The sequence below is a fragment of the Streptomyces sp. AK02-01A genome, from assembly GCF_033795305.1.
In the GTDB taxonomy this organism is placed as follows: domain Bacteria; phylum Actinomycetota; class Actinomycetes; order Streptomycetales; family Streptomycetaceae; genus Streptomyces.
Window position 1 is genome coordinate 229,530 of sequence record NZ_JARBAE010000004.1, and the last position, 44,806, is coordinate 274,335.

43 protein-coding genes, 2 tRNA genes and 1 pseudogene (1 of these 46 running past the window's edge) are annotated in these 44,806 nt (G+C 69.8%); 22 read left to right on the forward strand and 24 right to left on the reverse strand.

Translation table 11 applies throughout. The features are described from left to right. The 3 genes in view from PV679_RS07105 to pdhA are tightly spaced (each overlapping or abutting the next) and all read right to left on the reverse strand, a layout consistent with a single transcriptional unit that may run on beyond the window. Positions 1-505 carry the 5' end (the start) of a dihydrolipoamide acetyltransferase family protein gene (locus PV679_RS07105; RefSeq protein WP_319679190.1) on the reverse strand. 902 nt of this gene lie to the left of the window's left edge, so 505 of the gene's 1,407 nt are visible here — the first part of the coding sequence; its start codon is at positions 503-505; its stop codon lies beyond the left edge, outside the window. Beyond that, complete coding sequence (locus PV679_RS07110; RefSeq protein ID WP_319679191.1) at positions 505-1,509, reverse strand: alpha-ketoacid dehydrogenase subunit beta; 1,005 nt, start codon at positions 1,507-1,509, stop codon at positions 505-507. Before PV679_RS07110 ends, PV679_RS07105 begins: the two co-directional genes overlap by 1 nt. After that, positions 1,506-2,669 (reverse strand): pyruvate dehydrogenase (acetyl-transferring) E1 component subunit alpha, encoded by a 1,164-nt coding sequence (pdhA, locus tag PV679_RS07115; protein ID WP_319679192.1) that lies wholly within the window; start codon positions 2,667-2,669, stop codon positions 1,506-1,508. Before pdhA ends, PV679_RS07110 begins: the two co-directional genes overlap by 4 nt. Before the next feature lie 173 nt (positions 2,670-2,842). Here pdhA and PV679_RS07120 point away from each other — a divergent pair, with 173 nt between their 5' ends. Continuing rightward, positions 2,843-3,385, forward strand: coding sequence for an Lrp/AsnC family transcriptional regulator (locus PV679_RS07120; protein WP_416069666.1), 543 nt, complete (start codon positions 2,843-2,845; stop codon positions 3,383-3,385). 190 nt (positions 3,386-3,575) lie between these two features. Here the strand turns inward: PV679_RS07120 and PV679_RS07125 are convergent, their stop codons facing one another. Together PV679_RS07125 and PV679_RS07130 are read right to left on the reverse strand one after the other, a co-directional pair. Continuing rightward, entirely contained in the window at positions 3,576-4,235 is a 660-nt protein-coding gene (locus PV679_RS07125) for a TetR/AcrR family transcriptional regulator (protein WP_319679193.1), read from the reverse strand. Continuing rightward, positions 4,232-5,752, reverse strand: coding sequence for a 3-hydroxyacyl-CoA dehydrogenase (locus PV679_RS07130; protein WP_319679194.1), 1,521 nt, complete (start codon positions 5,750-5,752; stop codon positions 4,232-4,234). Before PV679_RS07130 ends, PV679_RS07125 begins: the two co-directional genes overlap by 4 nt. A gap of 158 nt (positions 5,753-5,910) precedes the next feature. Here PV679_RS07130 and paaN point away from each other — a divergent pair, with 158 nt between their 5' ends. Continuing rightward, positions 5,911-7,629: a phenylacetic acid degradation protein PaaN gene (paaN, locus tag PV679_RS07135; RefSeq protein WP_319679195.1), complete on the forward strand. Its 1,719-nt coding sequence runs from the start codon at positions 5,911-5,913 to the stop codon at positions 7,627-7,629. A gap of 73 nt (positions 7,630-7,702) precedes the next feature. Here the strand turns inward: paaN and PV679_RS07140 are convergent, their stop codons facing one another. The 3 genes from PV679_RS07140 to PV679_RS07150 form a co-directional block, all read right to left on the reverse strand. After that, the gene (locus PV679_RS07140; protein WP_319679196.1) at positions 7,703-8,476 is read right to left on the reverse strand and encodes an RNA methyltransferase; all 774 of its coding nucleotides are present in this window, start codon (positions 8,474-8,476) and stop codon (positions 7,703-7,705) included. A gap of 142 nt (positions 8,477-8,618) precedes the next feature. After that, positions 8,619-9,914 carry an HTTM domain-containing protein gene (locus PV679_RS07145; protein ID WP_319679197.1) on the reverse strand — a complete coding sequence of 432 codons (1,296 nt, stop codon included), beginning with the start codon at positions 9,912-9,914 and terminating at the stop codon, positions 8,619-8,621. Continuing rightward, positions 9,911-10,618 carry a DUF5819 family protein gene (locus tag PV679_RS07150; protein ID WP_319679198.1) on the reverse strand — a complete coding sequence of 236 codons (708 nt, stop codon included), beginning with the start codon at positions 10,616-10,618 and terminating at the stop codon, positions 9,911-9,913. The genes PV679_RS07145 and PV679_RS07150 overlap by 4 nt, the downstream gene beginning before the upstream one ends. Before the next feature lie 115 nt (positions 10,619-10,733). Here PV679_RS07150 and paaA point away from each other — a divergent pair, with 115 nt between their 5' ends. Genes paaA through PV679_RS07175 form a run of 5 tightly spaced genes read left to right on the forward strand, consistent with a single transcriptional unit; the run spans position 10,734 to position 14,336 of the window. Further along, on the forward strand, positions 10,734-11,744 hold the full coding sequence (gene paaA / locus PV679_RS07155; RefSeq protein ID WP_319679199.1) for a 1,2-phenylacetyl-CoA epoxidase subunit PaaA: 1,011 nt from the start codon (positions 10,734-10,736) through the stop codon (positions 11,742-11,744). After that, positions 11,741-12,031, forward strand: coding sequence for a 1,2-phenylacetyl-CoA epoxidase subunit PaaB (paaB, locus tag PV679_RS07160; protein ID WP_319679200.1), 291 nt, complete (start codon positions 11,741-11,743; stop codon positions 12,029-12,031). The genes paaA and paaB overlap by 4 nt, the downstream gene beginning before the upstream one ends. Continuing rightward, positions 12,028-12,753, forward strand: a complete 726-nt coding sequence (gene paaC / locus PV679_RS07165; RefSeq protein WP_319679201.1) for a 1,2-phenylacetyl-CoA epoxidase subunit PaaC — start codon at positions 12,028-12,030, stop codon at positions 12,751-12,753. Before paaB ends, paaC begins: the two co-directional genes overlap by 4 nt. Continuing rightward, positions 12,747-13,280 (forward strand): 1,2-phenylacetyl-CoA epoxidase subunit PaaD, encoded by a 534-nt coding sequence (paaD, locus tag PV679_RS07170; RefSeq protein ID WP_319679202.1) that lies wholly within the window; start codon positions 12,747-12,749, stop codon positions 13,278-13,280. Before paaC ends, paaD begins: the two co-directional genes overlap by 7 nt. Next, positions 13,281-14,336 (forward strand): 2Fe-2S iron-sulfur cluster-binding protein, encoded by a 1,056-nt coding sequence (locus tag PV679_RS07175; RefSeq protein WP_319679203.1) that lies wholly within the window; start codon positions 13,281-13,283, stop codon positions 14,334-14,336. A 53-nt stretch (positions 14,337-14,389) separates the two neighbouring features. Here the strand turns inward: PV679_RS07175 and PV679_RS07180 are convergent, their stop codons facing one another. From PV679_RS07180 to PV679_RS07195, 4 genes are all read right to left on the reverse strand, one after another. Continuing rightward, entirely contained in the window at positions 14,390-14,734 is a 345-nt protein-coding gene (locus PV679_RS07180; protein ID WP_319679204.1) for a rhodanese-like domain-containing protein, read from the reverse strand. Between the two features lie 67 nt (positions 14,735-14,801). Further along, positions 14,802-15,629, reverse strand: a complete 828-nt coding sequence (locus tag PV679_RS07185) for a J domain-containing protein (RefSeq protein ID WP_319679205.1) — start codon at positions 15,627-15,629, stop codon at positions 14,802-14,804. A gap of 147 nt (positions 15,630-15,776) precedes the next feature. After that, positions 15,777-17,288 (reverse strand): DUF2252 domain-containing protein, encoded by a 1,512-nt coding sequence (locus PV679_RS07190; RefSeq protein WP_319679206.1) that lies wholly within the window; start codon positions 17,286-17,288, stop codon positions 15,777-15,779. A 158-nt stretch (positions 17,289-17,446) separates the two neighbouring features. Further along, complete coding sequence (locus tag PV679_RS07195) at positions 17,447-17,797, reverse strand: helix-turn-helix domain-containing protein (RefSeq protein ID WP_319679207.1); 351 nt, start codon at positions 17,795-17,797, stop codon at positions 17,447-17,449. A 129-nt stretch (positions 17,798-17,926) separates the two neighbouring features. Between PV679_RS07195 and PV679_RS07200 the strand changes: the two genes are divergently transcribed. Beyond that, positions 17,927-18,541 carry an FMN-dependent NADH-azoreductase gene (locus PV679_RS07200; RefSeq protein ID WP_319679208.1) on the forward strand — a complete coding sequence of 205 codons (615 nt, stop codon included), beginning with the start codon at positions 17,927-17,929 and terminating at the stop codon, positions 18,539-18,541. Positions 18,542-18,760: 219 nt separating this feature from the next. On the opposite strand, the gene PV679_RS07205 is transcribed toward PV679_RS07200, so the two are convergent. Further along, positions 18,761-18,844: transfer RNA gene (locus tag PV679_RS07205), tRNA-Leu, on the reverse strand. 313 nt (positions 18,845-19,157) lie between these two features. On the opposite strand from PV679_RS07205, the gene PV679_RS07210 reads away from it, so the two are divergent. From PV679_RS07210 to PV679_RS07240, 7 genes are all read left to right on the forward strand, one after another. Continuing rightward, entirely contained in the window at positions 19,158-19,997 is an 840-nt protein-coding gene (locus PV679_RS07210; protein ID WP_319679209.1) for a DUF3662 and FHA domain-containing protein, read from the forward strand. Positions 19,998-20,007: 10 nt separating this feature from the next. Then, positions 20,008-20,520 (forward strand): FHA domain-containing protein, encoded by a 513-nt coding sequence (locus PV679_RS07215; RefSeq protein WP_319679210.1) that lies wholly within the window; start codon positions 20,008-20,010, stop codon positions 20,518-20,520. Between the two features lie 141 nt (positions 20,521-20,661). Beyond that, complete coding sequence (locus PV679_RS07220; RefSeq protein ID WP_319679211.1) at positions 20,662-22,167, forward strand: PP2C family serine/threonine-protein phosphatase; 1,506 nt, start codon at positions 20,662-20,664, stop codon at positions 22,165-22,167. Positions 22,168-22,196: 29 nt separating this feature from the next. Beyond that, positions 22,197-23,609: an FtsW/RodA/SpoVE family cell cycle protein gene (locus tag PV679_RS07225; protein ID WP_319679212.1), complete on the forward strand. Its 1,413-nt coding sequence runs from the start codon at positions 22,197-22,199 to the stop codon at positions 23,607-23,609. After that, positions 23,606-25,072, forward strand: coding sequence for a peptidoglycan D,D-transpeptidase FtsI family protein (locus PV679_RS07230; protein WP_319679213.1), 1,467 nt, complete (start codon positions 23,606-23,608; stop codon positions 25,070-25,072). Before PV679_RS07225 ends, PV679_RS07230 begins: the two co-directional genes overlap by 4 nt. A gap of 168 nt (positions 25,073-25,240) precedes the next feature. Continuing rightward, positions 25,241-27,220 carry a Stk1 family PASTA domain-containing Ser/Thr kinase gene (gene pknB, locus PV679_RS07235; protein ID WP_319679214.1) on the forward strand — a complete coding sequence of 660 codons (1,980 nt, stop codon included), beginning with the start codon at positions 25,241-25,243 and terminating at the stop codon, positions 27,218-27,220. A 211-nt stretch (positions 27,221-27,431) separates the two neighbouring features. Beyond that, complete coding sequence (locus tag PV679_RS07240; RefSeq protein WP_319679215.1) at positions 27,432-28,493, forward strand: restriction endonuclease; 1,062 nt, start codon at positions 27,432-27,434, stop codon at positions 28,491-28,493. Positions 28,494-28,595: 102 nt separating this feature from the next. Here the strand turns inward: PV679_RS07240 and PV679_RS07245 are convergent, their stop codons facing one another. The 5 genes from PV679_RS07245 to PV679_RS07265 form a co-directional block, all read right to left on the reverse strand. Continuing rightward, positions 28,596-29,363, reverse strand: a complete 768-nt coding sequence (locus tag PV679_RS07245) for a class E sortase (protein WP_319679216.1) — start codon at positions 29,361-29,363, stop codon at positions 28,596-28,598. Positions 29,364-29,400: 37 nt separating this feature from the next. Further along, complete coding sequence (locus PV679_RS07250; protein WP_319679217.1) at positions 29,401-30,801, reverse strand: class E sortase; 1,401 nt, start codon at positions 30,799-30,801, stop codon at positions 29,401-29,403. Next, positions 30,798-31,439 carry an aminodeoxychorismate/anthranilate synthase component II gene (locus tag PV679_RS07255; protein WP_319679218.1) on the reverse strand — a complete coding sequence of 214 codons (642 nt, stop codon included), beginning with the start codon at positions 31,437-31,439 and terminating at the stop codon, positions 30,798-30,800. The genes PV679_RS07250 and PV679_RS07255 overlap by 4 nt, the downstream gene beginning before the upstream one ends. Then, the gene (locus PV679_RS07260; protein ID WP_319679219.1) at positions 31,436-31,609 is read right to left on the reverse strand and encodes a hypothetical protein; all 174 of its coding nucleotides are present in this window, start codon (positions 31,607-31,609) and stop codon (positions 31,436-31,438) included. The genes PV679_RS07255 and PV679_RS07260 overlap by 4 nt, the downstream gene beginning before the upstream one ends. Before the next feature lie 122 nt (positions 31,610-31,731). Then, entirely contained in the window at positions 31,732-32,499 is a 768-nt protein-coding gene (locus tag PV679_RS07265; protein ID WP_319679220.1) for a DUF881 domain-containing protein, read from the reverse strand. 142 nt (positions 32,500-32,641) lie between these two features. Here PV679_RS07265 and crgA point away from each other — a divergent pair, with 142 nt between their 5' ends. Continuing rightward, entirely contained in the window at positions 32,642-32,899 is a 258-nt protein-coding gene (gene crgA, locus PV679_RS07270) for a cell division protein CrgA (RefSeq protein ID WP_319679221.1), read from the forward strand. Between the two features lie 319 nt (positions 32,900-33,218). Here the strand turns inward: crgA and PV679_RS07275 are convergent, their stop codons facing one another. Both PV679_RS07275 and PV679_RS07280 read right to left on the reverse strand, forming a co-directional pair. Continuing rightward, the gene (locus PV679_RS07275) at positions 33,219-34,127 is read right to left on the reverse strand and encodes a rhomboid family intramembrane serine protease (RefSeq protein ID WP_319679222.1); all 909 of its coding nucleotides are present in this window, start codon (positions 34,125-34,127) and stop codon (positions 33,219-33,221) included. Between the two features lie 126 nt (positions 34,128-34,253). Further along, entirely contained in the window at positions 34,254-34,781 is a 528-nt protein-coding gene (locus PV679_RS07280; RefSeq protein ID WP_319679223.1) for a peptidylprolyl isomerase, read from the reverse strand. 525 nt (positions 34,782-35,306) lie between these two features. On the opposite strand from PV679_RS07280, the gene PV679_RS07285 reads away from it, so the two are divergent. Next, positions 35,307-36,002: a DUF5324 family protein gene (locus PV679_RS07285; protein ID WP_319679224.1), complete on the forward strand. Its 696-nt coding sequence runs from the start codon at positions 35,307-35,309 to the stop codon at positions 36,000-36,002. Positions 36,003-36,336: 334 nt separating this feature from the next. Here PV679_RS07285 and PV679_RS36155 read toward each other — a convergent pair. The 3 genes and pseudogenes from PV679_RS36155 to PV679_RS07300 all read right to left on the reverse strand — a co-directional run. After that, positions 36,337-36,621: pseudogene (locus tag PV679_RS36155) on the reverse strand (DUF6344 domain-containing protein); the annotation flags it as partial. 310 nt (positions 36,622-36,931) lie between these two features. Beyond that, positions 36,932-38,176, reverse strand: coding sequence for a PP2C family protein-serine/threonine phosphatase (locus PV679_RS07295; protein WP_319679226.1), 1,245 nt, complete (start codon positions 38,174-38,176; stop codon positions 36,932-36,934). Positions 38,177-38,407: 231 nt separating this feature from the next. Beyond that, positions 38,408-39,142, reverse strand: coding sequence for a hypothetical protein (locus PV679_RS07300; RefSeq protein ID WP_319679227.1), 735 nt, complete (start codon positions 39,140-39,142; stop codon positions 38,408-38,410). Between the two features lie 95 nt (positions 39,143-39,237). Between PV679_RS07300 and PV679_RS07305 the strand changes: the two genes are divergently transcribed. The 3 genes from PV679_RS07305 (at position 39,238) to PV679_RS07315 (ending at position 42,543) form a co-directional block, all read left to right on the forward strand. Then, complete coding sequence (locus PV679_RS07305) at positions 39,238-39,456, forward strand: cyclic nucleotide-binding domain-containing protein (RefSeq protein ID WP_319679245.1); 219 nt, start codon at positions 39,238-39,240, stop codon at positions 39,454-39,456. A 115-nt stretch (positions 39,457-39,571) separates the two neighbouring features. Continuing rightward, complete coding sequence (locus PV679_RS07310; protein WP_319679228.1) at positions 39,572-41,986, forward strand: ATP-binding protein; 2,415 nt, start codon at positions 39,572-39,574, stop codon at positions 41,984-41,986. A 335-nt stretch (positions 41,987-42,321) separates the two neighbouring features. Next, the gene (locus PV679_RS07315; protein WP_319679229.1) at positions 42,322-42,543 is read left to right on the forward strand and encodes a hypothetical protein; all 222 of its coding nucleotides are present in this window, start codon (positions 42,322-42,324) and stop codon (positions 42,541-42,543) included. Positions 42,544-42,956: 413 nt separating this feature from the next. On the opposite strand, the gene PV679_RS07320 is transcribed toward PV679_RS07315, so the two are convergent. After that, a tRNA-Ala gene (locus tag PV679_RS07320) sits at positions 42,957-43,029 on the reverse strand. Between the two features lie 186 nt (positions 43,030-43,215). Between PV679_RS07320 and PV679_RS07325 the strand changes: the two genes are divergently transcribed. Together PV679_RS07325 and PV679_RS07330 are read left to right on the forward strand one after the other, a co-directional pair. Further along, positions 43,216-43,764, forward strand: coding sequence for a DNA-binding protein (locus PV679_RS07325; protein ID WP_319679230.1), 549 nt, complete (start codon positions 43,216-43,218; stop codon positions 43,762-43,764). Positions 43,765-43,820: 56 nt separating this feature from the next. Then, positions 43,821-44,806, forward strand: a 986-nt coding sequence (locus PV679_RS07330; RefSeq protein WP_319679231.1) for a serine/threonine-protein kinase, incomplete at its 3' end; no start/stop codon positions are given.

The following is a 44,806-nucleotide window of genomic DNA, read 5'->3' on the forward strand; positions in this document are numbered from 1 at the left end:
GCACCAGCGGCGAGACGACCGGGACCGGCCCGGTCGTGCCGTTCACCGCCGGACCGCCGGAAACGGCGAGAGAGCCGGCGCGTGCGGCGGAATCAGTGGGCGATCCCCGCCGGACCCGGCGCCTGCGCGCCGCCGGAGCGGCCGTGCCGTAGCCGACCAGCACATTGCCCGACGACTCGTCGGAGGCGGAGGCCGTGTCAGGAGCGGCGGTCGGCGACAGGCCCGGCGCGCTCCCGGGCTCCTCGCCGCTCCCGGCCGCGGCGCCCACCGCCACGGTCAGCAGCGGCGCTCCGACCGGCAGCTCCGTACCCTCCTCGCCGTACCGCGCCGTCACCACGCCGCCGTACGGACAGGGGACCTCCACCATCGCCTTGGCCGTCTCGACCTCGACAACCGGCTGATCGATGGCGACGACATCTCCCACCGACACCAGCCAGCGGACGATCTCCGCCTCGGTCAGTCCTTCTCCGAGGTCCGGCAGCCTGAATTCGAGCACCTGGGCCATCAGCTCTCCGTCTCCCACTGAAGCCGTGCGACCGCGTCCAGCACCCGGTCCACTCCCGGAAGATGGTGCCTCTCCAGCATCGGTGGCGGATACGGGACATCGAATCCCGCCACCCGCAGCACCGGCGCCTCCAGATGGTGGAAGCAGCGCTCGGTGACCCGGGCCGCGATCTCGCCGCCGGGACCGCCGAAGCCGGTGGACTCATGGACGACGACCGCCCGTCCCGTACGCCGTACGGAGGCCGCGACCGTCTCGTCGTCGAACGGCACCAGCGAGCGCAGATCGACGACCTCCAGATCCCAGCCCTCGGCGCGGGCCGCCTCCGCCGCCTCCAGACAGACCGGCACGGAAGGGCCGTAGGTGATGAGCGTCGCGCTGCTGCCCCGGCGCCGTACGACAGCGCGTCCGACCGGCTCCACCGCGGCCGGCGCGTCCGGCGACCACTGCGCCTTCGACCAGTAGAGCCGCTTCGGCTCCAGGAAGATCACCGGATCGTCCGAGGCGATCGAGGCCCGCAGCAGGCCGTACGCGTCGTCCACCGTCGCCGGTGTGACCACATGGAGACCGGGAGTCGCCATGTAGTACGCCTCGGAGGAATCACTGTGGTGCTCGACCCCGCCGATCCCGCCGCCGTACGGCACCCGCACGGTGATCGGCAGCGGCATCGCACCGCGCGTGCGGTTGCGCATCTTCGCCACATGGCTGACGAGCTGCTCGAACGACGGATAGGCGAAGGCGTCGAACTGCATCTCCACGACGGGCCGCAGCCCGTACATCGCCATCCCGACGGCCGCACCGAGAATGCCGGCCTCGGCGAGCGGCGTGTCCGTGCACCGGTCGTCGCCGAACTCCGCGGCCAGCCCGTCGGTGATCCGGAAGACCCCGCCGAGCGTGCCGACGTCCTCACCGAGGACATGGACGGACGGATCCTCAGCCATCGCGTCGCGCAGCGCGCGCCGGAGCGCCTGCGCCATGGTGGCGGGCTTCACCGCGACCGTGGTCATCGTGGCCCACCCGGCGCTTCCCCGGCCGACGCGTCCAGCTCGGCCGCGAGCTGCGCCGCCTGCTCGCGCAACTGCGGGGTCGGTTCCGCGTAGACATGCGCGAAGAGATCCATCGGGTCGAGCACCGGCTCGGCGTTCATCCGCTCACGCAGCCGCGCGGCCATCGTCTCGGCGGCCGCGGCCGCGTCCTTGACGCCGTCCTCGTCCAGCACCCCACGCTCCGTCAGCTCCCGCTCCAGCAGCCGGACCGGGTCGTGCGCACGCCAGGCCTCGACCTCGGCGTCACCGCGGTAGCGCGTCGCGTCGTCCGCGTTCGTATGGGCGTCGATGCGGTAGGTCACGGCCTCGACCAGCGTCGGTCCCTCGCCACGCCTGGCCCGGTCCATGGCCTCGCTCAGCACCGTGTGCACCGCCACCGCGTCATTCCCGTCGACCAGCCGGCCCGGCATCCCGTATCCGACGGCCTTGTGGGCGAGCGAAGGCGCGGCGCTCTGCTTGGCGAGCGGCACCGAGATCGCGAAGCCGTTGTTCTGCACGAGGAAGACGACCGGAGCCCGCCATACGGCGGCGAAGTTCAGCGCCTCGTGGAAATCACCCTCGCTGGTGCCGCCGTCGCCCACCAGGGCGAGCGCGACCACGTCGTCGCCCTTGAGCCGGGCGGCGTGCGCCAGGCCCACGGCATGCGGCAACTGGGTCGCGAGCGGCGTGGACAGCGGCGCGATGCGGTGCTCGTACGGGTCGTAGCCGGTGTGCCAGTCGCCTCTCAGCAGCGTCAGCGCCTGGACGGGGTCGAGCCCGCGCGACACGGCCGCGAGCGTGTCGCGGTAGCTGGGAAAGAGCCAGTCCTGCTCCCGGAGCACCAGCGCGGCGGCGACCTCGCAGGCCTCCTGGCCGGTGCTGGACGGATAGACGGCCAGCCGGCCCTGCTTGGTGAGCGCGGTGGCCTGCGTGTTGTACCTGCGGCCGCGCACCAGCTCCGCGTAGAGCCGCAGCAGCAGCGCGGGATCGGCACCGGCCGCGGCGGCCGTACCCAGCACGCGATACGGCTCGGAATCGGGGAGCAGCGGTGCGGGATCGGTACGCGGCTGCCACGCCGGGGGCGGGGTGGACCGGTGGGCGGCGCCAGGCGGCTCCTGGACCGACGTACTGCTTTTCTTCACGCGTGCACCTCCTCGTGGGAGCGGGCGACAGGGTGCCTGGATGTGGCACGCCTCACGTACCGATTGTTCGGTCGGGAAGGCATTTTGGCTACAGGCACCTCCAGCCTGTGGACAAACGGTTCTCCACAGCCTGGGATGGACGCAGGCCGTCCATGGCACGGAGGCGGGGAGACATGGGAGCTGAACAAATGGCCGACGGCGACGGAGGCGACAGGGCCGGCGGAGGCAACGGAGGCGTGGAGCAGGGCCCGCCGCCGCGTCCTCTGGACGCCATCGACCGGGACATCCTCCGGATCCTCCAGGCGGACGGCCGTGCCTCGATACGGTCCGTGGCCGATCGGGTCCATGTCTCGCGCGCCAACGCGTACGCCCGGATCAACCGGCTGCTCGACGACGGCGTGATCCGTGGCTTCAGTGCCAGGATCAACCATGAACGCGCAGGTCAAGGCGCGTCCGCCTATATCACTCTGAAGATCGTCCAGAACTCCTGGCGCACCGTGCGCGAGCAGCTCCAGGAGCTGCCGGGCGCCACGCATATCGCGCTGGTCAGCGGCGACTTCGACGTACTGCTGCTGGTGCACACAGCGGACAACCGGTCCCTGCGCGAGCTGGTCCTGACCAGACTTCAGGCCATCCCCGAGGTGCTCTCCACCCGCACGCTGCTGGTGTTCGAAGAGACGGACCCGGGCCCGGGAACGGCGGCCGGTCCGCTCTAGGACGTGTCTGACACATAGCGCCGTCCGCCCGGAGGGCGGGGCCCGCGACGTCTGGTGCGTGCGATCCCAAGGCGGAGGATCATCCGTGTACTGGACGTACTCGGATGACTCCGACAACGCGGTGAGCGTGCGTGCCAGGCGTCGCAGGCCAGGCGGGATGTGTCAGACAGGGCCCAGGCCGCACCAGGCCCTATGCCTTTCGAACCGGCGTACCGGCAGCCGGCTCTCCGGGCCCCGCGGCGGCCTCCGAGGTGTCCGTACCGTCCGTACGCAGTCCGTCGAACGCGAGCCGTACGACCGCCTCCGCCACCTGGTCACGGTCGTAGCCGCCGGCTCCCAGCGGGCGGTACCACTCCACCAGCGAGTTGACCATGCCGAACAGCAGCCGCGTCGCCAGTCTGATGTCCATGTCGGCCCGCAGATCCCCGTCCGCCGCCGCGGCCTTCAGCAGATCGGCGACGCGCTGGTCGAACTCCCGGCGCCGTTCCATCGCCCAGCGCTCGGTCTGCGTATTGCCCCTGACCCTGAGCAGCAGCGTCACATACGGCAGTTCGGCCATCAGCACCTCGACCGTGCGGCGGGTCACGAATTCGACCCGCTCGATGGCCCGTCCGTGTACCGCTCCCTCCTCGTCGAGGATCCCGAAGAGGCCCTCCAGGGCGCGGCTGACCGCGCGGCGCAGCAGCTCCTCCTTGCCCACGACATGGTGGTATATCGAGGACTTGGAGATCCCGGCGGCCTTGGAGAGATGCTCCATCGAAGTGCCGTCGTAGCCGCGCTCGTTGAAGACACGGACGGCGACGGTCAGCAGGGTCTCCGGCGTATAGGTGTCACGCCTGGCGGTGGTCATGACGCGTAGCCCTCCTGCGCGGCGGCCAGCCGGCGCAGCGCCTGTGAGCAGGCGTAGCGGCCCGTCGGATACTCCTCGTGAAGGGCCTGGAGCGTGCCCGCCACCCACCACGCGCCGAGCTTTCCGCCCCAGTCCACGGGCCCGCGCGGGTAGTTGACGCCGAGCCGCATCGCGGTGTCGATGTCCTCCTCGGTCGCCACCTCGCGCGAGGCCGCTTCAAGCGCGAAATCGACGAGCATGGCGACCGTACGCGCCACGATCATGCCCGGGATGTCACCGATCACGCTGACCCGCTTGCCCAGCGCCTGGAAGAGACCGACGGCCTCGCGCAGCGCCGCCGCGTCGACTCCGGCGGCGGGCGCGAGAGCGATCCTGGTGGCCTCGCGGTAGTCCAGCGCGAGATCGAAGTGGATCACGGGCATTCCGGCGTCGTCGGCCGCGGAACCGTCCGCCAGGAAGAGCCGCGTGCCGTCGGACAGCTCGATCCAGCCCGGATGACCGGAGACGGCGTCGTCCTTGCGCACGACACCAATGCCCGCCTCCTCGATCAGATCCGGCAGCGCGGCCGCGGCGAACAGCTCACCCTGGACGACGACGGACACAGGTGCGGCTTCGGGCGCGGCGGTGTGCGGTTCGGCCGCCGCGGCTCCCTCGCCGTACGCGAACCAGCCCTGTCCCGACTTGCGGCCCAGCCGACCGGACTCCACCAGCCTGCGCTGCGCGAGCGACGGAGTGAACTTCGGGTCCTGGAAGAAGGACTCCCAGACGGACCGGGTGACAGCCTCGTTGACGTCCTGTCCGATCAGATCGGTCAGTTCGAAGGGCCCCATCCGGAAACCGCCGCACTCACGCAGGACCGCGTCGATGGTCGCCGGGTCCGCGGCCCGCTCCTCGTACACGCGCAGCGCCTCGGCGTAGAAGGGACGCGCGACGCGGTTGACGATGAACCCGGGGGTGTCGGCACTGCGCACCGGTGTCTTGCCCCAGGCCCGCGCCGTCGCGTACGCGCGCTCGGCGGCCGTCTCGTCCGTCGCGAAGCCGCTGACGACCTCCACGAGCGGCAGCAGAGGCGGCGGATTGAAGAAGTGCATGCCGACGAAGCGGCCCGGCTCGCGCAGCGCGCCGGCGACGGCCGTGACGGAGAGGGAGGAGGTGTTCGTGGCGAGCAGACAGTCGTCGGAGACGATCTCCTGCAGTGCGGCGAACAGTTCCCGCTTGACGGAGAGCCGCTCCAGGACGGCTTCGACGACAAGCGCGGCATCGGCCAGCTCGGCGAGTGCGGCGGCCGGACGCAGCCGCGCCTCGGCGGCGTCGCGCGCAGCCGCGTCCAGGCGGCCCTTATCGACCAGTCGGCCGAGTCTGGCCACGATCGCCGCGGCGGCCTGCTCCGCGCGGCCGGGCACGGCGTCGTAGAGCCGGACGAAATGGCCCGACACCAGCGCCACCTGGGCTATGCCCTGTCCCATCGTGCCTGCGCCGACGACCGCGACGACGCGGCCGGGCTCGATTGCTGTCATGGACGCAATCCTCCCGTATGAGTTGTCCACAGGTGAGTTATGCACAGGTTTCCCGTGCCCTGTTGTCCCGACCGATCGTTCGGTTACTCTAACTCTGTCTGTCAGCTCAGTCAGCTCATGTCCCTTTTCCGCCCAGCTCGACGAGGAGTTGGTCCGTCATGGCCGCCCAGCTCAGCCCCCAGCAGCTCTCCGAGAAGCACCGGCCCACACTCGACCAGGCCCTCGACGCGATCCGCACCCGCGCCTACTGGTCGCCGCATCCCGAGCACCCCAAGGCGTACGGCGAGAGCGCGCCGGCCGACGGGCTCGCCGCCTTCCAGGCGCTGCGCGGGACCCGCTTCGAGCTGGACCAGCCCGGCACCGACGGCTGGACGGGCGGCGAGATCTCGCCTTATGGCCCGGCGCTCGAAGTCGAGTATCCGCACACGGACACGGACGTCCTGCTGCCTGCCATGCGCGCGGGCATGGGCGCGTGGCGCGAGGCGGGACCGGAGGCGCGCGCCCTGGTCTGTCTGGAGATCCTGGCCCGGATCAGCGCCCGTACGCACGAGTTCGCGCACGCGGTGATGCACACCAGCGGTCAGGCCTTCATGATGGCGTTCCAGGCGGGCGGGCCGCATGCCCAGGACCGCGGTCTGGAGGCCGTGGCGTACGCGTACCAGGAGCAGACCCGGACGCCCGCCGCCGCCGACTGGTCCAAGCCCCAGGGCAAGCGCGACCCTCTGGAGCTGCGGAAGTCCTTCACCGCGGCCCCGCGCGGCATCGCGCTGCTGATCGGCTGCAACACCTTCCCGACGTGGAACGGCTATCCGGGCCTGTTCGCCTCGCTGGCCACCGGCAATCCGGTCCTGGTCAAGCCGCATCCGCGCGCCGTGCTGCCGCTCGCGCTGACGGTGCGGGCCGCCAGGGAGGTGCTCGCCGAGGCCGGTTTCGACCCGAATCTGGTGGCTCTGGCCGTGGAGCGGCCCGGCGAGGGCATCGCCAAGTCGCTGGCCGTGCGTCCCGAGATCCGGATCATCGACTACACCGGGTCCACCGCGTTCGGCGACTGGCTGGAGAGCCACGCCCGCCAGGCGCAGGTCTACACGGAGAAGGCCGGCGTCAACACGGTCCTCATCGACTCCACCGACGACTACCGGGGCATGCTCGCCAACCTCGCCTTCTCGCTGTCGCTGTACAGCGGCCAGATGTGCACGACCCCGCAGAACCTGCTGATTCCCAGGGACGGCATCACGACGGACGCCGGCGAGAAGTCGTACGACGAGGTGGTCGCCGACCTCGCGGCCTCGGTGGCCGGGCTGCTGGGCGACGACGCCCGCGCCAACGCGCTGCTGGGCGCGCTGGTCAACCCGGATGTGAAGGCCCGTCTGGAGGCGGCGGCCGGGCTCGGGGATCTCGCGCTCGCCTCGCGTGAGGTCGTCCATCCGGACTTCCCGGACGCCGTGGTCCGTACGCCCGCGATCGTGAAGGCCGACGGCGCCCGCAAGGTCTGGGAGAAGTCCTGGGAGGCCGGACCGGAAGGCGAGGCCGAAGTGGCGTATCTCGCCGAGTGCTTCGGGCCGGTCTCGTTCGCCGTCGCGGTGGACTCCACGGCGGACGCGCTGGAGCTGCTGCGGCGCACCGTGCGCGACAAGGGCGCGATGACCGTCGGCGCGTACACGACGTCACAGGAGACGGAGCGCGCGATCGAGGATGTCTGCCTGGAGGAGTCCGCGCAGCTCTCGCTGAATCTCACGGGCGGGGTCTATGTGAACCAGACCGCGGCCTTCTCCGACTTCCATGGCTCGGGAGGCAATCCGGCGGCGAACGCGGCGCTGTGCGACGCGGCGTTCGTGGCGAACCGCTTCCGGGTGGTGGAGGTCCGCCGCCAGGCCTGAGGCCCGGCCCGGCGCCGCTCGTCGGAAGACGGACGGCGCCGGGACACCCTGCCCGTCACCGGTTCGCGGCCCGTCACCCGGCCCGTTCGGGGCTCGGGGCCGGCCCTCCCCAGTGAAACAGCGTCATGGCCACGCTGGTGGCGAGGTTGTAGCTGGACACCTGTGGCCGCATCGGAAGTGCCAAGAGCGTGGTCGCCCGGCTCCGCAGCTCCATCGAGAGCCCGTGCCGCTCGGAGCCGAAGGCGAGCAGGGCGTCATCGGGGATGTCCACGGACCTGATGTCGTCTCCCTCCGGATCCAGGGCGTACAGCGGCCCGGGCGGGAAGTCGTCGAGCGCCAGCCGTTCGACGGCCGTGGCGAAGTGGAGACCGGCGCCGGCGCGGACGGCGTTCGGGTGCCAGGGATCGATGTCGCCGGTGGTGACCACGCCGGTCGCGCCGAACCCTGCGGCGAGCCGCACCACGGCGCCGAGGTTCCCGAGGTTGCGCGGGTTGTCCAGGACCACCACCGGCGAGAGCCGGGGCAGCCTCGTCAGCTCGTCCAGATTCGTCCGGCTGTCGCGCCTGACCGCCAGCGCGGCGATCTGAGTCGGATGGACCTTGGTCACCAGATCGCGCAAGACCGTCGCGGGCACCTCGACCACGGAGTCCCGGAGCACTTCGGTCAGATCTTCGGCGAGCTCTGCCGCGAGAGCCAGCACGGATTCCTTGTCGCTCGTGACGGCCAACCGCACCTCCGCACCGAAGCGCAGCGCGTGTTTCAGCGCATGGAAGCCGTCGAGCACCACGGCGCCGGGAGCGGCCTCGCGCCACTGCCGCGCGGCCGTCGTGGCATCAGCGTCCTTCATCGGCATCCCTCATCGGCTCAGACTACGGCTTGGGCGGCGCCGCCGAACCAGCCGTCCGGCGCCGCCGGGAGCCGGGACCGAAGCCGTCCTCGTGGCGGGCCGGATCCGGCCCCGGCCCGCTACGAGTGCTGGTGTTCGCCGCTCAGCCGACGAGCGTGCGGGGCCGGTCCGGACTGTCGTACCGCTGCTCGGACAGTTTCGTCCCGGCCCGGGAGAACAGCCGCCGCCACCCGGCCTCGATACCGCCGCCGAGCCACCGCAGGAAGTTCGTCGGCAGGAAAACCGCGTCGGCGGCGATCATCGCGAGCGAGAAGAACGGCAGCCCGAGCAGCAGGGCGATGCCCGCGTGCTCCAGCATCATCGCGATCAGCAGGACATTCTTGACACGCCGGTTGAACAGCGTGAACGGGAAGGCGACCTGCACGATGACCGTGCTGTAGGTCACCAGCATCACCACGACGCCGCTGGCCGCGAGAAGGCCGGAGAGATCCGGCCAGGGAGCGAAGTACTCAAGCTTGAGCGGGTAGTACAGCGCGGTGCCGTCCTGCCAGCGCGAGCCCTGGATCTTGTACCAGCCGGCGGTGGCGTACACGAGACAGACCTCTGCCATGATCACCACGAATGCGGCATTGTGGGCGAGGTTGGCGAGGACGTCCAGCAGGGCACGCGGCTCGCCTCCCGGCGCATAGCGGTTCGCCGCCCACCACAGAGCCTGTCCGGCCAGCAGCCCCCAGAAGAGGACAAGCAGCCAGGTCTCCACCTGGACGCGGTCCGTGACCGTGCCGATGAGGAGGAAGACGCCCATGATCATCCACAGCACCGGACCGACCCGGTCCCGCACGACGGCGGGGCGCGCATCCGCCGCCGTGTCCTCGTGTCCGGCGCCGTCTTCCACCGGCGCGCTCTCTTCGGCTCCGGCGCTTTCGCGGGCCTTCGCAGCGGTCCGCGCGGCCCGCCTGGCGTCCAGTGACCAGACCTGCCCGCAGCGCGTCAGCACCAGATAGACCGACATCAGATGGATGATGTTGTCCCCGCCGTCGCCCATGAAGATGCTGCGGTTCTGGAGCGACAGCACACCGAACATGAACAGCACCGACATGGTGCGCGTGCGCCAGCCGAGCATCAGCAGAGCGCTGGACAGCACGGCGACGGCGAACACGATCTCGAACCACACCATGCTGTCCGACCACATCAGTCCGGTGAACGCACCGTTCTTCGCGATCAGTTGCCGGGCCATCTCCCAGCTCCACGGCGACTCCGGCCCGTACAGCTCACGGCGGTGCGGCAGCTCGCGCAGCAGGAAGAGCAGCCAGGTCCCGGCGAAGCCGATCCGGACGACCGCGCTCTGGTACGGACCGAGGGCCGTGGACGTGACGCGCTGAAGGGCCCGGGCAGCCCACCGGTCGGGACCCGACCACTTGATCGGCTGCTCGCTCATTCGCCCGCCTCCGCACGGCCGTTCCGGACGCCGCCGGCAAGATCCGTGGCGTTCACCGTCCACCAGGGGAAGACCCGGTACGTGGGACGTGTACTGATCTTCTCCTTGCTCCACACCGGGGCCTGGACGGCGCTGGTGGCGGACCTGAGCTGGACGCGTTCCACCGGGCCGCCCAGGTCGTGGTTCTCCAGACGGAGCAGCACTATGCGGCGGACATAGCCCTCGGAGAGCCGGCCGCGCAGACCATTGGGGCGGTTCTCGGTGTCGTGCGAGCCGACGAAGAAGTCCCAGCCGCGGCGCAGCTCGTTCTGGTCGACATGGCTGGGCAGGAGATTGCCGCGGATCGCCGCGCCGTCCTCGGCGGAGAGATCGATCCAGCCGGTGGTTTTCCGTGCGCCGTCGGAGGATTCGACCTCGGCGCGCACCTGGACCGCGACATTCTGCTGGAGAGGATTGGGCGCGAAGAGCTTCCAGTTCTGCTCGAACTCGGGATAGATCCACTCGTCGACGGCCGCGCCGTGCTGCTTGGTCAGCGTGTTGGACGGAGCGACATGCAGAAACACCATGGCGAGATGGCCGCAGGTCAGCAGGGCGATGACCGCGAACGCGAGCGCCGCGGCCATCTGATAGGGGAGGGAGAGGCCGGATATCCCGACGCCGGGCGGTGACCCGGCCCTCACACCCTTGTCGTCGTACGAATCCATCCCGCCCCGATCCCCGTCGGTACCGCAGTCAGTTATCCACAGGGTTGACACCCTACGGGCCGCCGACTCACCATTGAAGTTCACGAACCGAACGATCGGTCGGTAGGGGGTCCGGATGACGGCAGTGACCGCGAGGAAAGCCGCGGAGACGGCGATGGAAACGACGGCGGAGACATTCGAGGCGGCGTTCGACGCCGCCGTGGCCGCCGACGAGCGCATCGAGCCGCGCGACTGGATGCCGGAGGCGTACCGCGCCTCGCTGGTCCGCCAGATGGCTCAGCACGCCCACTCCGAGATCATCGGCATGCAGCCGGAGGCGAACTGGATCACGCGTGCGCCGTCGCTGCGCCGCAAGGCGATCCTGATGGCCAAGGTGCAGGACGAAGCGGGACACGGCCTGTATCTCTACAGCGCGGCCGAAACGCTGGGCACCGGCCGCGAGGAGCTGCTCGACAAGCTCCACTCCGGCCGCCAGAAGTATTCGTCGATCTTCAACTACCCGACGCTGACCTGGGCCGACGTCGGCGCGATCGGCTGGCTGGTGGACGGCGCGGCGATCACCAACCAGGTCCCGCTGTGCCGCTGCTCGTACGGCCCCTACGCACGGGCGATGGTCAGGATCTGCAAGGAGGAGTCCTTCCACCAGCGGCAGGGCTATGAGCTGCTGCTCGCTCTCAGCAAGGGGACGCCCGCCCAGCACGAGATGGCGCAGGACGCCGTGGACCGCTGGTGGTGGCCGTCCCTGATGATGTTCGGTCCGCCGGACGACGAATCGGCGCACTCCGCGCAGTCCATGGCCTGGAAGATCAAACGGCATTCCAATGACGAACTGCGGCAGCGGTTCGTGGACATCTGCGTCCCACAGGCCGAGGCCCTCGGACTGACCCTTCCCGACCCGGATCTCCGGTGGAACGAGGAACACGGCCGGCATGACTTCGGGGCCATCGACTGGGACGAGTTCCGGAATGTGCTGAAGGGCAACGGCCCCTGCAACGAGGAGCGCGTCACCCAGCGCCGCCGGGCGCACGAAGAAGGCGCCTGGGTCCGCGAAGCGGCGGCCGCCTACGCGGCGAAGCGCGCCGCCGAGGCCACACCCGGCGGGACACGAAGGGAGGCGACGGCATGAGTGGCTCGACCGACTGGCCGCTGTGGGAGGTGTTCGTACGCTCGCGCCGCGGGCTGTCCCACACCCACGCGGGCAGCCTGCACGCACCGGACGCGGAGATGGCCCTCCGCAATGCCCGTGACCTCTACACCCGGCGCGGCGAAGGCGTGTCCATCTGGGTCGTGCCGTCCTCGGCGGTCACGGCCTCCTCGCCCGACGAGAAGGACCCGTTCTTCGCGTCCGCCGCCGACAAGCCGTACCGGCATCCGACCTTCTACGAAATCCCGGAGGGGGTGAAACACCTGTGAGCGACGCACCGGTGACCCTCTCGGCCGCCGCGCTGGCCCTGGGCGACGACGCGCTGGTGCTCTCGCACCGGCTGGGGGAGTGGGCCGGCCACGCCCCGGTGCTGGAGGAAGAGGTCGCTCTCGCCAATATCGCGCTGGATCTGCTGGGCCAGGCGCGGATCCTGCTGTCCCTCGCCGGAGACGAGGACGACCTGGCCTATCTGCGTGAGGAGCGGTCCTTCCGCAATCTCCAACTGGTCGAGCAGCCCAACGGCGACTTCGCGCGGACCATCGCCCGTCAGCTCTACTTCTCCACCTACCAGCTCCTCCTGTACCGGCAGTTGGCGGCCGGGGACAGCGAATTCACCGGACTCGCGGCCAAGGCGGTCAAGGAGGTCTCGTACCACCAGGACCACGCCGAGCACTGGACACTGCGGCTCGGCGACGGCACGGCCGAGAGCCATGACCGGATGCGGCGAGCCTGCGGAGCACTCTGGCGGTTCACCGGCGAGATGTTCCGGCCCGTCGAAGGACTGGACGTCGACTGGCAGGCCCTGGAAGACAGTTGGCTCGATTCCATCACCACCGTGCTGGAGCGGGCGACACTGCCACTGCCGGACGGGCCGCGCTCCGGAGCCTGGACGGCGGGCGCCGGCCGGCAGGGCCTGCACACCGAGCCGTTCGGACGGATGCTCGCCGAGATGCAGCATCTGCACCGCAGCCACCCGGGGGCGTCATGGTGACCGGCGGCGGAGCGACGACCGCGCCGGCCGCCGGCACACCGCCGACGGCGCTGGAGAACGAGCTGCGCCGCCTCGCCGGTGCCGTGCCCGATCCCGAGCTTCCGGTGCTGACACTGGAGGAGCTGGGCGTGCTGCGCGGCGTCCGGATGTCCGGCCCCGGCAGCGCCCGGGTCGAGCTGACGCCCACCTATACGGGCTGTCCGGCGATCGAGGCGATGTCCTCGGACATAGAGCGCGTGCTGCGTGAGCACGGCATCGCCGAGGTCTCGGTCGTCACGGTCCTCTCTCCGGCCTGGTCGACGGACGACATCAGCGCCGAGGGACGGCGCAAGCTCGCGGAGTTCGGCATAGCCCCGCCCCGCCCGCACCACACCGGCGGGCCGGTGGCGCTGACGCTCTCCATCCGCTGCCCGCACTGCGGCTCGGCCGACACCGAGCTGCTGAGCAGGTTCTCCTCCACCGCCTGCAAGGCGCTGCGCCGCTGCACGTCCTGCGGCGAACCGTTCGACCACTTCAAGGAGTTGTAGATGTTCCATCCGCTCCGGGTCAGCGAGGTCGAGCGGCTCACGGACGACTCGGTGGCCGTCACCTTCGACGTGCCGCCCGAACTGCGCGAGACCTTCCGGCACATCCCCGGTCAGCACATCGCTCTGCGCCGCACGGCCCAGGGCCAGGAGATCCGGCGTACGTACTCGATCTGCGCGCCCGCCGGCGCCAGCGATCCGGTGCTGCGGGTGGGCATCCGGCTGGTCGAGAGCGGCGAGTTCTCCACATACGCCTTCAAGGAGCTCGCCGTCGGTGACACGGTCGAGGTCATGGCGCCGACGGGCCGCTTCGTGCTCGAACCGCGCGCCGGACATTTCGCGGCGATCGTCGGCGGCAGCGGCATCACGCCGGTGCTGTCGATCGCGGCCACCCTGCTGGAGCGCGAGCCCGGCGCCCGGTTCTGTCTGATTCGCAGCGACCGCACCGTGGCGTCGACGATGTTCCTGGAGGAGGTCGCCGACCTCAAGGACCGCTGGCCGGACCGTTTTCAGCTGGTCACGGTGGTCTCCCGGGAGGAGCAGCAGGCAGGACTGCCGTCGGGACGGCTGGACCGGGAGCGGCTGACCGAGCTGCTGCCCTCGCTGCTGCCGGTGGCCGAGGTCGACGGATGGTTCCTCTGCGGTCCGCTGGGTCTGGTGACGGGCGCCGAGCACGCGCTGCGCGGTCTTGGCGTCGCCCGGAGCCGTATCCACCAGGAGATCTTCCATGTCGACGACGGCGCCGCCGGGGTCTTGTCGCCGGCCTCGGCGCGGGTCCCGGCCCGCAGCACGCTCACCGCGACCCTCGACGGCCGCTCCGGCAACTGGCCGGTCCTGGAAGGCGATTCACTCCTGGAGACCGTGCTGCGCGGCCGCTCGGACGCGCCGTACGCGTGCAAGGGCGGGGTGTGCGGGACGTGCCGGGCGTTCCTGGTCTCCGGCGAAGTCCGGATGGACCGCAATTTCGCGCTGGAACCGGAGGAGACGGAAGCCGGCTATGTGCTGGCCTGCCAGTCCCACCCGGCCACCGCCGAAGTGGAGTTGGACTTCGACCGCTGAACCGCGCCGGTTCCGGCCGGGCCCTGTCCGGCCGGGCCCTGTCGACCCGGGTCTCAGAGGACGAACGCCGGGCTGCCGTTGTCGGAGACCATCGGACGCCCGGCGCCGTCCCAGGCGAGCATGCCGCCGTCCACGTTCACCGCGTCGATGCCCTGCTGCACCAGATACTGGGTGACCTGAGCGGAGCGGCCGCCGACCCGGCACATCACATAGGCCTTGCGGCCCTCGGCCACCGCCTCGGTCACCTCTCCGAAACGGGCCACGAAGTCACTCATCGGGACATGGAGCGCGCCCTCGACATGACCGGCCGCCCACTCGTCGTCCTCCCGGACGTCCAGCACCAGTCCGTCGGACGGGACCGCCGCGACATCGACCGCGGGCAGCGGGGCGGAATTCATGGGCGTGCCTTCTCTCGTCTTGACGGTGTGGGAAAACGGTGTGGGAAACCGATGGCCTCGGGAAAACCTACTGCACGAGCCGGGACAGTTCCGTCTCGCGCCCGGAGACCTCCGCCAATAGCTGCTCGGCGATCTCCTCCAGCAGCCGGTCGGGGTCGTCGGGCGCCATCCTGAGCATGGCTCCGATGGCGCTCTGCTCCAGCTCCTGGGCGACCAGCGTCAGCATCTCCTTGCGTTGCGACAGCCACTCCAGCCGGGCATAGAGCTCCTCGCTCTCACTCAGCCGAGGCGTCCGCGGCGCGGGCCCCGCCGCCCACTCGTCGACAAGCTCCAGCAGCAGCGGCTCGTCCCCGCGGCCGTACGCGGCATTGACACGCGTGATGAATTCCTCACGCCGTGCCCGCTCCGTGTCGTCCTGCGCCAGATCCGGGTGCGCCTTGCGCACCAGATCGCGGTAGAGCTTGCGGGCCTCGTCGCTCGGCCGGACCCGCCCGGGCGGGCGCACGGGCTGATCGGTCAGCATCGCCGCCGCCTCCGGCGACAGACCCTCGGAGTCGAGCCAATCGTGGAACAGCTCCTCCACGCCGGGCATCGGCTGCACCAGCGCCCGCGCCTCGCGGGCCTTGCGCACATCCTCGGGATCGCCGCTGCGGGCCGCCCGGGCCTCCGCGATCATCGCGTCCAGTTCGTCCAGCCGGGCATACATCGGACCGAGCCGCTGGTGGTGCAGCCGGGAGAAGTTCTCCACCTCGATCCGGAAGGTCTCCAGCGCGATCTCGAACTCGATCAGAGCCTGCTCCGCGGCGCGCACGGCCTTCTCCAGCCGCGCCTCGGGCCGCAGCGCGTCCGCCGCGCCCGATGCCGCTCCGTGTGCCGAACCCGCCCCGCCGCTCACGCCTGCCGCCTCCGTGAATCGCGTCGCGTCCGGCACATCTCGTACGTCCTGCTCGTCGTCATTACGGATCGTCGGCTCCCCGGGGCGTCGTGCGTCACCCGTCCAGCGTACGGGTGATCGCCGGGGTCTCGGCCCCGACCCGCGCCGTCACACACCGAGCTCGGCGGCTATCCGCCCGCTCCTGACGGCTGAGACCAGCTCGGCGTGGTCCGCCTCCGTGCGGTCCGCGTACGCCACGGCGAAGGCCGCCACCGCCTCGTCCAGCTCCTCGTTCTTGCCGCAGTACCCCGCGACCAGGCGCGGGTCCACGCTGTGCGCGTGGGCCCTGGCCAGCAGCGCCCCGGTCATCCGTCCGTAGTCGTCGATCTGGTCGGCCGGCAGCGCCGTCGGATCCACGCTCCCCTTGCGGTTTCTGAACTGCCGTACCTGATAGGGCCTGCCCGCGGCGGTCGTCCAGCCCAGCAGGGTGTCGCTCACCACCTGCATCCGCTTCTGGCCGACCACCACGCGGCGTCCCTCGTGCTCCGCCGACGGAGCCTCGAAGCCGACGGCCGGCAGATGAGGCAGCAGGGCGGACGCCCGCGCCTCCTTCACCTGGAGCACCAGCGGCTCGCCCAGGTGGTCGGTCAGCAGCACCACGTACGAACGCGTCCCGACGCTGCCGGTGCCGACCACGCGGAAGGCCACATCCTGGATCGCGTACCGCGCGAGCAGCGGCAGCCGGTCCTCGGAGAGGGTGCCCAGATACTCCTCCAGCGACGCCGCCACCGCTGCCGCCTCCTCGTCCGGCACCCGCCGCAGCACGGGCGGCGAGTCGACGAAGCGCCGCGGCGTGGTCCGCCCGCCGGACCCGCTCTCGTCGGGCACCAGCACGGTCGACCTGGCCGCGAACCGCGCGCTGGTGTTCCTGCGGGCCTTCTCCGACACCCGCTCCAGCGTGCCGGCCAGATCACGGGCGTCCGCGTGGGAGACGAGCTCCTCGTCCGCGATGGCGTTCCACGCGTCGAGCGCGGGAAGCCTCGCCAGCAGCCGCATCGTGCGCCGGTAGGAGCCCACCGCGTCGTGCGCACCGCGGCGGCAGGTGTCCTCGTCCGCGCCCGCCTCGCGGCCGGCCAGCACCAGCGAGGTGGCGAGCCGCTTGACGTCCCACTCCCAGGGGCCGGCCACGGTCTCGTCGAAGTCGTTCAGATCGATGACGAGCCGGCCGCGCGCGTCCCCGTACAGGCCGAAGTTCCCGGCGTGCGCGTCACCGCAGATCTGCGTGCCGATGCCGGTGACCGGGGTGCCCGTCAGGTCGTACGCCATCAGTCCGGCGGCGCCGCGCAGGAAGGCGAAGGGAGTCGCCGCCATCCGCCCGACCCGGAGCGGTACCAGCTCGGGCACCCGGTCGCGGCTGGACTCCTCGACGGCCCGCACGGCGTCGGGCCGTCCCGCGGCGAACACCACCGAATCGTGCGAGGAGCGCGGCACCCGGGCCCGCAGCGCCTTTCCGAGCCCCTTGGGAGTCCGCGCGTCAACAGAGATTCCTCCGACGCCCCGCCCGCCCGTCAGACCGAGCACAACCTCGCCCGTGGGCGACGCGAAGCCCGGCACCACCGGAACGCGTCCGGCGCCGGAATCCGCCCGCCGTCCGGGCTCCACCGATTCGACCTCACCCATGGCCTGCGGCCTCCCCCGTACTCGCGCGACATCAACAGTCCACGACGGTACCCCTGGCCGGGACGGCCGTCCTCCCCTGTGGACAACGGCCTGTGGACAACTGAGGTCCCGGCCCGCTCAGCGGGAGGCAGAGCCACGCCGACCGGGGCGGAGCCGCGTCAGCAGCCCTCCTCGGCACTCTCCCGGAGATAGGACTCGGCCCACAGCGACAGTTCCTTCAGGGCCGGCTCCATCGCCGCCCCGGCCTCCGTCAGCCGGTACGCGACCCGCAGTGGCGGTCCCTCGTCGACCTCCCGCACGACCAGCCCCGCCGTCCCGAGCTCGGTCAGCCGGTCCGACAGCATGCGCTCGCTGATGCCCGGGATCGCCCGCCGCAGCTCCGCGAAGTAGACCGCCCGCTCCATGAGCACGGAAATGATCGGTCCGGTCCACCGCTTGCCGAGCAGCTCGAAGACGCGCGTGATGCTCACGTCGACCCTCTTGCACGCTTCCTCGCTGTGGTCAGCCATGTCTACAGAGTACCGGCTTCCAGGAAGGAGATGAAAAAAAGTAAGCGACTATGTTATCTATAGGTACGAACGGAAACACCGTCCCCGCGCCACCCTCGGTGCGGCCCCCACGCACCCATGGAGAACGTCATGGCCACGCTTCTGCACATCGACTCCGCCGTCTTCCCCGAGGGCTCCGCCTCGCGCGACATCACCGCCGAGTTCGTCCGCTCCTGGCAGGAACAGCACCCGGAGGGCAAGGTCGTCTACCGCGATCTCGCCGCCACCCCGCTGCCCCACCTGGACGTCACGGCCGTCGTGGCCGGCGCGGAGAACGCGCTGCGCGCCGAGCTCGCCGCCGAGCTGGCCGAGGCGGACGCCGTACTGATCGGCGCGCCGATGTACAACTTCACGATCTCGTCCACCCTGAAGGCCTGGCTCGACCAGGTGATCATCGTCGGCCACAACGCGGGCCCCGACAGCACGCTCGCCAACACTCCCTTCACCATCGTCGCCAGCCGCGGCGGCTCCTACGCGCCCGGCACTCCGCGCGAGGAGTTCGAGTTCGTCCAGAACTACCTGGAGAAGGTGCTGACGGGCATGTTCGGCGCCACCGAGATCGACTTCATCGTCCCCGAGCTCACCCTGGCCCACTCGAAGCCGGAGATGGCCGAGTTCATCCCGCTCGCCGAGGCGTCCCGCGCGAAGGCGCGCGAAGAGGCGACCCAGAAGGCCAAGACTCTCGCCGCCCGCCTCGCGGCCTGACTTCCGCCCCGCGGCGGGCCAGTTGGACCTCACGGGCCGCATCGCGTGAACGATGAGACATGCCTCCCACCGGACTGAGCCCCGGCGGGAGGCATGTTCACGCCGATACGCTCCGAAAGTGGCCGATACGCTCCGGACATAAGGACGTAAGGACACAACCAGGACACAATGTCGCAACAAAAAGCCCCGCAGGTCCGTGGACCTACGGGGCTTCATCTGTGCGCGAGGGGGGAGTTGAACCCCCACGCCCTTTCGGGCACTGGAACCTGAATCCAGCGCGTCTGCCTATTCCGCCACCCGCGCATTGGGTGTGTCGTCCGGCGCCTCACCTGCTGGTGTGTGCTCCTGGCGACATCGAGAAGATTAGCACGGTGAGAAGGGTGGGTTCACATCCGTTCTTTCGGCCACCCGAAGGGACACCAGGGAACGAAGAGCCGCCGCACCCACTCCTCCTCGGTGGACCCGGGGTGCGGGACACTGTCATGAGTGCGCCTCTACGATCCGTGTGAGAGGTGACACTCATCGACGGGCCAGACAAGGGGAACCAGCCGATTTCCCGACGCGTGGATACGATCAGTAAGCAGTACCAGGACGCCAACGACGGAGGAGGTGCCCCATGGGAGTCATGAAGCGTTTCGAACAGCGTCTCGAAGGTTTGGTCAACGGCACCTTCGCGAAGGTGTTCAAGTCGGAGGTCCAGCCCGTCGAGATCGCGGGTGCCCTCCAGCGCGAGTGCGACAACAACGCGACGATCTGGAATCGCGAACGGACCGTCGTCCCCAACGACTTCATCGTGGAGCTGAGCACGCCCGACTACGAGCGCCTCAGCCCGTACTCCGGCCAGCTCGGTGACGAACTGTCCGGGCTGGTCCGCGATTACGCGAAGCAGCAGCGCTACACCTTCATGGGCCCGATCAAGGTCCATCTGGAGAAGGCCGAGGACCTCGACACCGGTCTCTACCGGGTGCGCAGCCGCACCCTGGCGTCGAGTACGTCACAGGCACCGGCTCCCGAGCGCGGCCCCTCCGCACACGCCGCTCCTCAAGGCGGCGCCCCCAGTGGCTACGGCTACCCGCCCGCCGCGGTGCCCCCCATGCCGGCCTCTCCGCCTCCCGGCGGCGGCCACTCGCCCGCCGGGGGCCGCGTGCCTCCCGGTCCCGGCGCGACGCACGGCCAGGTACGGCGCTGGATCGAGATCAACGGCACCAGGCACCAGATGTCCCGTGCGACGCTGGTGCTCGGCCGCAGCACCGACGCGGACGTACGGATCGACGACCCCGGCGTATCGCGCCGCCACTGTGAGATCCGCAGCGGAACACCCTCGACCATTCAGGACCTCGGTTCCACCAACGGCATCGTGGTAGACGGACAGCACACCACCCGCGCTACGCTCCGCGACGGCTCGCGGATCGTCGTGGGCAATACCACCATCGTTTTCAGGCAAGCCGAAGGGTGAAGCGGGGGCAATGTCAGAGCTGACCCTGACGGTCATGCGGCTAGGTTTTCTGGCCGTTCTGTGGCTGTTCGTGATCGTGGCCGTCCAGGTCATCCGCAGCGACCTGTTCGGAACACGCGTCACGCAGCGCGGCTCACGCCGCAGCGGCGACGCCCGCCCGCAGCAGGCCCGCCAGACCCCGGCGCCGCCTCAGCAGCGCCAGCAGCAGGGCGCCCGGCAACGCCGCGGCGCGCCGACCAAGCTGGTCGTCTCCGAGGGCACCCTCACCGGTACCACGGTGGCGCTCCAGGGACAGACGATCACGCTGGGCCGCGCACACGACTCAACGATCGTGCTGGACGACGACTACGCGTCCAGCAGGCATGCCAGGATCTACCCGGACCGTGACGGCCAGTGGATCGTCGAGGATCTCGGGTCCACCAACGGCACGTATCTCGACCGGACCCGACTCACCACCCCGACACCGATTCCGCTGGGCGCTCCGATTCGCATCGGCAAGACCGTCATCGAGCTGCGGAAGTAGTACGACAATGAGCGAGCGGAGCGAGCGAGCCGCGGCGGTACCGACAGCGGACCGCGGCAGGCTCCCGACCGGAGGGTGGGCAGTGTGGCTCGAGACCGGCTGGCGCGACAGTCGACGGGCGAGCCGACGGGCGAGGTGCGCATGAGTCTGTCTCTGCGCTTCGCCGCCGGATCGCACAAAGGCATGATCCGGGAGGGGAACGAGGACTCCGGCTACGCCGGGCCCCGGCTGCTCGCCATCGCCGACGGCATGGGCGGCCAGGCCGCCGGCGAGGTCGCCTCCTCCGAGGTGATCTCCACCCTCGTCCAGCTCGACGACGACGTGCCGGGATCGGACATCCTCACCTCGCTCGGCACCGCCGTGCAGCGCGCCAACGACCAGCTACGGCTCATGGTCGAGGAAGACCCCCAGCTGGAGGGCATGGGCACCACGCTCACCGCTCTCCTGTGGACCGGTCAGCGACTCGGCCTCGTCCATGTCGGCGACTCCCGCGCCTATCTGCTGCGCGACGGCGTACTGACCCAGATCACCCAGGACCACACCTGGGTGCAGCGGCTGGTCGACGAGGGCCGGATCACCGAGGAAGAAGCCACCACCCATCCGCAGCGCTCCCTGCTGATGCGCGCGCTGGGCAGCGGCGACCACGTCGAGCCCGACCTCTCCATCCGTGAGGTCCGCGTCGGCGACCGCTATCTGATCTGTTCCGACGGCCTCTCCGGCGTCGTCTCCCATCAGACGATGGAAGAGACCCTCGCCAGCTACCACGGCCCGCAGGAGACCGTGCAGGCGCTCATCCAGCTCGCGCTGCGCGGCGGCGGCCCCGACAACATCACCTGCATCGTGGCCGACGTCCTGGACGTCGAGTCCAACGACACCCTGGCCGGCCGGCTCAACGACACCCCGGTCGTCGTCGGCGCGGTCGCCGAGAACCAGCACCCGCTGAACACCGCGGAGAACGCCGCCGCGATGCAGACCCCGGCGGGCCGCGCCGCCGGCCTCGGCCGCGCCGTACCGCAGCAGCCCGCCGGCGCCTTCGGCCCACCCGGCAGCGGTGACGCGGGCTACGACGGCATGCCGCCAGAAGGCGGCTTCGGCGCCTACAGCGACGAGGACTTCGTCAAGCCCCGCCAGGGCGGCAGGTGGCTCAAGAGATCCTTCTACGTCGTGCTCGCTCTCGCCGTCGTCGGCGGCGGCCTGTACGGCGGCTACCGCTGGACCCAGACCCAGTACTACGTCGGCGCCAACGAACAGCACGTCGCGCTCTACCGGGGCATCAGCCAGGACCTCGCCTGGCTCTCGCTCTCGAAGGTCGAGACCGACCACCCCGAGATCGAACTCAAGTACCTTCCGCAGTACCAGCGCAAGCAGGTCGAGGCCACCATCGCCGAGGGCAACCTGGGCAGCGGACGGAACAAGATCCAGGAACTCGCCGTCCAGGCATCGGCCTGCAAGAAGGACGAGCAGCGCCGGCAGGCGGACCGCGAAGCCGACGTGATCACCGACGAGGCACAGGCCGGCTCACCGACGACCGGCACCGATCCCTCCGGCAGCACCACCGACACCAAGCCGAAAGCAACGACTCCCGCTCCGGGCCCCAGCCTCTCGGAAGAGGAGCAGAAAGTGGCCTCGAACTGCGGGAAGCAGTAGAAGCCGGCCGTAGGGGGCCTTTCACCACCATGAGCGTTGTCACCAATACGACCACCATCGGCGCGATCGAAGCACCGAGCCGCCGCAACACCGAACTCGGCCTGCTCGCCTTCGCCGTCGTCATCCCGGTGTTCGCCTACCTGAACGTGGGACTCGCCCTCGACGGCGAAGTGCCCACGGGCATGCTCGGCTACGGCCTCGGCCTCGGCCTGCTCGCCGGCGTGGCCCACCTCGTGGTGCGCAAATTCGCCCCGTACGCCGACCCGCTGCTGCTGCCGCTGGCGACCCTGCTCAACGGCCTCGGACTGGTGCTGATCTGGCGTCTCGACCAGTCACCGCGGCTCGTCCAGCGCGCCGAGCGGCTGTTCGGCTCGTACAGCCCCGACGCGCCCAAGCAGCTCCTGTACTCGGCGATGGGCATCGCGCTCTTCGCGGCCGTACTGATGCTCCTCAGAGACCATCGCATCCTGCAGCGCTACACCTACATCTCCATGGCCATCGGTCTGGTGCTGCTGATCCTGCCGATGTTCTTCCCCGCCGTGAACGGCGCCAAGATCTGGATCAGCATCGGCGGCTTCACCATCCAGCCCGGTGAGTTCGCCAAGATCGTCATCGCGATCTTCTTCTCCGGCTATCTGATGGTGAAACGCGACGCCCTGGCCCTCGCCAGCCGCCGCTTCATGGGCCTCTATCTGCCGCGCGGCCGCGACCTGGGTCCCATCCTCGCCATCTGGGGCCTCTCGATCCTCATCCTGGTCTTCGAGACCGACCTCGGCACCTCGCTGCTCTTCTTCGGCCTCTTCGTGGTCATGCTGTACGTCGCCACCGAACGCACGAGCTGGATCGTCTTCGGCCTGCTGATGTCGGTCGGCGGAGCCGTCGGCGTCGCCTCCTTCGAATCGCACGTCCAGGCCCGCGTCAACGCCTGGCTCGACCCCTTCGCCTGTTACGAGACGGACGGCGCCTGCCAGCAGATCGGCGACGCGCTGCTGTCCTTCGGCTCCGGCGGCACCCTCGGCACCGGACTCGGCCAGGGCAACTCCGACCTCATCGGCTTCGCCGCCAACGCCGACTTCATCCTCACCACCGTCGGTGAGGAGTTCGGCCTCGCCGGCACCATGGCGTTCCTGCTGATCTACGGGCTGATCGTGGAGCGCGGCGTGCGCACCGCCCTCGCCGCCCGCGACCCCTTCGGCAAGCTCCTCGCCATCGGCCTCTCCGGCGCCTTCGCCATCCAGGTCTTCGTGGTCGCCGGCGGCGTCATGGGCCTCATCCCGCTCACCGGTATGACCATGCCGTTCGTCGCGTACGGCGGCTCCTCCGTACTCGCCAACTGGGCCCTGATCGGCATCCTCATCCGTATCAGCGACACCGCGCGCCGTCCCGCGCCGGCACCAGCCCCGTCACCCGACGCCGAGATGACCCAGGTGGTCCGACCGTGAACAAGCCGCTGCGACGCATCGCGATCTTCTGCGGGCTGCTCGTCCTCGCCCTGCTGATCCGGGACAACTGGCTCCAGTACGTCCGCGCGGACGAACTGAACTCGCACGACTACAACCGCCGTGTCCTCATCGAGCGCTACAGCAACGAGCGCGGCAACATCATCGTCGACGGCAAGCCCATCACCGGCTCCGTCAAGACGGACGACACCGACTTCGTCTACAAGCGCACCTACGTCAACGGCCCCATGTGGGCACCCGTCACCGGCTTCGCCTCTCAGGCCTTCGACGCCAACCAGATCGAGAAGATCGAGGACGGCATCCTCACCGGCAACGACGACCGGCTCTTCTTCGACCGCACCATGGCGATGTTCACCGGCAAGGCCAAGCGCGGCGGCAACGTCGTCACCACCCTCAGCGGCGCCGCCCAGAAGGCCGCCTTCGAGGGCCTCGGGGACAAGAAGGGCGCCGTCGCCGCCATCGACCCGCAGACCGGCAAGATCCTGGCGCTGGCCTCCACTCCCAGCTACGACCCCGCCTCCTTCGCCGGCAACAGCGAAAAGGACACCAAGGCCTGGGTCGCGCTCGACAAGAAGAACAACCCCGACGACCCGATGCTCAACCGCGCACTGCGCCAGACCTATCCGCCCGGCTCCACCTTCAAGGTCGTCACCGCGGCCGCGGCCCTGGAGCACGGCAAGGTCACCGACATCGACGCACCGACCGAGTCACCGCTTCCCTGGATCATGCCCGGCACCACCACGCCGCTGCAGAACGAGGGCAACATCCCCTGCAAGAACGCCACACTCCGCGAAGCGCTGCGCGTCTCCTGCAACACCGTCTTCGGCAAGATGGGTTCGGACCTCGGCAAGGACAAGATGCTGGAGACCGCGAAGAAGTTCGGCTTCAACGAGGAGCAGTTCATCCCGGTCCGCGCCTCCGCCTCGATCTTCCCCGAGGACATCGACCCGTCGCAGACCGCGCAGTCCTCCATCGGCCAGTTCGACACCCGCGCCACCCCGCTCCAGATGGCCATGGTCGCCGCGGCGGTCGCCAACGACGGCAAGCTGATGAAGCCCTACATGGTCGACCAGCTCGGAGCGCCCAACCTCGACGTGCTCAGCAAGACCGAGCCCGAGGAACTGAGCCGGCCCATGAGCCAGGAGCACGCACAGATGCTCCAGAGCATGATGGAGACGGTCGTCAAGACCGGCACCGGCGGCAACGCGCAGATCCCGAACGTGACGGTCGGCGGCAAGACAGGCACCGCCCAGCACGGCGAGAACAACAGCAAGAACCCCTACGCGTGGTTCATCTCATACGCCAAGACGGACGCCGGGTCACCCGTCGCCGTCGCGGTCGTCGTCGAGGACAGCAACGCCAGCCGTGACGACATCTCCGGCGGCGGCCTCGCCGCTCCCATCGCCAGGGACGTGATGAAGGCCGTCATCGACAGCAAGAAGTGACGCCGGTCACGACCCACGTCCATAACCGCACAATGCGATACCGGTCGTATATCAGGTGACCGGTACGGGCGGAACGGATACGGCGTGCCCGGTAGCGTATGCGCGAACAGCACACCGCCGGACCACACACCGGTGCGGTCAGGACTGACGGAGAGGGCTGGAACAGTTATGGAAGAGCCGCGTCGCCTCGGCGGCCGGTACGAGCTGGGCTCGGTGCTCGGCCGTGGTGGCATGGCAGAGGTCTACCTCGCGCACGACACCCGGCTCGGCCGCACCGTCGCTGTGAAGACGCTGCGGGCCGATCTCGCCCGCGACCCGTCCTTCCAGGCCCGGTTCCGCCGTGAGGCCCAGTCGGCCGCCTCGCTCAACCACCCCGCGATCGTCGCGGTGTACGACACGGGCGAGGACTATCTCGACGGCGTCTCGCTCCCGTACATCGTGATGGAGCACGTCGACGGTTCGACCCTCCGTGAGCTGCTGCACTCCGGGCGCAGACTGCTGCCCGAGCGCACGCTGGAGATGACGGTCGGCATCCTCCAGGCCCTGGAGTACTCCCACCGCGCCGGCATCGTCCACCGCGACATCAAACCGGCCAACGTCATGCTGACGCGCACCGGCCAGGTCAAGGTCATGGACTTCGGCATCGCCCGCGCCATGGGCGACTCCGGCATGACGATGACCCAGACCTCCGCCGTCATCGGCACCGCCCAGTACCTCTCTCCCGAGCAGGCCAAGGGCGAGCAGGTCGACGCACGCTCCGACCTGTACTCCACCGGCTGCCTGCTCTACGAACTGCTCACGGTCAGGCCGCCCTTCGTCGGCGACTCCCCCGTCGCCGTCGCCTACCAGCACGTACGGGAAGAACCGCAGCCGCCCAGCGTCTACGACCCCGAGATCACGCCCGAGATGGACGCGATCGTGCTGAAGGCCCTCGTCAAGGACCCGGACTACCGCTACCAGTCCGCCGACGAGATGCGCGCCGACATCGAGGCATGCCTCGACGGCCAGCCCGTCGCCGCCACCGCCGCCATGGGCGCGGTCGGCTACGCGGGCGGCTACGGCGGCCACGACGAGCAGCCCACGGCGCTGCGCCAGAGCGACCCGGCCGGCCAGACGTCGATGCTTCCGCCGATGAACCCGGACGACGGCGGCTACAACGGCTACGACGAGCGTCCCGGCAGCCGGCGCCGCCAGAAGAAGTCCAACACCTCGACGATATTGCTCGTCGTCGCCGGCATCCTGGTGCTGGTCGGCGCGATCCTGATCGGCAAATCGGTCTTCGGCGACAAGGACGAGCCCATCCAGGTGTCCGTCCCGCAGCTCGTCGGCAAGACGGTCGCCGAGGCCGAGAAACTCGCGAGCAACGCCAGCGTGAAGGTCGCCGAGTCCGGTTCGGAGCGCTGCGAGGTGCCGAAGGGCTCCATCTGCAGCCAGACACCCGCGAGCGGCACGATGAACACCGGCGAGACCATCCAGGTCGTCGTCTCCGAAGGCGCTCCGCAGGTCAAGGTCCCCGACGTCGTCGACAAGCAGGAAGAAAGCGCGACGGAGATACTCCAGGCCGACGACTTCGAGGTCGACACCAAGCAGGTCGAGTCGGACGAGGATCCCGGCACGGTGCTCAAGCAGGACCCGGCGGGCGGTTCGCAGGCCGAGAAGGGCACCAAGGTCACGCTGACGATCGCCAAGAACACGGAGATCCCCGTTCCTCCGGTGGTCGGCCAGTCGTTCGACAACGCCAAGAGCCAGCTCGAAACGCTCGGGTTCACCGTGGTGCGAAACGACGTGGACTCGGACCAGCCCGCCAACCAGGTCACCAAGCAGACTCCGGAGGGCAACTCCTCGGCCGCCAAGAGCAGCCAGATCACCCTGGAAGTCTCCAGGGGCCCGCAGCAGCCGCAGACAAAGCCCGTCCCGGACCTGCGGCTCAAGACCCTCGGCGAAGCCAAGGCGCTGCTTCAGCAGGCCGGCCTGCAACTGGGCAATGTCCAGGGGCCGAATGACGACAACGCCCGGGTCTTCGGCCAGGACCAGCCGGCGGGACAGCAGGTCCCGCCGAACACGCCGATCAGCGTCACGACGGGCGACGGCGGCAACGGCGGTGGCAACAACGGCGGAGGCTTCTTCGGCGGCCCGACCGGCGGCTGACGCGGACACCCGCACCGTCCCGTAGGCACGCGAAAGCCCCGGCACCCACGCTCATGGGTGCCGGGGTTTTCGTGTGCGCGGACATGCCACGCGCAAACCCTCTCAAGAACCATCGTGTCTTCATATGTCCAGACTCGTTGAGCTGAATGGGGTGGGGTAGCTGACTCCGTCCCTGGCCACGCGGCCATCACCCGAAAGAGGGGGCAGGAGAATGATCAACGAGACGGTGCTGCTGGAGTCGAGGACGCTGCGCGACGGTGTCGCCGACCGGACGGATGTGCTCGACCGGGTCAAGGCACTGTCACTGCTGCCGGACGGCACGCATGTGACGACGGCGATGATCGCCGCGTATTTCCAGGTGGGGATCGAGGCCATCAAGTCCTTGGTGAAGGACCATCGAGAGGAACTCGACAGCAACGGATACCGAGTGCTGACAGGCCCGGAACTGAGGTCCTTCAAGGACCTCAGTGGGATTTCGGCACGCACAGCGACCCTCGCGCTCTTCTCCCGCCGCGCCGTCCTGAATGTCGCCATGCTGCTCCGCGACAGCGAAGTCGCACGTCAGGTGCGTACATACCTGCTCGACATGGAGTATCTGGCACGGACAGGGCCTGTGGAAAACTTTGTCCACAGGCCCCCGAACAACCTCCATGACCTCAACGACAACGACCCGGCCGGCCTGGACGACCGCATCGACCGGCGCATCACCGACGTCCTCGGCAAGACCGTCGTGCCCATGCTCAACGCGCTCATCGAGACCGCCGGCGAGCAGCGCCGCGATCTCATCTCGGTACGGGAGGACATGCGGCGCGCGCAAGGGAAGCTGGCGCAGCACACCCAGCGGCTGCACCGGCTGGAGCGTGCGCGGGAGCAGCGGCCGCTCGGCGGGGTCATGGCGGCGATGGACGCCATGACCTGGCGGGAGTTCGAGCAGCACATCGCGGGACTGCTGCGCCGCGACGGGTGCACCGATGTCCGGGTCCACGGCGGCAGCGGAGACCGCGGCGCCGACATCACCGCGCACACGGCGGACGGCCGGCGCCTTGTCGTCCAGTGCAAGAACTTCGCGCCCCACCGGTCCGTCTGGAGCGGCGAGATGCAGAAGTTCGTCGGCACCATGACGCTGCATCACGCGGAGGCGGCGCTGTACGTGGCGACCTGCCCGTTCTCACGCGAGGCGCGTGACATCGCCGTTCAGGCCGGAGTGACCGCCGTACACCGGGGTCTGCTGGAGGCCTGGAGCGCGGGGACGGCGCTGAGCGTGCTGCGGTAGCCGCACGGACCGGCGGTCGCACGGGACGGCGGTCGCACGGAACGACAGAGGCCCGAAGTCGCAAGATCTGGTTGCGGCTTCGGGCCTCGCCCATGGTATCGCTCAGCGCAGCTCCGGTGGCGGCGTACGGTTTTTGTCGACCTTCTCCGTACGGTCGAGCTCGGCCCACACGATATAGCGATAGTCCGATGTGAAGATGGGCGTACAGGTCGTCAGGGTCAGATAACGGCCCGGCTTGGTCTTGCCCGACTCCTTCGGGACCGGCTTCAGTACCTCGACGTTGTACTTCGAGGTCTTCGGAAGCTCCTTGTAGACCTTGTAGATGTACCAGGTGTCGCGGGTCTCGAAGACGACCGCGTCACCTTTCTTGATCTTGTGGATGTTGTGGAACTTCGCTCCGTGGCCGTCGCGGTGCGCGGCCAGCGTGAAGTTGCCTTCCTCGTCCCAGGGCAGCGCCGACTTGACCGGTTCGGTGTAGTAGCCGGCGATGCCGTCGTTCAGCGCCGCCGTGTCGGTGCCCTTCTTGACGAGCACCTCGCCGTTCTTCATCGCCGGGACATGCAGAAAGCCGATGCCGTCCTTGGAGTCGAAGGACCGTGGCGTGCCGTCGGTGCCGGGGCCCCGCGCCCAGTTGTGCCGTACGTCGTCGCCCTGCCTGGCGGCCTCACGGTCGGCCAGGACATTCGTCCACCACAGCGAGTAGGCGACAAAGAGGCCCAGCACGACACCCGCGGTGATGAGCAGCTCGCCGAAGACGCTGACCACGGCCGCGACACGGCTCCGGGGCCGGCGGGCCGGCGCGGGCGCCGGATCCGGCGTCGGCGGTCTTGGTGTGCCGGTCTGCCCGCCGTGCTCGGTCCTCGCTGCCACCGCACCCGTCCCCGTCCCTGTCGTGATCCCGGTCGTCTCAGCCGACGAGAGCGTCGGGCTTGCCCTTGCTGCGTGGCCGTTCCTCGACCATTTTGCCCCACACGATCATGCGATATGTACTGGTGAACTCAGGCGTGCAGGTCGTCAGCGTGATGTACCGGCCGGGCGCCGTGAACCCGGAACCCGGCGGCACCGGACGGATCACGCTCACATTGGACGGCGCGGTCTGCGGCAGGATGCTCGTCATGTCGTACGTGTAGTACGCGTCCTGCGTCTCGACGATGATCTCGTCGCCGGGCTTCAGCCGGTTGATGTAACGGAACGGCTCGCCATGGGTGTTGCGGTGACCCGCCACCGCGAAGTTGCCCTCTTTGTCGGACGGCATCGCCGTCTTGAGGCTGCCCTCGCCGTAGTGGCCGACCATGCCGTGGTCGAGGACCTTCGCCTTGCTGATCCCCTCGGCGATCGGCACCACCACATCCAGCTTCGGGATGTGCATGATGGCGAATCCCTGGCCCGGCTCGAAAGCGCCGGGCTGCCGGCCCTTCGCCCAGCCGTCCTGGATCTTGTTTGTCTCCTGCCCGGCGTACTGGTCGGCCCGGACATTCGTCCACCAGAGCTGGTAGGTCACGAACAGCAGCATCAACACGCCGAAGGAGATGAAGAGTTCACCGACCGCTCGGCTGGCGATGACGGCCGGGCTCTCCTTGAGCGCGCGCGCGGCGCGGCGCGCCTCGACACGGGAGAGTGTCCTGGTCGGCGCCGGCGACTGGGCCGAGCCCTGCTCGGCGCCGGCCGGCATGCTCCCGGGACGCTTACGGCCCCGGCCGCCCCTGGCCGCCTTGCGGCGCTCGGCGCGCCCGCCGGTACGCGGCTCGGACTCCTCGGCGTCGGCGCCCGTCCCCGTCACCGAATCGACCGCCCGGTGCACCTCCGCCATCCGGAGCGCCACCGTCCGGTCGTCCAGCGGGAGGTCGGGCTCGGAGGCCGCGGCCGGGACATCGGTGGATATCGGCGCGGGGCCCGCCGTGGCGCTCCGCACGTCCGCGGAGTACGTCTCGGGGTCCTGCCACTCCCGCTGCGCGCCCGGCGCTCTCTGGGGCCCCTGAGGGGCCTGTGCCGCGTGCTGCTCCTGCTGCTGGTAGTGCTCACCGGTCCACTGGGGCTCCGCGGCGGCTTCCTGTACCGGAGCCGGCCCGGCCTCGGGCCCCGCGGCGGGCACTTCGGTGGGCACCGCGGCAGCGCCCGGCCATGGCTCCTCGCGCGGCGCGCGGTGCCGCGGCGCCCGGAGCGGCTCCTGGCGCTGTCCCGGAAGCGGATCGTTCAGCGGGTCCGCCAGACCGTCCACCGCCGCCTCGAACGCGTCGGCGTCCCCGTACGCTCCCTGCTCGTACGAGGCTCCGTGACCGGCGTCGTGTTCGGGGCGGAGTGCCGTCACGCGAGCGCCGCCCCGCCAACCACCGGCGCCAGGCCCGCCGACCGGCCCACCGCGCCCGGATCGCCGCACTGGGCCAGCCAGTTGGCCAGCATCAGATGACCGTGCTCGGTGAGCACCGACTCGGGATGGAACTGCACGCCCTCGACCGGCAGGTCACGGTGGCGCACGCCCATGATGATGCCGTCGGCGGTCCGCGCCGTGACTTCCAGTTCGGCCGGCAGCGCCTCGGGCTCCGCCGCGAGCGAGTGGTAGCGGGTGGCGGTGAACGGCGAAGGCAGCCCGGCGAAGACGCCCTTGCCCTCGTGGGTGACCAGTGAGGTCTTGCCGTGCAGCAGCTCCGGCGCGCGGCCGACGACACCGCCGTACGCGACCGCCATCGACTGCATGCCGAGGCAGACGCCGAAGACGGGCACGTCCGTCGCGGCGCAGTGGCGCACCATGTCGACGCACACACCGGCCTGTTCGGGAGTACCGGGGCCGGGAGAGAGCAGGACGCCGGCGAAGCCGTCCTGGGCGTGTGAGGTGGCCACCTCGTCGTTGCGCAGCACCTCGCACTCGGCGCCGAGCTGGTACAGGTACTGGACGAGGTTGAAGACGAAGCTGTCGTAGTTGTCGACGACGAGGATGCGCGCGCTCATCCGGCGGCCCCCGATCCGTCGACCGTCACATCGTTGAACGGCAGCAGCGGCTCCGCCCACGGGAAGACGTACTGGAACAGCACATAGACGACGGCCAGTGCCAGCACGAGCGAAATCGCCGCCCGCAGCCATACGTTGCCCGGCAGATGCCGCCAGATCCAGCCGTACATGCTGTCCCTTCCGTTCGGTACCGCACCGGGCGGTACGGCACCAGACTAAAGGGCCGCGCGGACACATGGGCGGCGCATGGGGCAGCCGTACGGAGGTTCGGGTTTGCTGTTCGTCACAGCCGTCACCCGACCGGCTGCGCGTAGTGCAGGTCCGCCGTGCCCGAGTAGCCGGGCAGGGTCTCCCTGCCGTTGTCGTCGATCTTCCAGCCGAGGCCGTACGCCTTCACGTACAGCAGATAGTTCTGGATGGCCGGTGAGTCGGTCAGAGCCCGGCGGAGCGTGTCCCGGTCACCGACTGCGGTGATCTTGTACGGCGGGGAGTAGACGCGGCCCTGCAGAATCAGCGTGTTGCCGACGCACCGCACCGCGCTGGTGGAGATGAGCCGCTGGTCCATGACCCGGATGCCCCGGGCACCGCCCTGCCACAGGGCGTTGACGACGGCCTGCAGGTCCTGCTGGTGGATGACGAGGTCGTTGGGCTGGGGATCGGGGTAGCCGGGGTTGGCCGTGGCGTTGGGCGGGGCGTCGTCGAGGGTGACGGTGACCGCCTGGCCGGTGAGCTTGTTCGTGCCCACCGCGTCCTCCAGGGCACGCAGCCTGGCGTTCTCGGCCTCGGTGGAGCCGTCGTCGCGGCTGACGAGGGCGTCGATGTCGCGCCGTACGGCCGCGGTGGTCTCGCCCAGCTCCGCGTTCTTCCGGTCGCGCTCGTGGATCAGGTCGGAGAGCTTCAGCAGCGAGGCGTCGGTACGGATGTTGGTGCCCTTGGCCGTGTTGAAGCTGGTCACGAAGATCAGGCCGGCCAGCGCGAAAACGGCGGCCGTGAGCAGCCGGACCGGCCGCCTGATCGGGCGGCGGACCGGCCCTCGGGGGGAGTCGGCGGAATTGCTCAACGTACCCTTATCTCCTTAGGCGCCGCGGAAGCACTACGCTAACGGACGCCCGGGGGCGGCGGTGTTCCCCCTGCTCTCCGTCCCGGCACCCCGTTACAGTTCCCCTGCGCGGTCACGCAGCGCATCGACAGGAGAGTCCCTCGTGCCGAAGTCACGTATCCGCAAGAAGGCCGACTTCACGCCGCCTCCGGCCCCGAAGCAGGCGACCACCATAAAGCTGACCAACCGGAGCTGGGTGGCTCCGGTGATGCTCGCCATGTTCCTGATCGGACTGGCCTGGATCGTCGTCTTCTATGTGACCGAGGGCGATCTCCCGCTGGAGAGCTTCGGAAACTGGAACATCGTGGTCGGGTTCGGCTTCATCGCCGCCGGCTTCGGTGTCTCCACTCAGTGGAAGTAACCGGTCCGTCCGCCCGTCGTCAAGCTCTGCCCTGACTTATCCACAGCGTTGTCCACAGCAGGGGAAAAGGTCTGACGATCTGTGGATAACTCCACGGGATGTTGACGCCGGTGTGACTGCACCGGCTTTCCCAGGGCTCCGGTATCCCCTTGTCGCCGCTGGTCAGACCCATATTGGCGACAAGGGGTACTGATGTTCCACACAGCGTGCACACGATCCGTCTCTCGCTGTGGACAACATGGTGGGAACGGGCGGCTCTCGTGCCGTCACGCTCAGGTGTAAGCGTGCCGACGGCGGCGCTCCGGCTCATCGGTCGCGCTCAGGTGAGCGACGCTGTCCTGACGACGACGATCACGATCGTCGCCGCCAGCACCAGCGCGCTGGTGCCGTACTGCACCAGTGCCCGGTGCTCGCGCGGCGCGTGCGTCATGCCGATGGCGATCAGTGTGCCCGCGACCAGGCCGCCGACGTGTGCCTGCCAGGCGATGCCGGACCGGAAGCTGAAGAGCAGGTTCAGCACCAGCAGGATGATGACCGGCCGCATGTCGTAGTTGAGCCGGCGCACCACCACGGCGGTGGCTCCGAGCAGTCCGAAGATGGCGCCGGAGGCGCCCAGCGACGGTCCGTTCGGCGGAGCGATGAGATAGGTGAGCGCGCTGCCCGCCAGGCCGGAGATCAGATAGAGCGCGAGAAACCGGACCCGGCCGAGCGCCGCCTCCAGCGGCCCGCCGAGCCACCACAGGCCGAGCATGTTGAAGGCGATGTGCCACAGCTCCTGGTGCAGGAACACGGCGGTGAGCAGGCGGTACCACTGGCCGTCCGCGACACCGACGACCTGGCCGAGCTCGGGGTTGTAGGCGAGGCCGATCAGATCGAGGTCGCCGACGAGCCGGCCGTGGTCGTCGACGGCGAGAACGGCGATGAACACCGCGACATTGATGGCCAGCAGGATCTTGGTGAGCAGCCGGGGGTCGGCCGCGATCGTGCCGCCGGCGAGGGTGCGCGGCCGGGCGGCGGCCGGAGCGTGATCCGTACCGGAACCCCGCCGGACACAGTCCGGGCACTGGAAACCGACCGAGGCGCTGACCATGCACTCGGGACAGATGGGGCGCTCGCAGCGGGTACAGCTGATGCCCGTCCGCCGGTCCGGATGCCGGTAGCAGCCCGGAGGGCCCTCGGTGACGGCGGGCTGGTCCTGGCCTCCATGGCCTCCTGGCGGCTGCTCCATCGGTCCCCTCGGTCTTCATGGGGCGGACGGCACACTGCGCACCGCCCCGCCCGTCCGGTATGTAACCACTACGGACGGGCAGGGCGGGAAGGTTCCCCGACCTCGGAACCGGACAGGCCCGGATCGTCAGCGGGTCTCGACGACGACCGACTCGATCACCACGTCCTGCACCGGGCGGTCGGTGCGCGGGTTGGTCTGGGTGCCGATGATGGCGTCCACGACCTTCTTGCCGGCCTCGCTGCTGACCTCACCGAAGATGGTGTGCTTGCGGGTCAGCCAGGCGGTCGGCGACACCGTGATGAAGAACTGCGAGCCATTGGTACCCGGGCCGGCGTTGGCCATGGCCAGCAGGTACGGCTTGTCGAAGGCGAGGTCCGGGTGGAACTCGTCCTCGAACTCGTAGCCGGGACCACCGGTTCCGTTGCCCAGCGGGTCCCCGCCCTGGATCATGAAGCCGCTGATCACACGGTGGAAGATGGTGCCGTCGTACAGCCGGTCCGTGGTCTTCTTACCGGTCTCCGGGTTGGTCCACTCCCGCTCGCCCTGCGCGAGCTCGACGAAGTTCCTGACCGTCTTCGGCGCGTGGTTCGGCAGGAGCCGGATCTCGATGTCGCCTTGGTTGGTCTTCAGGGTGGCGTAAAGCTGCTCGGCCACGATCTGCCTTCCGTAAGTCTTCTCTGACTCTCACGATCCTCGCACGGAAGGCACGCTTGTCGCCCGACCCCTGCCCCGGAAAGGGCTTTGCGCCCGTCTTGGGGCGTTTTCCCTGAGGCGTGTTCGGGGCCGACGGGCGGATTTCGGGCCGGCTGAGGCAGGAATCACGAAAAGACCGTCCCCCGGGTCCGGGCAGAACGGCTGGACGGCGCGACCGCGCGTGAAGGCGGCCCATGGCGGACAGGCGAGGAGCGTACGGCCGGATCGCACCGGACCGGCGCGAGCCGGGACGAGGCGTGGCCCTGTCGTCCATGTCTGAAGGTGTGACGGCTTGACGGCTTGACCCTTTGACGGTTTGAAGGTTTGACGGTTTGACGGTTTCCGGGAGCGCGGTGCCCGGGAATCACCCGCGTCGCCTTCCATGACCCGGATGCCCGCACCGCATGCCGGGACCGAGCCCGGCAGGCATGATTTCGAAAAGGATGGACAGGCGAATTACGGAACGCCACCGAGGAGGATGATCCTGTGACCCGCATGGACAGCGTGCGCGCCGCTACCGGTTCGGCGAAGGAGAGCGTGCAGCACGCCGCGGTAGCGGTGGCCCCTTACGCCGGTACGGCCAAGGAGCATGCCGCTCTATATGCCAACGAGGCGCGCGTACGGCTCGCCCCGACCATGTCCAAAGCAGCCCAGCAAGCACGAGTTCAGTACGGCGCCCTTGTGGCGCCTCATGTGCCTCCCAAGGTCGATGACGTGGCTCACCGCGCTGCCGTCCGCACCCGTACGGCCGCCCGTCAGGCGGCGGAATACACGGTGCCGCGCGTCGGTCATGTGATGGCCACCGCACAGCCGATGGCGGAGCAGGCCGCGGCACGGTCCGTGGCCGCTGTGGCCGCTCTGCGCGGACAGGTCACGGCGAAAGAGATCCAGAAGCTGGTGAGGAAGCACGAGCGGCGGGCCAGGGCCGGACGGCTGGCCAAGGGCCTGACGATCCTCGGTGCGCTGGCCGGTGGAGCTTTCGCCGCCTGGAAATGGTGGGACAAGCAGGCCAATCCGGACTGGCTGGTGGAACCGCCCGCCGCTACCGAGGTCTCGGAGCGTGAACGGCTGTCGTCCGTCGACGGCAGCCGGGACGGAGTGGATCCGCTCGATCCGCAGGCGCCGGTCAAGGGCACCGAGACGGACACCGACGGTCCGGACCACCGGGGCGATCGTCCCTGATCAGACGCCATGCGTCGGGTTCGTGCCAGATGTCGGGGCGCGGGTGTGCCGGCTTCGGTGGGCGCCGGAAGGCCGTAAGGTCCCCGGCGCCTCATACGGCGGTGAGTGCCGCGCCCGCGGCGTAGGCGGTCCCGCGGCGTGCCGTGCCGGCCGCGTAGGGGGTTGTGCGTGCCGTGCGTGCGGCGTAGGCGGCGGTCCTGCGTGCCGCGTCCGCCGCGTAGGCGGTTCCATGCGCCCTGCTGCGGGCGTGCATACCCGTACCGCTCTGTGTTGCCGTACCGCTGCGCACACTGGTTCCGCCGCGAATGCCGGTACCGCTCGGCATGCCCGCGGGCAGCAGGCGGGCCGAAGGTGATGAGCCGTGTGCCTCGGCGTGGATGCGCTGTTTGATCGTCGGCGGCAGTGACCGCCCGCGTTGTGGTGCCCCGGCCCCTGGCGCCCGGTCCGTGGTCTTCTCGCTTCCCTCCGCCGCGGCGGGCGCCGGTACCGGCTGCTCCGTCGGCTGCTGTACGGCGGTTCCTCCGGCCGCGGCCGGGGCGGTCAGCCCCAGGGAGGCGAGTACCGCGAAGAACGCGGTGATGAAGGCGGTCCACATGTGCTTGACCTTGAAGGCAGCCATGACCCCTCGCTTTCGGGTTTGGGCGATCTATACCTTCCTTATGATGAGTACGCATCCTGGGAATCCACGGAGCGACGCCGACCCTCCGCAGCTCTTCGGATGAACACCACTCGTACGGTCCAACCGGGCCGTTGGGCTCCGCCGGGAACAGCGCCGCGGGCCCGGCGGCGGACCGGTTCCTAAAAGGCGGCGGCACCGTTTCGTCGCGTACTCGCTTCCGTACTGGACGGTCCGGCCGACCGGGTGAGCTGATCCCCGCTCCGGCCCGGCGGTACGGCAGGGCGTTCGCTCCGCCGGAGGTTCGGGGACGTCAGCCGTCGGCGCTGCGGCGTGGCCGGCGGTTGCGGTCGGCGGGCCCCGGCAGGGGCGCCGGTCCTCCGGCGTGGCGCCGACGGTGGCCCATGCGGGGGCGGGCGGTGATATGCGGAGCGTGCAGGTACCGCGGCGAGGGAGCGCGCTCGACGACCAGAAGGGCGGCGTCGTCGGTGGGCGGCTTGCCGGTGTGATCGAGCAGATCGTCATGGATGCGGCGCAGCAGCGTTTCAGGGCTGGACGCGGGGAAGGACGCGACGCGTTCGGCGAGCGGGTAGAAGGCTCCGGTCGGTGAGCGGGCCTCGATGACGCCGTCGGTGTAGAGCAGAAGGGCGTCGCCGGTTTCGAGGGTGAACGGATCCGTGCGATGGCTCAGCGCGGCCGGTTCGCCGACGCCCAGCGGCGGTGCCGGGCTGTGGGAGTGCAGCACCCGGACCTCGCGACCGCGCACCAGCAGCGGCGGCGGATGACCGCAGTTGATCATCTCGGCCTGCGGGCCGTGATCGGGGATGTCGAGTACGAGAGCGGTGATGAAGTGCTCGCCCGGGTCGTGCTCGGTGTCGGCGACCTCATCGATGCTCCGGCTGACGCTGTCCTCCAGCGCCGCCACGAGTTCGGGCAGCGTGGCGCACCGGTGAGCGCCCTCGCGAAAGGCGCCCAGCACCACCGATGCCTCGCCGATGGCGTTCAGCCCCTTGCCCCGCACATCGCCGATGACCACGCGGCTGCCGGCATGCGGAGCGCGCGTGACCGCGAACAGGTCGCCGCCGATCTGGGTCTCGTCCTCGGCCGTCAGATACAGCCAGGCCACCCGCAGCGGCCCGACCCGGTGAGGCGGCGGCCGCAGCAGAACCCGCTGCGCCGTCTCGGCCACCGAACGCACCCGGATCAGCGCCCGGTGACGCCGATCCCGCACCACGCAGTAGAGGACCACCAGGGCGGAGAGCACGATCAACGCGATGATCTGCGCCATGGGGTTGATCGTGTCCTGCCAGCCGTGGATCAGCACGATCAGCACCATGACCACCACCGCCAGAACCCCGGTCACGGCGGTCAGCCGGGGCCCGGCGAAGGAGGCGGCGAGAGCGGGCGCGATGATCAGCAGCGGGGCCAGATGGGCGTACGTGGGTACGAGAAAACACAGCGCGCCGATCACCGCGATCAGCACGAACGGCAGCGCCACCAGCCTGCGATCCAGTGGATGCTCCAGGAGACGGTCCGCCCACAGGCGTCTATCAATCATCTGCCCCTTTTACCCCATTTGAGGTAATGCACACTCTCTCCGGGATGCCCATACGTGACGAGGCCCGCGCGGATCATCGCGAGCACGGACCGGCGGCCCCGGCCGGAGCGGCGGAACAGCCCGACGAGCGTGTTCCGTGTCTCCTGCCACACGTCGGTCGCCATCGTCGTGACCAACGCCGTGGCACCGCCTCGGCCGGCACCGTCAGTTCGCCGTTCACGACAGCTCCCCTCACGGCCTTCCGGTGATGTTGATGTGCTGGGTGCCGCGCTGTACCGCGTAGATGGAGCTGTTCTCGGAGGCCCTGCTGATCATCTTCGCGCCGGCAAGGGGTTCCGGTACGGCGGCGGCCTCCGGGGCCGCGTCCGCCGGCTCCGGCACCATGGGCCAACCGGGCAGATGGAGCCAGGCATCGGCGGTGTGTTCCTTCACCGTGAAGGTGACCTGGCGGAAGTCCTCGGGATACAGGCCGTGGTAGCCGTTGCGCACCGTCTCGTCGTAGAAGTGCCGGGACAGCAGCAACGAGGCGGGCACCGTCTCCGGTGCCTCGGCCAGAGCCGTCCGGGCGGGCGGCGCGTCAAGGAGGCGGGCCAGCACCTCCAGGGGGCTGCCGACGACCTCACCGTTCGGAGCGAGGTGCACGTCGCCCGCGTGCAGCGCGATACGGACGCGGATCATCCGGCGGGGCGCCGCGCCCCGGTTGTGGGTGCGCAGACGAAGCGCGAGTTCGCGGACCAACGGGTGGACCAGGGCCGTCTTCCGGGTCCCGGCCGGTGCCGTCACGCGCAGGCCGTCGCCCAGATCGTGACGCAGGCACGCCTCCCAGTCGACGCCGCTGGCGAGAAACGCCTCTCGGAGCATCTCCGCGAGCTTTCCGCGGATGTCCATCAGGGCCTCGTCCCCGCGCCCCGCCGACCGCTCGATGTCCACGGCCAGGACCGCCCGGTACTCCAACTCTGTTTCCATGCGCCCTTCTTCGGCTCGCCGGATGGGACTCGGCTCCAGTGTTCCCGCTGCGCGCGGCACGGAACTCGTAGGAATACAGGGTTCGTCGGGGGATCCTGCTCGACGGGGTGGTGAAGGCCACCGGGCGCACCGAGGACGGCCGCGACGCCCTCCTGGCCGTCCGGATGGACGGGGACCTGGTGGGCGAACTCGCCTCGATGGACGCCCGGCCCCGCTCGGCCACGGTCACGACGTGCGGGCCCGTCACCGCCCGAAGAGTGATCCGCGCCGAAAACCTCAGCCGGTTGCACCGCATCGCCTGTCCCGAACCCTGAACTCGCTTGTGCGGAAGCTGTGCTGCTTGCACATGGGCATCCCGGAAACCGTACTTTGACGGCAGGCGGGCACGCGCCCGTGGCTAGCGTGACGCTGCACAGCCAACATCACGGCGTGATCAGTACAGCGGGGGTTTCCATGGCACACGAGGACGAGACCAGAGCCGTAGCCGCGACGGGCACGGGGCAAGGGACACCGCCCGGCTCCGGGCACTCCGACCGGCGGATCGACATCGCGGGGGACGCCTCGGGCCCGGTGGTCGCGGGCAACCACAACGTGGTCATCGACGCCGACCACGGATCGACGGTGACCCTGCTCGTGGGAGGCGAGCGCCCCCAACCGGTCCGCCGCGCCCAGGTGGCCCTCCTGCCCCGGCGCCAGGCCGCACCCCTCGGCCGGGACGCCGAGCTGCGCCGGCTCGCGACCGCCGTCCGGGAGGGCGGCCCGGTGCAGGTGTGGGGCGCGCCGGGAGTCGGCAAGAGCGCACTCCTGCGGCACACGGCCCGAACCCTCGCCCCCGGAGCGGACGGAGTGGTCTTCCTCGACGCCGCCCAACGGGAGCCCGAGGATCTCGCACAGGACATCTTCGAGGCCTGTTACGAGGCCCGGGGCTACGCCCCGTCCAGCCCCGAACTGCGCCGCCTCATGGGCGACATCAAGGTGACGGTGTACGTCGACAACGCCGAGTTCAGCGCCGAAGGGCTGCGCCATCTCATGGACGCGGCCCCCGACGCGACCTTCGTCGTCGCCGGCCGGGAGAGAACGCTGCTCGGGGAGGGCAGCGCACTGCGTCTCGAAGGGATCGACCGGCACGCCGCGCTGGAGCTACTGGCGCGGGAGCTGGGCCGCCCCGTGGCGGCGGAGCCCGAGTCCGACACCGCGGCCACCCTGTGGGAGACCGCGGTGGGGCGGCCGCTGCTGCTGTTGCGCGCGGCGGCCCTCGCCCGGCTGGACCCGTCCGGCCGGGCGGTGCTTCCCCGGCCCGGTGATGTCGCCGACCTGCTCCCGCTGCTCTTCGACCGGCTGGAGGGCGGCCCGCTGCGCGCGCTGCACCTCCTCGCGACCCTCCAGGACGCCGAACTGGACCCGGCCCACGTAGGCGCCCTCACCGACGCGTCCGACCCGTCGGCCCTGTGCGCCCGGCTCGCCGGCCTCGGCCTGGCCGAGCAGACCGAGACGGGCTACCGCGTCGTGCCGGACGTCGCACCCGCGTTGCGGGAACGCGAGCTGGAGCCCTTCCCCGTGGACCGGCTGTCCGACCACTTCGCCGAGTGGATAGCCCGCCCCTCCACGACCGCCGTCCAGGTCGCCCAGCACGCCCGGGCCCTTGAGCAGGTCGCCGAGCTGGCCGAGCAGGCGGGGCGGCCGGAACTCGCGGTGCGGATCGTCCGGGCCGCTTCTCCCGCCCTGGCCCGCTCGCTGCGTTTCGGCGTCTGGGGCCGCCTCCTGGAACGCGGACTGCCCGCGGCCCAGCGCGCCGGCGACCAGCAGGCCGTCGCGTACTTCACCCACGAGCGGGGCATCCGCAATCTTCTGACCGGGCGCCGGGTCATGGCGGGGGTGTTGCTGGCGGAGGCCGCCTACCTGTGGCAACAGCTCGGCGACCTCCACGGCGCCAACGCGGCAGCGGGAGCGCAGCAGTACGTGCCGCCGACAACGACGGGAACGCCGGTCACGGGACCGCACACGGACGGGGCGGCGCAGAGCCTGAACACCGGCGGGGGGCCTGACCCGGCTTCGGCGCATGCGGGGACCGCACACGACGCCGGGTCGGCTGTCGATCCCGGCACGGCGGCTGACCAGGCCGGGACGCCCGTCGATCCCGGGACAAGCGCTCACCAGGCCGGTGTGTCGGTCGATCCCGGCACGGCGGCTCACCAGGCCGCGGCGCCCGTCGACCCCAGCACGGCGGCTCACCAGGCCGCGGCGCCCGTCGACCCCAGCACCGCGGCTCATCAGGCCGGGCTCCACCAGGCGGGGACCCCCGGCGCGGCCGGGGCTCATGGGACGGCCGGGGCGACGGCGGCGGGCGCGTCCACCGCCGGGGCGTCCGCCGCCGGGGCGTCCGCCGCGTCCGTGGCGCTGATGAAGGTGATCGCGGTGATCGTCGCCGTCGTCATCGGCGGGATCGCCATCCACCAGGCGCAGACCTCACGGGACTCCAGCGGCACCTCGCCGTTGGCCGGCCCGACCGGTCTCGCCGGGGTATGGCGGGGCAGTGACGGGAATATGTACGAGTTCAAGGATTCGGGCACCGGGTCCTACACGCAGACCGGCGCCGACGTCTGCGGCAACACGAGCACCGTCGAACTCACCGGCAGTAACGGCACGTACACCACGATCGGCTCCCTGTACGACAGCGACGGCGGTTCTTGCGGGGCCGTCATCGGCGAGGTCACCACGACGGTCACCCTCAGCGCGAGCGGTGACTCCGCCCAGCTCACCAGCGAGATGACATCGAGCAGCGACCAGTACGAGCAGGTGCAGTGCTACTCGTGCGGGACGATCACCCTGACCCGCGAGCGGTGACAGCCGGAACCCGAGGAGTCTCGATGATGAAGTCAAGCCCCCTGCGCGGCCGGCTGGTCTCGTCGACCACCGCCGCCCAGTGATGGCCTTTACCCGCGCCGGTACCAGCCCAGACCCGGACCCGTCGCTCTGTCACGTGCCCCTCCGCCCGCCGAACAGTCTTCCGTCGGCCCGAGGAACACCCCGCTGTCATCTCCGTGATCAGCGACCGGGACACACATCTCAATCATCTCCCAGGGCGCCCCGGAGAGCCGGACGGCCCGGAGCCACGACGGCAAGACCCCATACGCCACATCCGGCCCTCCCGGGCCATCCAACACCTTACGGAGAGCCCCATGAGCCGAAACACCGTCCGCATCGGCGGCAACGCCTCCGGCCCCGTCGTGGTCGGCGACGACAACCGCGTCGAGGTCCGCCAGGCCGCGCCCGATCCCGAACCGGCGGAGAGCGGGCCGGTCCAGATCAACATCGCCAGGGATCACGGCACCCTCTTCGCGGTCCAGGAGGGCAGCCAGGACGTCGACCAGGACGTCTCCGGCAGGTCGGAAGAGGGCTGACGCCAGGGCCGCACGGGTGGTGTCATCGATCGAACTTCGTCCCGATATGCGTTCATCCGATTGAAATGTCTGTACCGCCTGACCCAAAAGGAACCGCCTGCGCACCGGGCCAGCCGGGTGCCACGCGGCGAGCCACGCGGCACCTTCCCGACGTACGCGTCGGCGTCGGCCGGCTCCATGTCCCACAGGGGGCCGGCCGAACCAGGTCCTGATCCAGGACCTGACTCGCCCACCCCTGATCTTCGGACTCCGACTCCTGATGGTCCCGTTCTTCCTCGGGCGACCCACGGCGGAGCCCATCCCGGAAAGATCGAGGAACACCACACTCCCAGTGGACGCCGATGTGCCCGCCGATGGGCACAAAAAACACCCCCTGAAACTGCGTTTCCGCAGGTCAGAGGGTGTTTAGCAAGTGGAGCCTAGGGGAGTCGAACCCCTGACATCTGCCATGCAAAGACAGCGCTCTACCAACTGAGCTAAGGCCCCGAGTGGGTGGGCATGAGCAAGCAGCCGAGCACTGCCCGTCCATCACCGGGAACCAGCGTACCGGGTGTTTCCCCGTGATCCCGCAAAAGGATTGGGACTCCCCGTGCGCGACCACGCTCCGTAAGATGCCCCACGAGGTTCGCAGCAGCGAAGCTGCCGCAATGGGGAAGCGATGGGGAGACGCGCATGGACGCCACACAGCAGGAATCGACTGCCAGAGCCAGAGAGCTCCAGCGAAGCTGGTACGGAGAGCCCCTCGGCGGGCTCTTCCGTCGTCTGATCGACGACCTGGGGCTGAACCAGGCCCGGCTCGCCGCGGTCCTCGGGCTGTCCGCCCCGATGCTCTCCCAGTTGATGAGTGGTCAACGCGCGAAGATCGGCAATCCCGCGGTGGTCCAGCGTGTCCAGGCGTTGCAGGATCTGGCGGGCCAGGTGGCCGACGGCAGTGTCAGCGCCGGAGAGGCCACGGACCGGATGGAGGAGATCAAGAAGTCACAGGGCGGCTCCGTCCTCACCGCGACCAGCCAGACGACGAACAGCTCCGGTGCGCCGACGGTGCGCCGCGTCGTCCGCGAGATCCAGTCCCTCCTGCGATCGGTCGCGGCGGCGGGCGACATCATCGATGCGGCGGAGTCCCTCGCCCCGACCCAGCCCGAACTGGCAGAGTTTCTCCGGGTGTACGGCGCCGGGCGCACCGCGGAGGCGGTCGCCCACTACGAGGCGCACCAGAGCTAGGCCAGGGCCGGGGCCGGCAGGCCGCCGGCGGGACAACGGGGAGCGGGCGCGGCGCAATGGGTGAGGTCTTCGCGGGACGGTATGAGCTGATCGACCCGATCGGACGCGGTGGTGTCGGCGCCGTCTGGCGTGCCTGGGACCAACGCCGCCGACGCTATGTGGCGGCGAAGGTCCTCCAGCAGAGTGACGCGCACACCCTGCTGAGGTTCGTCCGGGAGCAGGCGCTCAGGATCGACCACCCGCATGTCCTCGCCCCGGCCAGTTGGGCCGCGGACGACGACAAGGTGCTGTTCACCATGGATCTGGTGAGCGGCGGATCGCTCGCCCATGTCATCGGCGACTACGGCCCGCTGCCACCACGCTTCGTGTGCACCTTGCTCGACCAGCTCCTGTCCGGTCTCGCCGCGGTGCACGCGGAAGGTGTCGTGCACCGCGACATCAAACCCGCCAACATCCTGATGGAGGCCACCGGCACGGCACGGCCGCATCTGCGGCTGTCCGACTTCGGCATCTCCATGCGCAAGGGCGAGCCGCGCCTGACCGAGACCAACTATGTCGTCGGTACGCCCGGTTACTTCGCTCCCGAGCAGATGATGGGCGCGGAGCCCGACTTCCCGGCCGACCTCTTCGCGGTCGGTCTTGTCGCGCTGTATCTGCTGCGGGGTCAGAAGCCGGACTCCCAGGCCCTGGTCGAGCATTTCGTCACGCACGGCACCCCCGGGGCGCCTCAGGGCATTCCCGAACCACTGTGGCAGGTCCTGGCGGGCCTCCTGCAACCCGACCCGAACGCCCGGTTCCGTACAGCCACAGGCGCACGCAAGGCGCTGACCGCGGCCGTGGAACTGCTGCCCGAGCCCGGCGCCGACGACGAACCGGTCGAGATCTTCGACCAGATCGGTCCGCTGCCCTCCGCGTTCGGCCCCTCCGGTCCCGTCCCGGACCCGCAGCCGGCGGAGCCCTACACCGACCCACGCACCGACCGCCGGACCGACGGCCCGGCACCCGCACAGCAGCCCTCCTCCCACCAGGCACCCCCCATGCC

Bases quoted from the DNA above. Each gene is read 5' to 3' on its own strand.
- PV679_RS07110 (WP_319679191.1), bottom strand. From the start codon at position 1,509: ATGACCACGGTCGCGGTGAAGCCCGCCACCATGGCGCAGGCGCTCCGG.
- PV679_RS07120 (WP_416069666.1), top strand. From the start codon at position 2,843: ATGGGAGCTGAACAAATGGCCGACGGCGACGGAGGCGACAGGGCCGGC.
- PV679_RS07125 (WP_319679193.1), bottom strand. From the start codon at position 4,235: ATGACCACCGCCAGGCGTGACACCTATACGCCGGAGACCCTGCTGACC.
- PV679_RS07130 (WP_319679194.1), bottom strand. From the start codon at position 5,752: ATGACAGCAATCGAGCCCGGCCGCGTCGTCGCGGTCGTCGGCGCAGGC.
- paaN (WP_319679195.1), top strand. From the start codon at position 5,911: ATGGCCGCCCAGCTCAGCCCCCAGCAGCTCTCCGAGAAGCACCGGCCC.
- PV679_RS07140 (WP_319679196.1), bottom strand. From the start codon at position 8,476: ATGAAGGACGCTGATGCCACGACGGCCGCGCGGCAGTGGCGCGAGGCC.
- PV679_RS07145 (WP_319679197.1), bottom strand. From the start codon at position 9,914: ATGAGCGAGCAGCCGATCAAGTGGTCGGGTCCCGACCGGTGGGCTGCC.
- PV679_RS07150 (WP_319679198.1), bottom strand. From the start codon at position 10,618: ATGGATTCGTACGACGACAAGGGTGTGAGGGCCGGGTCACCGCCCGGC.
- paaA (WP_319679199.1), top strand. From the start codon at position 10,734: ATGACGGCAGTGACCGCGAGGAAAGCCGCGGAGACGGCGATGGAAACG.
- paaB (WP_319679200.1), top strand. From the start codon at position 11,741: ATGAGTGGCTCGACCGACTGGCCGCTGTGGGAGGTGTTCGTACGCTCG.
- paaD (WP_319679202.1), top strand. From the start codon at position 12,747: ATGGTGACCGGCGGCGGAGCGACGACCGCGCCGGCCGCCGGCACACCG.
- PV679_RS07175 (WP_319679203.1), top strand. From the start codon at position 13,281: ATGTTCCATCCGCTCCGGGTCAGCGAGGTCGAGCGGCTCACGGACGAC.
- PV679_RS07180 (WP_319679204.1), bottom strand. From the start codon at position 14,734: ATGAATTCCGCCCCGCTGCCCGCGGTCGATGTCGCGGCGGTCCCGTCC.
- PV679_RS07190 (WP_319679206.1), bottom strand. From the start codon at position 17,288: ATGGGTGAGGTCGAATCGGTGGAGCCCGGACGGCGGGCGGATTCCGGC.
- PV679_RS07195 (WP_319679207.1), bottom strand. From the start codon at position 17,797: ATGGCTGACCACAGCGAGGAAGCGTGCAAGAGGGTCGACGTGAGCATC.
- PV679_RS07200 (WP_319679208.1), top strand. From the start codon at position 17,927: ATGGCCACGCTTCTGCACATCGACTCCGCCGTCTTCCCCGAGGGCTCC.
- PV679_RS07210 (WP_319679209.1), top strand. From the start codon at position 19,158: ATGGGAGTCATGAAGCGTTTCGAACAGCGTCTCGAAGGTTTGGTCAAC.
- PV679_RS07215 (WP_319679210.1), top strand. From the start codon at position 20,008: ATGTCAGAGCTGACCCTGACGGTCATGCGGCTAGGTTTTCTGGCCGTT.
- PV679_RS07220 (WP_319679211.1), top strand. From the start codon at position 20,662: ATGAGTCTGTCTCTGCGCTTCGCCGCCGGATCGCACAAAGGCATGATC.
- PV679_RS07225 (WP_319679212.1), top strand. From the start codon at position 22,197: ATGAGCGTTGTCACCAATACGACCACCATCGGCGCGATCGAAGCACCG.
- pknB (WP_319679214.1), top strand. From the start codon at position 25,241: ATGGAAGAGCCGCGTCGCCTCGGCGGCCGGTACGAGCTGGGCTCGGTG.
- PV679_RS07240 (WP_319679215.1), top strand. From the start codon at position 27,432: ATGATCAACGAGACGGTGCTGCTGGAGTCGAGGACGCTGCGCGACGGT.
- PV679_RS07255 (WP_319679218.1), bottom strand. From the start codon at position 31,439: ATGAGCGCGCGCATCCTCGTCGTCGACAACTACGACAGCTTCGTCTTC.
- PV679_RS07260 (WP_319679219.1), bottom strand. From the start codon at position 31,609: ATGTACGGCTGGATCTGGCGGCATCTGCCGGGCAACGTATGGCTGCGG.
- PV679_RS07275 (WP_319679222.1), bottom strand. From the start codon at position 34,127: ATGGAGCAGCCGCCAGGAGGCCATGGAGGCCAGGACCAGCCCGCCGTC.
- PV679_RS07295 (WP_319679226.1), bottom strand. From the start codon at position 38,176: ATGATTGATAGACGCCTGTGGGCGGACCGTCTCCTGGAGCATCCACTG.
- PV679_RS07300 (WP_319679227.1), bottom strand. From the start codon at position 39,142: ATGGAAACAGAGTTGGAGTACCGGGCGGTCCTGGCCGTGGACATCGAG.
- PV679_RS07315 (WP_319679229.1), top strand. From the start codon at position 42,322: ATGAGCCGAAACACCGTCCGCATCGGCGGCAACGCCTCCGGCCCCGTC.
- PV679_RS07325 (WP_319679230.1), top strand. From the start codon at position 43,216: ATGGACGCCACACAGCAGGAATCGACTGCCAGAGCCAGAGAGCTCCAG.